Origin of the sequence: Homoserinibacter sp. YIM 151385 (genome assembly GCF_027912415.1) — a bacterium.
In the GTDB taxonomy this organism is placed as follows: Bacteria; Actinomycetota; Actinomycetes; order Actinomycetales; family Microbacteriaceae; genus Schumannella.
In genome coordinates this window covers 337,009-393,350 of the sequence record NZ_CP115175.1, presented here as the reverse complement: position 1 = coordinate 393,350, position 56,342 = coordinate 337,009, and the positions used below count along the sequence as shown (strand labels likewise).

Annotated in this window: 52 protein-coding genes (2 of these 52 only partly in view); 17 read left to right on the top strand and 35 right to left on the bottom strand. The window is 74.1% G+C overall.

What is annotated here, in order from left to right:
* Window positions 1-233, bottom strand: partial view of a DUF5997 family protein gene (locus OF852_RS01890; RefSeq protein WP_271121093.1) — the 5' portion only. It extends 130 nt beyond the left edge of the window; the window shows 233 of its 363 coding nt (coding positions 1-233); its start codon is at window positions 231-233; its stop codon lies beyond the left edge, outside the window.
* 70 nt (window positions 234-303) lie between these two features.
* On the opposite strand from OF852_RS01890, the gene OF852_RS01885 reads away from it, so the two are divergent.
* A complete protein-coding gene (locus OF852_RS01885; protein ID WP_271120123.1) occupies window positions 304-852 on the top strand; it encodes a LysR family transcriptional regulator substrate-binding protein in 549 nt (182 codons plus the stop codon).
* 3 nt (window positions 853-855) lie between these two features.
* Here OF852_RS01885 and OF852_RS01880 read toward each other — a convergent pair whose 3' ends face one another.
* Window positions 856-1,758: a J domain-containing protein gene (locus tag OF852_RS01880; RefSeq protein ID WP_271120122.1), complete on the bottom strand. Its 903-nt coding sequence runs from the start codon at window positions 1,756-1,758 to the stop codon at window positions 856-858.
* A 128-nt stretch (window positions 1,759-1,886) separates the two neighbouring features.
* On the opposite strand from OF852_RS01880, the gene OF852_RS01875 reads away from it, so the two are divergent.
* From OF852_RS01875 to mmuM, 3 genes are all read left to right on the top strand, one after another.
* Window positions 1,887-2,219, top strand: a complete 333-nt coding sequence (locus tag OF852_RS01875; RefSeq protein WP_271120121.1) for a tryptophan synthase subunit alpha — start codon at window positions 1,887-1,889, stop codon at window positions 2,217-2,219.
* Entirely contained in the window at window positions 2,216-3,097 is an 882-nt protein-coding gene (locus tag OF852_RS01870) for an aminodeoxychorismate lyase (RefSeq protein ID WP_271120120.1), read from the top strand. Before OF852_RS01875 ends, OF852_RS01870 begins: the two co-directional genes overlap by 4 nt.
* 69 nt (window positions 3,098-3,166) lie before the next feature.
* Window positions 3,167-4,207 carry a homocysteine S-methyltransferase gene (gene mmuM / locus OF852_RS01865; RefSeq protein ID WP_271120119.1) on the top strand — a complete coding sequence of 347 codons (1,041 nt, stop codon included), beginning with the start codon at window positions 3,167-3,169 and terminating at the stop codon, window positions 4,205-4,207.
* A 126-nt stretch (window positions 4,208-4,333) separates the two neighbouring features.
* Here the strand turns inward: mmuM and OF852_RS01860 are convergent, their stop codons facing one another.
* The gene (locus OF852_RS01860) at window positions 4,334-5,863 is read right to left on the bottom strand and encodes a stealth family protein (RefSeq protein ID WP_271120118.1); all 1,530 of its coding nucleotides are present in this window, start codon (window positions 5,861-5,863) and stop codon (window positions 4,334-4,336) included.
* On the bottom strand, window positions 5,860-7,971 hold the full coding sequence (locus OF852_RS01855; protein WP_271120117.1) for a DEAD/DEAH box helicase: 2,112 nt from the start codon (window positions 7,969-7,971) through the stop codon (window positions 5,860-5,862). The genes OF852_RS01860 and OF852_RS01855 overlap by 4 nt, the downstream gene beginning before the upstream one ends.
* A gap of 249 nt (window positions 7,972-8,220) precedes the next feature.
* Here OF852_RS01855 and OF852_RS01850 point away from each other — a divergent pair, with 249 nt between their 5' ends.
* Window positions 8,221-9,501, top strand: a complete 1,281-nt coding sequence (locus OF852_RS01850) for a hypothetical protein (RefSeq protein WP_271120116.1) — start codon at window positions 8,221-8,223, stop codon at window positions 9,499-9,501.
* On the opposite strand, the gene OF852_RS01845 is transcribed toward OF852_RS01850, so the two are convergent.
* From OF852_RS01845 to OF852_RS01825, 5 genes are read right to left on the bottom strand one after another with little or no spacing between them, the layout of a single operon-like run.
* Complete coding sequence (locus OF852_RS01845) at window positions 9,449-10,000, bottom strand: hypothetical protein (protein WP_271120115.1); 552 nt, start codon at window positions 9,998-10,000, stop codon at window positions 9,449-9,451. The genes OF852_RS01850 and OF852_RS01845 overlap by 53 nt on opposite strands.
* Window positions 9,997-10,572: a hypothetical protein gene (locus tag OF852_RS01840; protein ID WP_271120114.1), complete on the bottom strand. Its 576-nt coding sequence runs from the start codon at window positions 10,570-10,572 to the stop codon at window positions 9,997-9,999. The genes OF852_RS01845 and OF852_RS01840 overlap by 4 nt, the downstream gene beginning before the upstream one ends.
* Window positions 10,569-11,171 (bottom strand): hypothetical protein, encoded by a 603-nt coding sequence (locus tag OF852_RS01835; protein ID WP_271120113.1) that lies wholly within the window; start codon window positions 11,169-11,171, stop codon window positions 10,569-10,571. The genes OF852_RS01840 and OF852_RS01835 overlap by 4 nt, the downstream gene beginning before the upstream one ends.
* Window positions 11,161-11,538 (bottom strand): DUF6804 family protein, encoded by a 378-nt coding sequence (locus OF852_RS01830; RefSeq protein WP_271120112.1) that lies wholly within the window; start codon window positions 11,536-11,538, stop codon window positions 11,161-11,163. The genes OF852_RS01835 and OF852_RS01830 overlap by 11 nt, the downstream gene beginning before the upstream one ends.
* Before the next feature lie 36 nt (window positions 11,539-11,574).
* Complete coding sequence (locus OF852_RS01825; protein WP_271120111.1) at window positions 11,575-13,377, bottom strand: DUF2207 family protein; 1,803 nt, start codon at window positions 13,375-13,377, stop codon at window positions 11,575-11,577.
* A 35-nt stretch (window positions 13,378-13,412) separates the two neighbouring features.
* Here OF852_RS01825 and OF852_RS01820 point away from each other — a divergent pair, with 35 nt between their 5' ends.
* Window positions 13,413-14,771, top strand: a complete 1,359-nt coding sequence (locus OF852_RS01820) for a M20/M25/M40 family metallo-hydrolase (protein WP_271120110.1) — start codon at window positions 13,413-13,415, stop codon at window positions 14,769-14,771.
* A gap of 11 nt (window positions 14,772-14,782) precedes the next feature.
* Here the strand turns inward: OF852_RS01820 and OF852_RS01815 are convergent, their stop codons facing one another.
* Together OF852_RS01815 and OF852_RS01810 are read right to left on the bottom strand one after the other, a co-directional pair.
* Window positions 14,783-16,243: an SDR family oxidoreductase gene (locus OF852_RS01815; protein WP_271120109.1), complete on the bottom strand. Its 1,461-nt coding sequence runs from the start codon at window positions 16,241-16,243 to the stop codon at window positions 14,783-14,785.
* Between the two features lie 9 nt (window positions 16,244-16,252).
* On the bottom strand, window positions 16,253-16,672 hold the full coding sequence (locus OF852_RS01810) for a hypothetical protein (protein WP_271120108.1): 420 nt from the start codon (window positions 16,670-16,672) through the stop codon (window positions 16,253-16,255).
* A 64-nt stretch (window positions 16,673-16,736) separates the two neighbouring features.
* Here OF852_RS01810 and OF852_RS01805 point away from each other — a divergent pair, with 64 nt between their 5' ends.
* Complete coding sequence (locus tag OF852_RS01805; RefSeq protein ID WP_271120107.1) at window positions 16,737-17,096, top strand: hypothetical protein; 360 nt, start codon at window positions 16,737-16,739, stop codon at window positions 17,094-17,096.
* Window positions 17,093-18,028, top strand: coding sequence for an ROK family protein (locus tag OF852_RS01800; RefSeq protein WP_271120106.1), 936 nt, complete (start codon window positions 17,093-17,095; stop codon window positions 18,026-18,028). The genes OF852_RS01805 and OF852_RS01800 overlap by 4 nt, the downstream gene beginning before the upstream one ends.
* A 25-nt stretch (window positions 18,029-18,053) precedes the next feature.
* Here the strand turns inward: OF852_RS01800 and OF852_RS01795 are convergent, their stop codons facing one another.
* The 5 genes from OF852_RS01795 to truB are packed head-to-tail and all read right to left on the bottom strand — an operon-like array spanning window position 18,054 to window position 22,015.
* A complete protein-coding gene (locus OF852_RS01795; protein WP_271120105.1) occupies window positions 18,054-19,295 on the bottom strand; it encodes an MFS transporter in 1,242 nt (413 codons plus the stop codon).
* The gene (locus OF852_RS01790; protein WP_271120104.1) at window positions 19,292-20,251 is read right to left on the bottom strand and encodes a bifunctional riboflavin kinase/FAD synthetase; all 960 of its coding nucleotides are present in this window, start codon (window positions 20,249-20,251) and stop codon (window positions 19,292-19,294) included. Before OF852_RS01790 ends, OF852_RS01795 begins: the two co-directional genes overlap by 4 nt.
* A complete protein-coding gene (locus OF852_RS01785) occupies window positions 20,248-20,724 on the bottom strand; it encodes a hypothetical protein (RefSeq protein WP_271120103.1) in 477 nt (158 codons plus the stop codon). The genes OF852_RS01790 and OF852_RS01785 overlap by 4 nt, the downstream gene beginning before the upstream one ends.
* Window positions 20,725-20,756: 32 nt before the next feature.
* Window positions 20,757-21,125, bottom strand: coding sequence for a hypothetical protein (locus OF852_RS01780; protein WP_271120102.1), 369 nt, complete (start codon window positions 21,123-21,125; stop codon window positions 20,757-20,759).
* A complete protein-coding gene (gene truB, locus OF852_RS01775) occupies window positions 21,122-22,015 on the bottom strand; it encodes a tRNA pseudouridine(55) synthase TruB (protein ID WP_271120101.1) in 894 nt (297 codons plus the stop codon). Before truB ends, OF852_RS01780 begins: the two co-directional genes overlap by 4 nt.
* Window positions 22,016-22,068: 53 nt before the next feature.
* On the opposite strand from truB, the gene OF852_RS01770 reads away from it, so the two are divergent.
* The gene (locus OF852_RS01770; RefSeq protein ID WP_271120100.1) at window positions 22,069-23,073 is read left to right on the top strand and encodes a ketopantoate reductase family protein; all 1,005 of its coding nucleotides are present in this window, start codon (window positions 22,069-22,071) and stop codon (window positions 23,071-23,073) included.
* A gap of 4 nt (window positions 23,074-23,077) precedes the next feature.
* Here OF852_RS01770 and OF852_RS01765 read toward each other — a convergent pair whose 3' ends face one another.
* On the bottom strand, window positions 23,078-23,650 hold the full coding sequence (locus tag OF852_RS01765) for a hypothetical protein (protein WP_271120099.1): 573 nt from the start codon (window positions 23,648-23,650) through the stop codon (window positions 23,078-23,080).
* A 32-nt stretch (window positions 23,651-23,682) separates the two neighbouring features.
* Between OF852_RS01765 and OF852_RS01760 the strand changes: the two genes are divergently transcribed.
* The 3 genes from OF852_RS01760 to OF852_RS01750 all read left to right on the top strand — a co-directional run bounded on the left by OF852_RS01760 (window position 23,683) and on the right by OF852_RS01750 (window position 27,142).
* Window positions 23,683-24,549, top strand: a complete 867-nt coding sequence (locus tag OF852_RS01760; RefSeq protein ID WP_271120098.1) for an A/G-specific adenine glycosylase — start codon at window positions 23,683-23,685, stop codon at window positions 24,547-24,549.
* Window positions 24,550-24,565: 16 nt separating this feature from the next.
* Window positions 24,566-25,792, top strand: a complete 1,227-nt coding sequence (locus OF852_RS01755) for a kynureninase (protein ID WP_271120097.1) — start codon at window positions 24,566-24,568, stop codon at window positions 25,790-25,792.
* Between the two features lie 489 nt (window positions 25,793-26,281).
* Entirely contained in the window at window positions 26,282-27,142 is an 861-nt protein-coding gene (locus OF852_RS01750) for an Fpg/Nei family DNA glycosylase (RefSeq protein WP_271120096.1), read from the top strand.
* A 3-nt stretch (window positions 27,143-27,145) separates the two neighbouring features.
* Here the strand turns inward: OF852_RS01750 and rbfA are convergent, their stop codons facing one another.
* The 5 genes from rbfA to OF852_RS01725 all read right to left on the bottom strand — a co-directional run bounded on the left by rbfA (window position 27,146) and on the right by OF852_RS01725 (window position 33,745).
* On the bottom strand, window positions 27,146-27,631 hold the full coding sequence (gene rbfA / locus OF852_RS01745) for a 30S ribosome-binding factor RbfA (protein WP_271120095.1): 486 nt from the start codon (window positions 27,629-27,631) through the stop codon (window positions 27,146-27,148).
* A gap of 140 nt (window positions 27,632-27,771) precedes the next feature.
* Window positions 27,772-30,498 (bottom strand): translation initiation factor IF-2, encoded by a 2,727-nt coding sequence (gene infB, locus OF852_RS01740; RefSeq protein ID WP_271120094.1) that lies wholly within the window; start codon window positions 30,496-30,498, stop codon window positions 27,772-27,774.
* 70 nt (window positions 30,499-30,568) lie between these two features.
* Window positions 30,569-30,823 (bottom strand): YlxR family protein, encoded by a 255-nt coding sequence (locus OF852_RS01735; protein WP_271120093.1) that lies wholly within the window; start codon window positions 30,821-30,823, stop codon window positions 30,569-30,571.
* Between the two features lie 45 nt (window positions 30,824-30,868).
* Complete coding sequence (nusA, locus tag OF852_RS01730; RefSeq protein WP_271120092.1) at window positions 30,869-31,849, bottom strand: transcription termination factor NusA; 981 nt, start codon at window positions 31,847-31,849, stop codon at window positions 30,869-30,871.
* A gap of 135 nt (window positions 31,850-31,984) precedes the next feature.
* Complete coding sequence (locus OF852_RS01725; RefSeq protein ID WP_271120091.1) at window positions 31,985-33,745, bottom strand: proline--tRNA ligase; 1,761 nt, start codon at window positions 33,743-33,745, stop codon at window positions 31,985-31,987.
* 76 nt (window positions 33,746-33,821) lie between these two features.
* Here OF852_RS01725 and poxB point away from each other — a divergent pair, with 76 nt between their 5' ends.
* Window positions 33,822-35,537: a ubiquinone-dependent pyruvate dehydrogenase gene (gene poxB, locus OF852_RS01720; RefSeq protein WP_271120090.1), complete on the top strand. Its 1,716-nt coding sequence runs from the start codon at window positions 33,822-33,824 to the stop codon at window positions 35,535-35,537.
* 28 nt (window positions 35,538-35,565) lie between these two features.
* On the opposite strand, the gene ispG is transcribed toward poxB, so the two are convergent.
* From ispG to OF852_RS01700, 4 genes are all read right to left on the bottom strand, one after another.
* Window positions 35,566-36,717, bottom strand: a complete 1,152-nt coding sequence (ispG, locus tag OF852_RS01715) for a flavodoxin-dependent (E)-4-hydroxy-3-methylbut-2-enyl-diphosphate synthase (RefSeq protein ID WP_271120089.1) — start codon at window positions 36,715-36,717, stop codon at window positions 35,566-35,568.
* Between the two features lie 56 nt (window positions 36,718-36,773).
* The gene (locus tag OF852_RS01710) at window positions 36,774-38,102 is read right to left on the bottom strand and encodes a M50 family metallopeptidase (RefSeq protein WP_271120088.1); all 1,329 of its coding nucleotides are present in this window, start codon (window positions 38,100-38,102) and stop codon (window positions 36,774-36,776) included.
* Between the two features lie 100 nt (window positions 38,103-38,202).
* Window positions 38,203-39,285, bottom strand: a complete 1,083-nt coding sequence (gene dxr, locus OF852_RS01705; RefSeq protein ID WP_271120087.1) for a 1-deoxy-D-xylulose-5-phosphate reductoisomerase — start codon at window positions 39,283-39,285, stop codon at window positions 38,203-38,205.
* 39 nt (window positions 39,286-39,324) lie between these two features.
* A complete protein-coding gene (locus tag OF852_RS01700) occupies window positions 39,325-40,284 on the bottom strand; it encodes an FKBP-type peptidyl-prolyl cis-trans isomerase (RefSeq protein WP_271121092.1) in 960 nt (319 codons plus the stop codon).
* Between the two features lie 89 nt (window positions 40,285-40,373).
* On the opposite strand from OF852_RS01700, the gene OF852_RS01695 reads away from it, so the two are divergent.
* On the top strand, window positions 40,374-41,699 hold the full coding sequence (locus tag OF852_RS01695; protein WP_271120086.1) for an aminotransferase class III-fold pyridoxal phosphate-dependent enzyme: 1,326 nt from the start codon (window positions 40,374-40,376) through the stop codon (window positions 41,697-41,699).
* A gap of 8 nt (window positions 41,700-41,707) precedes the next feature.
* Window positions 41,708-42,109 carry a hypothetical protein gene (locus OF852_RS01690; RefSeq protein WP_271120085.1) on the top strand — a complete coding sequence of 134 codons (402 nt, stop codon included), beginning with the start codon at window positions 41,708-41,710 and terminating at the stop codon, window positions 42,107-42,109.
* A 34-nt stretch (window positions 42,110-42,143) separates the two neighbouring features.
* Here the strand turns inward: OF852_RS01690 and OF852_RS01685 are convergent, their stop codons facing one another.
* Window positions 42,144-42,623, bottom strand: a complete 480-nt coding sequence (locus OF852_RS01685; protein ID WP_271120084.1) for an OsmC family protein — start codon at window positions 42,621-42,623, stop codon at window positions 42,144-42,146.
* 49 nt (window positions 42,624-42,672) lie between these two features.
* Here OF852_RS01685 and gabT point away from each other — a divergent pair, with 49 nt between their 5' ends.
* Together gabT and OF852_RS01675 are read left to right on the top strand one after the other, a co-directional pair.
* Complete coding sequence (gene gabT / locus OF852_RS01680; protein WP_271120083.1) at window positions 42,673-44,025, top strand: 4-aminobutyrate--2-oxoglutarate transaminase; 1,353 nt, start codon at window positions 42,673-42,675, stop codon at window positions 44,023-44,025.
* On the top strand, window positions 44,025-44,969 hold the full coding sequence (locus OF852_RS01675) for an asparaginase (protein ID WP_271120082.1): 945 nt from the start codon (window positions 44,025-44,027) through the stop codon (window positions 44,967-44,969). The genes gabT and OF852_RS01675 overlap by 1 nt, the downstream gene beginning before the upstream one ends.
* Before the next feature lie 495 nt (window positions 44,970-45,464).
* On the opposite strand, the gene OF852_RS01670 is transcribed toward OF852_RS01675, so the two are convergent.
* The 8 genes from OF852_RS01670 to OF852_RS01635 all read right to left on the bottom strand — a co-directional run.
* The gene (locus tag OF852_RS01670) at window positions 45,465-46,844 is read right to left on the bottom strand and encodes a transaminase (protein WP_271120081.1); all 1,380 of its coding nucleotides are present in this window, start codon (window positions 46,842-46,844) and stop codon (window positions 45,465-45,467) included.
* A gap of 5 nt (window positions 46,845-46,849) precedes the next feature.
* Window positions 46,850-47,644 (bottom strand): ABC transporter permease, encoded by a 795-nt coding sequence (locus OF852_RS01665; RefSeq protein WP_271120080.1) that lies wholly within the window; start codon window positions 47,642-47,644, stop codon window positions 46,850-46,852.
* Window positions 47,641-48,555 (bottom strand): ABC transporter permease, encoded by a 915-nt coding sequence (locus OF852_RS01660; protein WP_271120079.1) that lies wholly within the window; start codon window positions 48,553-48,555, stop codon window positions 47,641-47,643. The genes OF852_RS01665 and OF852_RS01660 overlap by 4 nt, the downstream gene beginning before the upstream one ends.
* 1 nt (window position 48,556) lies before the next feature.
* Window positions 48,557-49,753 carry an ABC transporter ATP-binding protein gene (locus OF852_RS01655; RefSeq protein ID WP_271120078.1) on the bottom strand — a complete coding sequence of 399 codons (1,197 nt, stop codon included), beginning with the start codon at window positions 49,751-49,753 and terminating at the stop codon, window positions 48,557-48,559.
* Window positions 49,754-49,755: 2 nt separating this feature from the next.
* Complete coding sequence (locus tag OF852_RS01650) at window positions 49,756-50,970, bottom strand: ABC transporter substrate-binding protein (protein ID WP_271120077.1); 1,215 nt, start codon at window positions 50,968-50,970, stop codon at window positions 49,756-49,758.
* Between the two features lie 164 nt (window positions 50,971-51,134).
* Window positions 51,135-53,966: an FtsK/SpoIIIE domain-containing protein gene (locus OF852_RS01645; protein ID WP_271120076.1), complete on the bottom strand. Its 2,832-nt coding sequence runs from the start codon at window positions 53,964-53,966 to the stop codon at window positions 51,135-51,137.
* A 91-nt stretch (window positions 53,967-54,057) separates the two neighbouring features.
* Entirely contained in the window at window positions 54,058-54,987 is a 930-nt protein-coding gene (locus OF852_RS01640; RefSeq protein WP_271120075.1) for a double zinc ribbon domain-containing protein, read from the bottom strand.
* Between the two features lie 60 nt (window positions 54,988-55,047).
* Window positions 55,048-56,342 carry the 3' portion of a transglutaminaseTgpA domain-containing protein gene (locus OF852_RS01635; protein ID WP_271120074.1) on the bottom strand. 1,009 nt of this gene lie beyond the right edge of the window, so the window shows 1,295 of its 2,304 coding nt (coding positions 1,010-2,304); the start codon falls outside the window, past its right edge; it ends in the stop codon at window positions 55,048-55,050.

The following is a 56,342-nucleotide window of genomic DNA, read 5'->3' as shown; positions in this document are numbered from 1 at the left end:
CTCGTGAGCGCCTCCACGACCCCGGCGCGGGCGAGACCCGAGGTCGAGACGCCGAGCTTCGCGGCGACGACCTGCCGCGGGTGCGGTCCCTCGCGTCGGAGCGTCTCGAGCCACTCGGGCGGCGAGTCCTGGAGCGCGGCGAGCTCGGAGCGGCTCACCGTCGACGCCTGGAAGTCCTCGGGCGCCGCCTGCAGGAGGATGCCGAGCTTCTTCGCCGCGGTCGCCGGCTTCATGGTCTGCTCTGTCACCTGCCCAGGCTAGCCCTCCCTCCTGGGGTGCGCCGCCTCCCGCTAGCCTGGGGCGGTGGCCGCACCCCTCATCGTCGGCGCCGTGCCCGGCGTCTCGCCCGCGAAGTGGCTTCGCGTCTGGGACCAGCAGCGGCGCGGGGCGCGCATCGAGGCCGTCGACGTCGCCGAGGGCGAGGTCCTCGCGCGACTCGACCCGGCATCCCCCGAGCCCGTCGAGGTCTGCTTCGCGCGTCTCCCCGTGGACGACGACGGGCTCCACGTCGTGAGCCTCTGGTCGGAGGTGCCGGTCGTCGTGGCGCCTCGGGATCACGCGATCAAGGTCGTCGAGTCCGTCACCGAGCGCGAGCTCGAGGACGAGACGATCCTCGACGGCCAGGACGGGGCCGCGCTCGACCTCGTCGAGGCGAACGTCGGCCTCGCGCGGATGCCGCAGTCGGTGTTCCGCGCCGCGAGCCGGCGCGCGCTCGTCGCACGGCCGGTGACGGACGCGCCCGAGACGCGGATCGCGCTCGTCTGGCGCCGCGGACTCCCCGAGGACCGCGAGCGGCTCGTGCAGACGCTCGTCGGCATCGTCCGCGGTCGCGGCGCGAACTCCTCGCGCTGAGCCTCAGACGAAGCGGACGGCGCCCTGGATCCGCGTCCGCAGCTCGAAGAGATCGGTGCCGCCGACCCCCACGTCCGGCAGCCCCTGCCGGAGCAGGTGCGCCATGCGCGAGCGCTCGACGAGGACGGTCGCGCTCCCCCGCAGGGAGCCGACGCGCTCGAGCGGCGTGGGCGCGTGATCGTCGGGCACGACGAGGAGGAGGGCGCTGAACTTCGCGCGCGCCTCCCGGCCGAGCGAGCGCGCCATCGCCGAGAGCTCGTGGAAGGGGCGCTCGCCCTGCAGGCCGCGGCCGATCACCTCGCCGCGTCTCAGGGCGACCTCCTCGCCCCAGTCCTCGCTCTGCACCGCCCAGAGTCCGGTCGGCCCGAGCACGACGTGGTCGAGCTTGCCGGGCGCGGTCGCGACGTCGTGCCAGATGGTGAAGCCGATGCCGAGCCCCGCCATCCGCCTGGCCGACTCCTCCTCGGCGACGGCCGCCGCGAGCAGGTGCCTGATCTCGCGCGGTGCCGAGCGCACGAGCGCGGGATCGTAGGGGTCGTCGAGGGGCGTGCCGCGGCCCATCCACTCGCGCATCTGCTCGAGGTAGCGCTCGCGGTACCAGCCGCCGGGATGGCCGCTCGCACGCGCCTGGGGGCGGGAGTCGCGCCGGGCGCGCGGCGGGGCGGGCGCCCAGCTCGCCTGCTCGGCCGCGGCGGGACGGCCGGCGTCGAAGGCGCGCCGGGCCTCCGGCGTGCCGAGCAGCTCCCAGGCGCGCTGCACCTGATCGAACTCCCCCGCCGAGCCGCCCGTGTCGGGGTGCGTCTCGCGCTGCCGGATCCGGTACGCGCGGCGCAGGTCCTCGTCCGAGGCGGTGCGCGGGACCCGGAGGATCTCGTACGGGCTCGCCGACAGGGGGCTGTCGGGCATGAGCTTCACTCCGCGAGTCGGGATGGACGGGATGCGAGCCCGAGGCTACCAAGTCCGGCCGGGGAACCGCCGCCGCCAGTCCGGGGCACACCGCGCGCCGCCCCGCCGTCGAGGCTTAGGCTCGATGCATGGCTTCACGGGATGCGGCAGGCGGCGACCACCGCCGACGCGCGAGCCTCGAGGTGCTCCGCGCCGAGGCGGGCGACGAGCGCGCCACGGTCGTCCTCGAGCGCTGCCTCGACGGTCAGGACCCCTGGGACTTCATGGAGGAGCTGCCGAGCGTCGACGAGCTCGTCGTGCTGACGCTCCGCGCCGAGACGATCGGCGAGATGGGCGGCACGCGCCCCGGTCCCGAGGTCGACTACCGCATCCTCCGCCAGATCGCGCTCGCCTACCCGGAGCTCACCGTGACGGTCTGGCAGCTCATCGGGCGACTCGGCGGCGAACGGCGCAGCGCATGAGCGCGAGCGTGCTCGCGATCCTCGACTTCGCGGCCTCGCCCGAGGGCCCGCGGACGCTCGGTCACCGCCTCGCCGATCCGGACGCGCCGCAGCTCACGGTCGCCGATCTCGCCGCCACCCGGGGGGACGGCGTCTTCGAGACCATCAGCATCGGCCGCGGCCGCCTCCAGGCGCTCGAGCCGCACCTCGCGCGCTTCGCCCGGTCCGCCGCGATGCTCGATCTCCCCGCGCCCGATCCGGGCGCCTGGCGCGACGCCTGCACCGCGATCGCGGCCCGGCTCGCGGAGCTCCCGGAGGCCTTCGTCAAGATCGTGCTGACGCGCGGCATCGAGGGCGGCGACATCCCGACCGGCTGGGCGCTCGGGCAGGCGAGCCCCGACTTCTCCGCGGTGCACCGCGACGGGCTGGCCGTGGCGCTCCTCGACCGGGGCCTCCCGCACGACGTCGCCGCGACCTCCCCCTGGCTGCTCGCGGGCGCGAAGACGCTGAGCTACGCCGTCAACCGCGCCGCGGTGCGCGAGGCCGCCCGCCGTGGCGCCGACGACGCCCTCTTCGTCTCGACCGACGGGGTGCTGCTCGAGGGTCCGGTCAGCAACCTCGTGATCCGGCGCGGCCGGCGCCTCTCGACGCCGCGTGTCGACCTCGGCATCCTCGCGGGCACGACGCAGGCCGACATCTTCCGCTGGGCGGAGCGCGAGGGCTACGAGACGGAGCAGGCGATCCTGCGCCAGGCGGACCTCGCCGAGGCCGACGCCGCCTGGCTCGTCTCGAGCGTGCGCCACGCCGCGCCCCTCCGCGCCGTGGACGGCGCCGCGATCCCGGTCGATGCCGAGCTGACGGCGCGCATCAACGCCGCCCTGCGGGCGCGCGTCGACTGACTCGGCCCCGGTGCGTCACACGACGACACCTGGCTCCGCGCGCCCGCGGCCGCGCCCTACGCTGGCGCGATGCAGGTCACCCGTGCGCAGCTCCTCGAGCGCGTGCGCGTGCTCGACGGCGGCCTCGGAACGCTCCTCGAATCGCGAGGCCACGACCTCGGCTCCGAGCTGTGGTCGGCACGGCTCCTGCTCGAGCGGCCCGAGGCCGTCCGCGAGGCGCACGCCGACTTCCTCGCCGCGGGCGCGGAGATCGCGATCTCGGCCTCCTATCAGGTGAGCGCCGAGGGGCTCTCGGCTCGCGGCCTCAACCGCGGCGCCGCGGATGCCGTCCTCGCGGCGAGCGTCCGCCTCGCCCGGGAGGCGCGCGATGCGCACGGCGGGGGGCTCGTCGCGGCATCGCTCGGCCCCTACGGCGCGATGCTCGCCGACGGCAGCGAATACCGCGGCGACTATCCGATCCGCGGCGCGGCGCTCCGCGACTGGCACCGGGCCCGCGTCGAGGTGCTCGCCGCGGCCGGCGCCGACCTCCTCGCGGCCGAGACCATCCCCTCGCTCGACGAGGTCCGGGCGATCGCGGAGGCGGTCCGCGGCACGGGCGCGGCGACCTGGATCAGCGTGACGGCGGATCGCGGCGCGCTGCGGACCGGCGAGCCCCTCGCCGAGGCCTACGCGATCGCGGCCTCGGTGCCGGAGGTCGTCGCGATCGGGGTCAACTGCTGCGATCCGGCCGAGGTCCTGCCCGCGATCGAGGCGGCGCGGGCGACCGGGCTCGCCTTCGTGGCGTACCCGAACAGCGGCGAGCAGTGGGATGCGAAGAACCGGCAGTGGATCGGCGCGCCCGGCTTCCCGGACCGGCTCGTGACGGACTGGCTGGATGCGGGCGCTCGCCTGGTGGGAGGGTGCTGTCGCGTGGGAACCGCCGAGGTCGGCGGGATCGCGGCGATCGTCGCGGCTCGCGAGCACCCGGTCCGCGAACGGCAAGAGGGCCGGCGCGATGGCCGGCCCCTGCCTGCGATTCCCCCCGCAAGTGGTGCACTGGCGGCGGTGGCTCGCGAGGTCGGATACCCCCGTATGCCGACGGATCTCAGCGAGAACCACCGCCGCCGCTAGTCCCCCAACTAGTGCGCTCCCGACGATAACGATGCACCCGCACCCCACGCGCCCCCCACTCCGGGTCACCCCCCGAGGGGGGTCCGCATGGCCCCCGCTCGGGGGTCGGGCGCGGCCTGGACGCGATCAGGCGGGCCGCTCCCAGGGCGCCGGGACGGGGAAGTAGGCCTCGAGGAAGCCGATCACGGCCGCCGTGCGCTCCTCGACGCCGATCTCGGGGCGCGAGCCGTCGTTGAGGCAGAACATGTCGACCCGTCGCTCCCGCTGGAGCCGGCGCATCTGCTCGAGCGAGCGCTCGAGCGTGGTCTCGACATACAGCACCCGCGCGCTCGTCTGCTCGACCGCCCGACCCGTGAGCAGTGCGTAGTAGTGGTACAGCGAGTTCGTGACGGAGATGTCGGTGCTCGAGCGGAAGCGGCTCGCGGCGGTGCGCGCGAAGTCCTCGGGGAGCTCGCGCTCCATCTCGGCCATGACGCTGCGCCGCAGCGGCGCCGCGCAGTGCTCGAGATGCCGCGTGATGGTCGCCCCGAAGCGCTCCGCGAGGATCGCCCGGTTGACGCGCGCCGCGTTCTCGAAGCCGCTGCGCTCCGGCGCGTTCTCGCCGAGTCCGATGCGGGTCGTCGCCTCCACGAACTTCGAGATGCCGCCCGGCGAGAAGAACAGCTCGGGTGCGACCGGCCGGCCGAAGAACATGTCGTCGTTGGAGTACAGGAAGTGCTCGCTCAGGCCCTCGATGTGGTGGAGCTGGCTCTCGACGGCGTGCGAGTTGTGCGTCGGCAGCACGCTCGGGTCGCGGAACATCTCCTCGCTGCGGACGAGCCGGACGCGGGGATGCTCGGCGAGCCAGGCGGGGCGCGGCGAGTCCGTCGCGATGAAGATCTGCCGGATCCACGGCGCGAAGGCCTCGACGCTGCGGAGCGCGTACTTGAGCTCGTCGATCTGCCGGAAGCGCGCCTCCGAGTCGTCCCCCTCCCCGACGACGTGGGACCGCATCCGCCTCGCCCGCTGGCGCTGGAACTCGGGATCGGTGCCGTCGACCCAGGAGAAGACGAGGTCGATCGGGAAGGTGACATCCGAGGCGTGGTCGGCGAACATGCCGGCGAGGGTCGGCCAGGTCCGACCGTGGCGGACCACCTCGTCGAGCACCGCCTCGCGGCGCGGCAGGGTGCGCCGGGTGATGGCGTTCTCGCGCGGCGCGAGGATCTCCTCCTCCTCGAAGCGCCAGAGCTCGACGAACACCGGGATCGTCGTCCGGAGCACGGCCGAGCCGGGCGCGGTGCGGAACCGGTCGAGCCGGAGGATCTCGCCCTTCGGCAGGCGCCCCTCCGCGGCCAGCCGCGCGTGCGCACGGCTCTGCCCGGCGCGCCGCACGGTCATCGGCTCGCGCGCGAAGCCCGCCGCGAGGGCGTCGGCGAGCTCCTCGCGACGCTCGCGGTCGACCGCGAGCACGGTGCGCCCCCGCTCGCCGCGGATGAGCAGGTAGCCGATGTCGCGCGCGTCGAGCGCCGCGCGGATGGCGCCCAGATCCTCCGCGAGCGCCTCGCCCGGTGTCGTGCGCCCGTCGAGCAGCGCGAGCCGTCCGCCGAGCTCGGCGACATCCTCGCGCGCCGCGATCCGGGCCCGCGGATCCTCGCCCGCGAGCTCCGCGCGGCTCACGCGAGCGCCTCCCGCAGGATCGACATGAGGGCCTCGAGCTGGACGGAGCCCGCCGCGGCCTCGTCGACCTCCTCGCCGTCGAGCGCGCGGGCCGCGAGGCCCGCCTTCGAGCCGATGAGGTCGGCGATGCGCGCGTCGACCGTCTGCGCCGCGACGATGCGCCAGGCGGTCACGGGGAGCTCCTGGCCGATGCGGTGCACCCGGTCGATCGCCTGCGTCTGCTCCGCATCCGTCCAGCTCAGCTCCGCGAGGACGACGTTGGATGCCGCCTGGAGGTTGACGCCGACGCCCGCCGCCGTGAGCGAGCAGACGGCGACCGCGACGTCCGGGTCGGTCTGGAAGGCGTCGATCGCGGCCTGGCGGGCCTTCGAGCTCTGCTCGCCGCGGATCGAGATCGTCCGGAGCCCGGCCGCGGCGAGATGCGCCTCGGCCTGATCCATGACGTCGATGTGCTTCGCGAAGAACACCACCTTGCCCACGTTGCGGGCGAGGTTGACGGTGTAGTCGGCGGCGGGCACGGCCTTCGCCTGCCCGATCCGGCGCACCATCGCGAAGACGTTGTCGCCCGCAGAGGACTGCTTCGACTCCTCCAGCTCGGCGTGCGCGACGACGCGGATGACGTCCTCGGGGGCCGCCTCGGGCCGCGAGGCGAGCACGCGGCGGTAGCGGTCGACGAGCCGCGCGATGAGCGCGCGCTCGGCCTCGCGGATGGACCGGCCGGCCTCCCCCTCGAGCTCGACGGGGATGTCGGCGATGCGGCGCGCGGGGATGTCGGCCGCGACATCCACCTTCTTCCGGCGCACGATGCCCATGCCGACCACCGCGCCCCGCGCCGCGGCGAAGAAGCCGGGGTCGACGGGCGTGAGCTCGGTCTCCTCGAGGCGGGCCATGAGCTGCGCCGTCGGCTGCTTCTCGTCGATCCAGCCGAGGAACTGCCAGATCATCCGGAAGTCCTCGATCTGGTTGATCAGCGGGGTGCCCGTCAGCGCGATCATGAGCGCGCCCGGGCGCCTCGAGCGGATGCTCCTCGAGAGCGACTGGACGTTGCGGCTGCGCTGCGAGTCCTTGTTCTTGATGAAGTGCGCCTCGTCGACGATCATCCCCTTGAATCCGCGCTGGGCGAGCCAGGCGGTGTGCCGGTCGAGGATCTCGTAGTTGACGATGACGACATCGGCGAAGGCGTCGAGGTCGTCGCCGTCGCCGTGCACGACGGTCGCCGTGCGGTCGGGCGTCCACTTCTCGACCTCGCGGGCCCAGTTCGTCTTCACGACGTTCGGCACGACGACGAGCAGCGGGTACGAGGCGGTCGTCCTGGCCGCGAGCAGCGCCTGCGCGGTCTTGCCGAGCCCCGGCTCGTCGGCGAGCAGGTAGGTGCGGTGGCCCTGGCGGGCGCTCTCCACGAAGCGCGCCTGGTGGCGCATGAGCTGGAGGGCGCCGGGCGCCTCGAGCGAGCGCGCCTCCGGCAGCTCCATGCTCGCGGCGCCGCCGCCGGCGCCCGACTCGAAGGCGCGGAAGAGCGGCTCGATGAGCTCCCAGCTGGCGAGCTCGCCCGAGGTCTCCGCGACCGGCTGCGTCGCGCTGAAGTCGGGCGCGAGGAACGGGTTCGAGCGCTGGAACTGGCGGACGGAGGCGGGGACGACCTGGCGCTCGGGCGCGGCCGGCGAGGGCGGCGCCTCGGTCACGACGACGAGGTCCTCGGGGGCGAGCTCGGTGCCGGCGTCGAGGAGCATCGAGCGCCGCATCTCCTGCGCCTGCGCCGACAGCGGCCCGGCATCCGTGAGGAGCTGGATGAGCGAGCTGTCGCGCGCGGCCGTCTTCGCCATGATCGTGGCGATCCCGTCGAGCCGGGTGAGCTCCTTGGTCCGCTGGGCGTCGCCGAGCTCGGCATCGCCCTTGATGCGGGCCCGCTCCTCGCGGGCGAGGACGGCGACGACACGGAAGCGCAGCCGCCCGCTCGCGTTCACCTTGCCGCGCTCGGCGGCGGACTCGATCGCCCGCACGGTGCGCGCGAGGACGGGGATGATGCCGCCCTCGTCGGCGTGCGCGCGGCGGCGCTGCGCGGGGCGGCGCGCGCCCCGGCTGGACTGCTTCTGCCCGGACTGGGCCATCGTTCTCCTCGGGTCCCGCCTGTGGGACCTGCCGTGGTCGTCCGGCTCCGGGATGGGGCCGGCTGCTCCGATCGCGACGTGCCATCGAGCGGCGACTCGATCGGACGCCCGCCGCATGCACTCGACTCAGCTCGGCTCCAGAGGGGGCTGCGCCAGACGGGGATGCGGTTCCAGACCCGGCCAGATGACCGGTGGGTGGGCTGCGCGTCCAGTCTACCCCAGAAGATGACGGTCGCTAGGATCGTGTGGATGTCGGATCGCGGGCTCCCGGCGCACGTCGTGCGCGAGACGATCACGGCGCTCGCACTCCGCTGGCCGACGCTCCTCGCCTGGTTCCTGGCGGGCTGGATCGCCCGCATCCTGCTCCTGCGGCTCGCGGGCCAGCTCGCGAACGTCGAGCCCGTCTTCGGGCTCCTCGTCCTCCCCCTCGCCGTCCTCGCCCGCCTGGCGAGCTACGTCGCGATGTTCCTGGTCGCGCGCGACGCGCTCCCCGCGCTCGACCGGCTCGACGATGCGGCACACGGGGCCGCCGCGGGCGCTCGGCCGGGGATCGCGGTCCGGCTCCGCGAGGACGGCCGACGGCTCGGCGAGGGCGTCCTGGATGCGATCCTGCCCTTCTTCCTCATCTACGCGGCCTGGGCGATCATCGACGAGGACATCGTCGCCTACGCCCGCTCCGCGCTCGATCAGATCGACTACGACGTCGTCTCCCCCGGCCGCGGCCCCCTCTCGGTCGGGATCAGCGTGCTCAGCGTGAGCATGGTCGTCGTCGCCTTCGCGCTCCGGCTCGTGCTCCGGCGCGTCCAGGCGCGGGTGCCGCGCTGGACGGGCGGCATCGCCGTCTACCTCGAGGCCGTGTGGGTGCTCGTCACGGTGCTCGTGCTCCGCACCCTCTTCGCGGGGGTCCCGGAGTGGCTCGCGACCAGGCGCATGCTCGCGCCGATCGTCGAGGGCTGGGAGTCCCTGCGCGACTCGAGCGGTCCGCTCGGCCAGGCGATGGACGCGCTGGGGCCGGCGCTCGGCGTGCTCGGCGACGCGATCCTCCTCCCGCTCGCCTGGCTCGCGCTCGCGGGCGTCGTCTTCGCGGGTGCGCTCGAGCGCGCCGACAGCTCGGCCGATCCCCGCACGATCGCCCGGCTCCGGGAGCGCGTCGCCTCGCTCCCCCGCGCCTGGCGGACCGCCCTCGTCATCGCCACGGAGGAGATCCTCGAGCGCTGGGAGCCGGTCCGCCGCGTCGCGACGCTCGCCTGGCGCGCGGGCGTCCTGCCGATCGGCGTGTTCCTGCTCGCCTTCGCCGCCGTGCAGGCCGGCGGCGCGTGGCTCGACCTCGGCATCTCGCGCCTCCTCGGCCCCCACGACCTCGCCTGGTGGAACGGCACGGCGGGCACGGTCGGCCTCCTCGTCGAGCTCGTCGTGACGCCGCTGCAGATCGCGGTCGTCGCGGGCGCGCTCTCGGCGATCGCCCGGACGGCGGAGCTCAGGACGCGAGCTCGAGCCGCAGGGCCCGCGGCAGCTCCTGCAGGTCGCTGATCTCCAGCTCGACGCGCTCCGCCGCGTCCGCGGGGAGGACGAACACGGCGTCCAGCTCGAAGGGCGCGGCGCTCCCGCTCGGGCAGAAGCTCTCGACGCCCTCCGGCGGGCGATAGCTCGTCGAGTCGAAGGACGCGGTCGCCCAGCGCGTCTCGACGCCGCCGCCCGGCTCGACGAGCTTGAGCGTGCAGGGCAGGACGCCGCGCTCGGCGGCGTCGCCCGGCTCGACCTCGAGGCGCGCGACGAGGAGCACGGCGTCCTCCGCGACCTCGAGCTCGGCGCCCGCCGCGCTCGACCCCGCGATCCGGCTCACCTCGAGGACGCGGAATCCGGCACCGCCGAGCGCACCACGGTCGCCTGCCGCGACGCGCGCGACGTCGACCGGCTGGGACTCGCGGTACGGCACCCAGTCGATCGCGAGCGTCAGCGCCACCGCGGCCGCGCCGAGCACGCCGACGAGCGCGAAGGGCAGCCGCTGCTCGCGCAGCCACCCCATCACCAGCCGCTCCGCTCGGGCTCGGCGAGCTCGACCCGGCGCTCGCGGTCGACGGCGGAGAGATCGACCGGGATCTCGATGCTCGAGTCGAGCCGGGGATCCGAGCGGCCCGAGACCGCGATCCGCGCGCCGGCGCCGTGCGCCTCGAGCGCCTCGAGCGGCACCTCGAAGACGAGGGCGCCCGACTCCGGCAGTCCGGGCTGGAGCGGGCTGCTCGCGATCGACAGGCCCGGCGGCCGCGGCGAGGCCTGGAAGCGGAGGTCGCCGAGCAGGAGCGCGCCCGTCACGCCGCCCGGGTTCGCGCGGGCCTCGGCCGTCACCTCGGCGACGACCCAGGCGCCCGAGGTCTCGCCCGTCCACAGCGGGCCGGCGACGGCATCCGCGACCCGGACGCCGTCGAGGCGGACCGCGAAGGTGCGCCCCTCGCCGATCTCGCCCGGCGCGGCGCCGCTCGCGAAGGTCGAGGTGAGGGCGACGTCATCGGGCGTCGTCGCCGTCGCGAACACGGCACCGGCCGCGAGCAGGAGGGCGATGCCGAGCGGGGCGGTGCGGCGGCCGAGCGATCCGCCGCTCATCCCGTCGCCTCGATCTCGAGCGGCACGCGCGCGCCCACGCGCGGGTTCAGCCAGATCTCGCCCGCGCCCACCTGCGAGCGGGCGCGGTCGCGGTCGATGATCGCCACCTCGACCTCGTCGCCGGCCGCCGCATCCCCCTCGGCGATCTCCCACACGTAGGCGAGACGGGCCGGGATGCCGGGCTGGAGCTCGGGGAAGGCGCCCGGGTCGTCGAGGAGCACGAGCGAGCCGGGGCGCGCGGGCTCCTCGAGCGGCACCCCGGAGAGCCGGAGGAGGTCGCTGCGACCCGGCTGCGTCTGCTCGAGCCGGTTCTCGAGGCGCACGACGACCGCGAGGTAGGCCCGTCCCGAGTCGGCCTCGAGCGTCGTGCCCGGCCGCAGCCGCGAGAGCTCGACCCGCTCGACGGAGCTCGCGAACTGCGCCGACTCGTGGACCTCGCCCGGCTCGAGCACGGGCGCCTGGCGCTCGCCCCGCGCGACCGTGTCCCACCCGCCGAGCGGCCAGGCCGCGAGGGCGGCGAGCACGACGAGCGCGAGGATGCGCACCGCCCACGGGATGCGAGCCAGGCCGCGCCGGGGCGCGACCGGCTCAGCGGCCACGCGCCGCCCCCGGCCGCTGGGGCCGGGCGTCGGGGTTCGGGGAGCGCACGAGCACCCCGACCGCGATGAACACGATGATCGCGAGGTACTGGGCGCCGAGCCACAGCTCGCCCTCGAGGGGCAGCGGGTAGACCGGGTTCCAGATCACCGCGACGGCGAGGAGCAGCGGCAGCGCCCACCAGGCGCGGGCCTGGAAGGCGAACCAGCCGACGATGAGGGCGAGGATCGCGACCGCGAAGCGGATCACGAGGAACGCGCCGCTCTCGATGAGCGCGACGCCCACGAGCAGCACGATCGCCGCGAGGATGCTCGGGGCGAGGGCGAGTCGGCGGAGGGCGGGCTCGCCGTAGCGGTTCGTGCTGCTCATCGGCCCCAGCCTACGGCTGTCGTGCCGCGCCGTCGCTCAGACGCCGCCGCCACCGCCGCCGCCGCCTCCCCCGCCCGCCGATCCGCCGCCGGAGGAGCCGCCGCTCGACGAGCTCGCGGAGATCGTCGCGGCGACGCTCGAGGTGACGCTCGAGGACAGCGAGCCCACGCCGGAGGCGAAGGCCGCCGCGTGGAACGGGCCCGTGCCGTGGTACCAGGACGGCGGCGCCTCGCCGTAGTGCTCGCCGAGCACCTCGGCCCAGCGCCGCTCCTGCCCGAAGAGCACCGCGTAGGGCAGCAGGGCCTCGTGCAGGTGCAGCACCCGGGCGCGGTCCTCGGCTGCGATCGGACGGCGCTCGGCGCCCTCCGGGCTCTGGAGCACGCGGATGCGGTCCTGCTCCGCCATGCGGATGTAGAGCTCGAGCCCGCGCAGGTGGTCGCGCAGCTCGGCCCCCTCCGCGCTCAGCGGCGTCTTCGCGACCAGGACGCCGGCGCCGACGAGCAGCAGCGGACCCGCGATCATGAGGGCGACCACGTGCGGCGCGCCGCGGAGCTCGTCGAGGAGGATCGCGCCGAGGACGAAGCTGAGGATGCCGCCGAGCACGGCCGACCCGAGCGACGCGACGACGCCGCCCGCGGGGTAGGACCGGCGCCAGCCGGCCTCGCGCGGGACGCCCGACTGCGTCGTCATGAGCCTGCCGACGCGCTTCGCGAAGGCGCCCGAGCGATCGCCGAGGTCGAGCGACTCGCCCGGTCGGGGGTCGCCGCCGAGCACCGCCCGCGTGTCCTCCTCCCAGCCCGCGGGCACGGCCCCGCCCAGGATCTCCGCGCGGTAGGACGGCTTCCGCCCGCCGGTCACCTCGACGAGGCGGAGGACGCCGGCGACCGCGAGACCGAGCAGCAGCGCGGTCGGCGCCTTCGAGCCCTTGCCGAGGAACAGCGCGGCACGGAAGGGCGAGAGCCCGCGCGGCGGCGCGTACTCGGCGACGACGACGGGGCGGCCCGGGGCGTCCCGGAGCGGCCCCAGGCGCGCCCGGAGCGCCAGCCCCGCACCGAGGAGCGCGAGCGCGCCCGCGACGAGCTGGAGGACGCCGAGCGGGGACGCGAAGGGACTCGCGTCGCGCTGCGCGAAGGAGCCCTCCGGCATCCCGATCGCGATCGTCGCCGTCTCTCCCGGCCCGAGCTCCGCCTCGTCGACGCGGACGAGCGTGCGCCCGTCGTCGAGCTCCTCCGTCTCCGCCGCGCACTCGGCGCTCGCCGCCGCGTTCCCGCGGTAGCAGCGGACGGCCTCCACGGGCACCCCTTCGGGCAGCGTCACCGTCGCGCGCACCCGGTCGAAGGGCTGCGCCCAGCCGTCGCCGTTGAGATCCCAGTACAGCTCCTGCCGCCCCTCGTCCGGCACCTCGAGCAGCACGTCCTCCTGCACCGTCGTCACGACGTACTCCTGCGTGCCGTGGACGTAGTCCTCGCCGCGGATCGTCACGCTGCGGATGTCGTCGTCGTCATCCTCCTCGAAGTCGCGCGGGCGACCCTCGCCGTCCTCGACGGCGACGACGCGGAGCGAGGTCGGCCGCCCCTGGTAGCGCTCGGGGATGAGGACCCGGATGCCGCGGTTCTGATCGATCTCGGGGAACTCGGCCGTGTAGCGGGCGGTCGTCGTGAGCTGCGCGCGCCCGTCGGGCAGCCGCTCGAGCTCCAGCTCGGCGTCGTAGCCCGAGAAGCGGAAGTCGTCGACGTCCGCGCGCACGGCCGCGGCCGGCGCCGCCGGCAGCGCGATCGCGAGCAGCGCCGCCGCCGCGCCGAGGAGGGTCAGGACGGATCGAGGTGCGCTCGGCTTCACCCGGTCGACGCTACCGCGGGCCCTAGGCTCGTGCCATGGACGAGGCGGGGATGTCGGATCGCGGCGGCGAGGCGGGGGCCATCGAGCGGTTCCGGGCGCTGCTCCGCATCCCCACCGTGTCGCGCCGCGCCCCCGAGCCGACCGACTGGTCGGCGTTCGAGGCGTTCCGTGCGGAGCTCGCGCGGTGCTATCCCCTCGTGCACGCCCGGCTCGAGCTCGAGCTCGTCGCGGGGCACAGCCTGCTCTACCGCTGGCCCGGGCTCGAGGTGGGCGACCCGACGCTCCTCATGGCGCACCAGGACGTGGTCCCCGCCGGCGAGGACGGGTGGAGCCATCCGCCCTTCGCCGCCGAGCTCGTGGGCGAGGGCGCCGAGCAGCGGATCTGGGCGCGCGGCGCGATCGACGACAAGGGCATGCTCGTCGCGATCCTCGAGGCCGTCGAGGGCGCGCTCGCGGACGGGCTGCGGCCCCGGCACGACGTGCTCCTCGCCTTCGGCCACGACGAGGAGATCGGCGGCACGGGCGCGGCGGCCGTCGCCGAGCTGCTCGAGGCGCGCGGCATCCGCCCGGCGCTCGTGCTCGACGAGGGCGGGGCGATCGTCGAGGGCGTCTTCCCCGGCATCCGCGAGCCCCTCGCCGTCATCGGCGTCTGCGAGAAGGGCATCGCCTCGGTCGAGCTCGCGGTGCGGCAGCAGGGCGGCCACGCCTCGACGCCGCCCGAGCTCACCGCGACCGCGCGGCTCGCGCGCGCCGTGCTCCGCATCTCGAACCGGCCCGCGACGGCGGCCCTCTCCGAGCCGACGCTCCGGATGCTCGAGACCCTCGGCCCCCTCGCGAGCGGGGTGCAGGGTCTCGCCTTCCGCCACGCCCGCCGCCTGCGCCGCCCGCTCATCCGGATCTTCGAGCGCCTCGGCCCCGAGACCTCGGCGATGGTCCGCACGACGCGCGCCGTCACGCGCCTCAGCGGCAGCGAGGCCGACAACGTGCTCGCGGAGCGGGCGACCGCGATCGTGAACCTCCGGGTCGCCGTCGGCGAGACCCTCGAGCAGGCGCTCGCGGAGCTCCGCCGGGCGATCGACGACCCGGAGGTGGAGACGACCCTCGTCGAGGGCGGCGAGCCGGCACCCGTCTCCCCCGACGCCGGACCCGCCTGGGATCGCATCGCCGCCTCGATCGCGGCGGTCGCGCCCGGGGTCGTGCCGACCCCCTACGTGCAGCTCGGCGCGAGCGACAGCCGCTGGATGTCGCGCGTGAGCCGCCACGTGTACCGCTTCAGCCCCTTCGAGCTCGAGCGGGCCGAGCGCGACGCCCTCCATGCGATCGACGAGCGGATCCGCGTCGCCACCTGGCTGCGCGGCGTCCGCTTCTTCCGCGCGCTCCTCGAGCGGAGCTGAGCCGGGCGACCCTACTCCGCGGGAGCCTCCGCCGCCGCCGTGATGCGGTTCGCCATCCCCGAGAAGATCACCCCGTGGAAGGGGAGGATCGCGTACCAGTAGAGGCGACCCGAGAGCCCGGCGGGGAAGTAGACGGCGCGCTGGCGGTAGACCGAGCCGCCGTCCTCCCCCGGGTCGCAGCGCAGCTCGAGCCAGGCGCGCCCCGGCAGCTTCATCTCCGCGCGGAGCCGCAGCAGCCTCCCGCGCTCGATCTCCTCGACCCGCCAGAAGTCGAGCGCATCGCCGCGCTCCAGCCGCGAGCGGTGCCGGCGCCCCCGGCGGAGCCCCACCCCGCCCACGAGCTTGTCGGCCCAGCCGCGCAGCGCCCAGGCCAGCGGCAGCGAGTACCAGCCGTTCTCGCCGCCGATCCCCTCCACGACCTCCCAGAGCCGCTCCGGGGATGCCGTGGAGGCCTGCTCCCGCAGGTCCGTGTAGACCGTGTGCCCCGACCAGTCTGGGTCGCTCGGGATCGGGTCGCTCGGCGCGCCCTCGACATCCGAGTCCTGCCAGCTCGTCTCGACCTGCCCGAGACGGACCTTGTCGAGCGCGAGCCGCACCGCGCGCCGGTAGCCCGTGAGGCCGCCCGGCGGGTCCGGGATCCAGCGCTCGATGTCGTGCTCGCGCACGACCGCGTCGTGCTGCAGCGAGGAGATGATCGGCACCGCGAGCGCGCGCGGGATGGGCGTCACGAGGTTCACCCACTGCGAGGCGAGGAAGGGCGTGAGCACCGGCAGCGTCGCGATGGGCCGCTGCGGGAGGCCCGCCTCGAGGGCGTAGCCGTTCATCATCTGGCCGTAGCGCCACACGTCGGGTCCGCCGATGTCGAAGGTGCGGCTCACCTCGGGCGGCAGCTCCGCCGCCTCGATGAGGTAGTAGAGCACGTCGCGGACCGCGATCGGCTGCACGAAGTTGCGCACCCAGCGCGGCGCCGGCATGTACGGCAGCACGTCGGTGAGGTGCCGGATCATCTCGAAGCTCGCCGAGCCCGAGCCGATCACGATCCCCGCCTGCAGCGCCGCCGTCGGCACGCCCGAGGCGAGCAGGATGTCGCCGACCGCCTTGCGCGAGCTCAGGTGCTCCGAGAGCGGCCCGTCGGGGTGGAGCCCGCCGAGGTAGACGATGCGCGAGAGTCCCGCGCGCGCCGCCTCGCGGGCGGCGATGCCCGCGACCCGCTTCTCCGCGCTCGCGAAGTCCCGCGTCTGCGCCATCGAGTGCACGAGCCAGTAGAGGACCTCGCGGCCCGCCATCGCGCTGCGCACGGCGTCCGGGTCGGCGAGGTCGCCCTCCACGATCTCCACCTGATCCGCCCAGGGGACGTCGCGGAGCCGCTCGGCGTCCCGCACGATCACGCGGACCTCGTGGCCCGCCTCGACGAGGCGAGGCGCGAGACGGCCGCCCAGGTATCCGGTCGCGCCGGTCAGGAGGATCCTCATGCCGCGAGGCTAGATCCTGCGGGCCTGCCGGAGGTGCTCCTCGAAGGCGACTCTCTGGTCGCGCTCCCACTCCGCCCAGTTCACGGGGAAGCCGTGCAGCAGATCCTCGAGCTGGTCGAGGCGGGTCTGCCAGGTCGCGACGACGAGCGCGTCCTCCACGCCCGCCGTCGGCGCGATCTCGAGGAGGAGACGGGTGGATCGCTCGCGCGGGCCGCCGCGGACCTCGCGGAGGCGGATGCGGAGCCGGCCGAGCACGCGGGAATCGACCTCGAGGCGGCGGCGGTCGCCCGGCGGCTCCGAGCCCTCGGGCACGAGCCGCTCGACGGGGTGGAGCCAGCCCTCCACGAGCACCGGGTCGACGAGCGCCTCCCAGACGATGTCGGCGGGGAGCTCGACCGTGCGCCCCACCTCGATCCAGTGCTCGCTCACATCCTCAGCCTAGGCAGGCCCGGGGACACCGGCGCGCCGCCGGGTCGGCACTACGCTGGACGGCATGCCTGCAGCGTCGACTCCGCGATCCGGCGCGCGTCTCGCGATCGAGCTCGTCGTCGGGATCTCCCTCAGCCTCCTGCTCGTGGGCGTCTCGCTCGCGCTCCTGCTGAACCTCTCGCTGCTCTCGCAGAGCGCCGACTGCAGCGAGGTCGGCTGCGACCCGGGCCAGCTGGCCGTGATCCTCGTCGTCGGGGCGGCCGTCATCGTGTTCGGCGCCGCGATCTCGATCGGCCTCTTCATCGTCCGGCTCATCCAACGGCGCTGGGCCTTCTACTGGCCGGCGATCGGCCTCGGGATCGTCGTCCTCGCGATCTTCCTCGTCTTCTGGGTCGTCGGCCTCTGGGCGGAGGCCTCGCTGTGACGCAGCCGCTCGCACTCGGCGTCGACCTCGGCGGCACGAAGATCGAGGCGGCGCTCGTGGACCACCACGGCCGTCTGCTGACCGGCACCCGCTTCCGGCAGCCGACCGGCCCGGCCGCGAGCTCGGAGCAGCTCGCCGCCGCCGCCGAGCGGGTGGTGCGCGATGCGCTCGCGGCACTGCCCGAGGACGCCGAGCTGCTCGGGGTCGGCATCGGCTCGGCCGGGCCCATCGAGGTCGCCGAGGGCCGGGTCTCGCCGCTCAACCTGCCGGCCTGGCGCGGCTACCCGCTCCGCGAGCAGATCGCCGCGCTCGTCCCGGATGCGCCCGTGACCCTCCAGATGGACGGCATCGCGATCGCCCTCGCCGAGCAGTGGATCGGCGCGGCCCAGGGATGCGACGACGTCATGGGCATGGTCGTGTCGACGGGCGTCGGCGGCGGGCTGATCCTCGGCGGCAAGACGATCGCGGGCCCGACGGGGAACGCCGGGCACATCGGCCATCTCGAGGCCGCGGGCTTCGACGACCCCTGCGCCTGCGGCGGCCGCGGCTGCCTCGAGGCGATCGCCTCCGGCCCGAACACGGTCGCCTGGGCGCGACGGCAGGGCTGGGGCGGCGCGACGGGCGAGGACCTCGCGGTCTCGCACGCCGCCGGCGACGAGGTGGCGATCGCCGCGGTCGCCCGCGCCGGGCGCGCGGTCGGCCAGGTGATCGCCTCGGCGACCGCGCTCGTCGACCTCGAGGTCGTCGCGATCGGCGGCGGCTTCTCGCAGGTCGCCCCCGTCTTCTTCGACCACATCCGCGCGCCCATCGCGGAGCGCGCCCAGTTCGACTTCGTTCGGAAGGTCCGCGTCGTCCCCTCCGCCCTCTCGGGCGAGGGTCCGCTCGTCGGGGCCGCGGCGCTCATCCACCGCGCCGACCGCGTCCGCGGCTGAGGCGGGAGCTCGCCGCCGCGGCCGCTCAGCGTCCCGCGAGCTCCTCCTCGACCGATCGCGGTCGGTGCAGCACGACGGCCGCCGGGATCGCGAACAGGAACCATCCCGTCATGAGCGCGAGCGAGGCGGCCCAGCCGCCGGTCGCGTCGTGGAGCACCCCGATGAGGAGCGGACCGGCCGCCGCGATGATGTAGCCCGCGCGGTTCACGAAGCCGCTCACCGCGACCGCGCCCTCAGCCGTGTCGGTGCGGGCCCCCATGAGGTACATGGCGAGCGGGAACAGCAGCGGCGCGAGCCCGAGCAGCGCGACCCAGAGCCACGGGGCCGCGGTCGGGGCGATGAGCAGGCCGCCCCCGCCCGCGACGCCGAGCGCCACCGAGAGGAGGACGAGCGGTGCGACACTGCGCATGCGCGAGGCGAGCACGGGGGCGATGAAGGCGATCGGAATCCCCATCGCCGCGAACAGCGCGACGAGCGCGCCCGCCTCCGCCTCGCCGATGCCCGCGACGTCCACGAGGATCGTCGGCAGCCAGCCGAACACCGTGTACGCCGTGAGGCTCGAGACCGTGAAGATCGCGGTGATCGCCCACGCGACGCGCGACCGCTCCACGCGGAGGCGCGCGGGGGGCAGCTCGATCGATCCCGTCGCCGCCTCGTCGTGGAGGTGCGCGAGGCGGCGCCGGTTGCCCGCGACCGCGAGGATCCACGGCGGGACGGCGAGGAGCACCGCGACCGCCCAGATGCCGAGCGAGACGCGCCAGCCGGCCGCATCCGCGAGCGGGACCGCGACGAGCGGCGGGATCGTGGCGCCGATGGCCATCACGGTCGCATAGACGGCCGTCATGCCGCCGACGCGGTCCGGGAAGTAGCGCTTCACGAGCGGCGGCATGAGCACGGTCGCCGTGCCGATGCCGGCGAGCACCGCGAAGGAGCCGAGCACGAGCACGGCGCTCTCCGGCGCGACCGCGCGCCCGAGGTGCCCGAGCACCATCGCCCCCAGCGAGATGACGAGCGTCATCTCGATGCCGAGTCGGCGCGCGAGGGCGGGCGCGATGACGCCGCCGAGCGCGAAGGCGAGCGGCGGGGTCGCCCCGAGGAGCCCGATGAGCAGCGCCGGCACGTCGATGTCCTCGGCGACCCGGTCGAGGACGGGCGAGAGTCCCGCGACCGCGGTGCGGAGGTTGGCGGAGGCGAGCAGGACGCCCGCGAGCGCGACCCCGACCGGGACCCAGCGCTGCGCGGGCGAGTCGCCCGGCACGCCGGTCACGTGGTGCGCCGCGGCGGGAGCCCGAGGGCCTCGCGGATCTCGTCGTCGTCGCGCCGGAGCTGCTCGATGAGCGCCTCCGCCGACACGAAGCGGACCATGGGCCGCTGGAAGGCCTGGAACTCGACCTCGAGGGTCCGGTCGTAGAGATCGAGCTGCTGATCGAAGAGGTGCACCTCCGCCTGCCGGGCGGGCACGCCCTCGAAGGTCGGGTTGTCGCCGATCGACGCCTCGGCCCCGTAGCGCTCGCCGTCGACGCGCACCCACACGGCGTACACGCCGTCAGCCGGGAGATAGCCCTCGATCGACGGATGGAGGTTCGCCGTCGGGTAGCCGAGCTCGCGGCCGCGCTGCGCGCCGCGGACGACCGTCGAGCGGATGCGGGGCATGCGCCCGAGCAGGACCGCGGCCTCCTCGACGCGCCCCGCGTCGAGGAGCTGCCGGACGGCCGTCGAGGAGGCCCGGACCGCCTCCTCGCCCTCGCCGACCACGACATCCTCGACCACCTCGACCTCCAGCCCGTGCTCGGCGCCGATCTCGCGGAGCGCCGCGACGTCGCCGGCGCCGCGGGCCCCGAAGCGGAAGTCGTCGCCCACGAGCACGAGCCGGGCGTCGAGCGCGCCGACGAGCACGCGCTCGACGAACTCGCGCGGGCTGAGGGCGCGCAGCGCCTCGTCGAAGGCGAGCACGAGCGTCGCATCGACCCCCGAGGCCTCGAGGAGCTCGGTCTTCTGCGCGAGGCTCGCGAGCGGGGCCGGGCAGCGGGCGGGATCGAGCACGCTGAGCGGGTGCCGGTCGAAGGTGACGGCGACGGACGCCAGCGAGCGCTCGGCGGCGCGCTCGAGCAGGATCCGGAGGATGCGCTGGTGCCCGAGGTGGACGCCGTCGAACTTGCCGATCGTGACCGCCGAGGGGCCGAAGCCCGCGGGCACCCGTTCGACGCCCTCGAAGACGCTCACGCGGCGACCTCCTCGCTCGCGTCGGCACGGCGCCCGGCCGTCGAGCGCGAGCGCAGCCAGAGGAGGCCGAGCACCGGGAGCGCGAGCGGCACGAGCAGGTAGCCCGCGCCGAACCAGCTCCACACGGTCGCCTGGCGGCCGAAGGGGCTCGGGTCGGTGATGCCGAGCAGCTCGGGCGCCGCCGCGGAGATCGCGCCGACCACGAGCACGCCCTCGAGCTCGAAGCCGATCGCGATCCAGGCGACGCGCCCCCAGACCGGCCCCGGCGCCACGAGCGCGACGGTCGCGACGAGGTAGACGAGGGCCGCGAGCGCCGAGAGCGAGAAGGCGACCGGCGCCTCCTCGAAGCGGTCGAGGATCTGCGTCACGGACCGGCCGGTCGCCGCGAGCGCGAGGATCGCGTACACCGCGACGAGGACGCGGCCGAGCCCGGTGGCGCGCGTCGAGCGGCGGGGTGCGGCGGAGCTGGACATCGTGTCAAGCGTAGCCCCGCGCGGCCCCCGTCTCAGGCCAGCTGCACGAGCCAGATCTGGTTCATCCGGTAGACCATCACCGCGATCGCCAGCCCCGCGACGCCGAGGACGACCGTGCTCCAGCGGGTGCGCTCCGTGAGCGCCCAGAAGACCGCGAGCGGCGGGATGACGAGCGCCGTGAGCAGGTAGCCCCAGAACTCGATCGGGTTGCCGCTCGGCGGGTTGCCGACCGCGGGCGCCGCGATCGCGACGACCACCTGGACGACGAGCAGGAGCTCGACGAGCGCGATCGCGCCGAGCGTCAGGTCATTCGGGGCGCGCTTCGCGAATCCCAGCCCCAGGCAGAGCAGGCCCGCCGCCGCCGCGACCGCGACCTGCACGAGCGTGAACCACTCGATCACGCGAGCACCTCGCCCGTCGGCATGTTGACGAGCACGCGGAGGCGGCCGTCCCGCACGCGCACCAGCCCCGCGAGGCGGCCGTCGGGTGCGAGCGCCGCGAGCACCTCCGCGTCGGGCGCGTCGAGCTCGACCCGCTTGCCGTGCGCGAGATCGCGCAGCTGCGCGTCGTCGAGCACGGCGCTCGGGAACAGCTCGGAGGCCACGGCCGCCGGCGCGAGGAGGCCGTCGAGCACGCCGTCGCCGAGCGGCGCGGCATCCTCGATGCGGAACGGGCCGACCGCCGTGCGCCGCAGCGCCGTGAGATGCCCCCCGACGCCGAGCCCCTCGCCGAGGTCTCGTGCAAGGGCGCGGATGTAGGTGCCGCTCGTGCACGACACCCGGACGTCGAGATCGAGGCGCCCCGGCTCCCGGCGCTCGGCGAGCCGCGCGAACTCGCGGATCACGACAGGGCGCGGCGTCAGCTCGACCTCCTCGCCCGATCGCGCGCGGTCGTAGGCGCGGCGGCCGCCGACCTTGATCGCGCTGTAGGTGCTCGGCACCTGCTCGATGGGGCCGCTCAGCCGCGCGATCCCGGCATCCACCGCGTCGAGACCCACGCCCTCGGCATCCGCGACCGGCTCCACCTCGCCGTCGGCGTCGTCCGTGCTCGAGCGCTCGCCCAGCCGGATCGTCGCGGTGTAGGTCTTGTCGAGGCCCACGAGGTAGGTGAGGAGCCGGGTCGAGCTCTCGATGCCGAGCAGGAGGAGCCCCGTCGCCATCGGGTCGAGCGTGCCCGCGTGGCCGACCTTGCGGGTGCCCGCCGCGCGGCGGAGCCGGCCGACGACGTCGTGGCTCGTCATCCCGCCCGGCTTGTCGACGAGCACGATGCCGCTCGGGGCCGGGGCGTCCATGCCCTCACGCTATCGCGCGGCGACCGCATCGGATGCCGCCTAGGATCCTTGCGGTGAGGATCGGGATCATCGGGGCGGGCGCCGTCGGCGGCACGCTCGCCGCGCTCCTCGACCGCGCCGGGCACGAGATCCAGGCGGCCGCCCGCGGCGCCCACCTCGCCGCGATCCGCGAGGGCGGGCTCCGCCTCGAGGGCGCGTGGGGCGAGCACACGGCCCGCATCGCGGGCGGCGAGGTCCTCGCCTCGCCCCCGGAGCTCGCGATCATCGCCGTCAAGGCGCAGGACGGCCCCGCCGCGATCCGTCAGAACGCCGACGCGCTCTCGGGCGCGCCCCTGCTCGTCGTCCAGAACGGGCTCGACGGGATCGCCGCATCCCGGGAGGCCGCCCCCGGCTCGGCGGTCGTCGCCGGTCTCGCCGGCTTCGCGGCCTCCTTCCTCTCCCCGGGGAGCGTCCGCGTGACGACCCCGGGACCGGTCCTCATCGGGACGGAGCGTGCCGAGGACGCCGACGCCGTCGAGCTCGCCGCGCGGGCCCTCGGCGAGGTGCTGCCGGTCGTCCGCACGCCCGACATCCGCGGCGCGCAGTGGACGAAGCTCCTCATCAACCACGTCAACGCCCTGCCCGCGATCACCGGGCTGTCGGTGCAGGAGACGGTCGCGCACCCCGGCCTGCGCCGCATCCTCACCGCGAGCATGCGCGAATCGGTGCGCATCGCGCGTCGGCGGGGCGTGCGCTTCCAGCCGCTCCAGGGGCTCGACGACCGCCTCCTCCGGCTCCTCGGCCGCGCACCGCTCGCCCTCGGCGGCCTGCTCCCCCGCGCGATGGCCCGCCGCATGGGCGAGGTGCCGAATCCGGCCTCGACGCTGCAGAGCATCCGCCGCGGCCAGCCGAGCGAGATCGACCACCTCAACGGCGCGATCGTCCGGGAGGCCGAGCTCGCCGGCACCGCCGCGCCCGTCGCCGCCGCGCTCGTCGCCCTCGTGCACCAGGTCGAGGCGACCGGGCGCTTCGTCCCCGCCGAGCTCGTCGCGGCCTCGGTGCCGCTCGGGCGCGACTAGCCCGTCAGCACGCGTCCGCGAAGATCCGCCGGGGATGCGCCGCATCGGAGACGTCGAGCAGGATGCGCGCCTCGCGACGCAGCGCCGCCTCCTCGGCGCCGGCACCCTCCTCCTGGCGGAGGACGCCGATCGTCGTGCTCCACAGCCCCGCGAGCTCGGGCTGCAGGAGGAACGCGCCGTCGACGAGCATGATCGCGTCGCGCGGGCCGCTGCGCCAGCGCGGCTCGACCGGCCGGTCGCGCTCGGGATCGACCGCAGCCGTCACGAACGCCGCACCCTCGCCCAGGCGGAAGGGCTCCACGAGGACGCGCCGCAGCACCGACGCGTCGATGTCGCCAGGAGCGGGTGCGTCCGGATCGCGCGCCGACCGCGGCCGCAGGAACCCCGCGATCGGCGCGCGGAAGACCGCGTGAGCCTGCTCGCGGAGCGCCGACTCCAGATCGGCGGCCACCGGCCCGGTCGCATCGGCGTCCGCGCCCGCGACGGCGACGAGCGCACGACCGCGGCTCGCGTGCTGCAGCAGCTCCTGCGCGATCGCCCGCATCGTGTCGCGCCGCTCCGGCGCCCATCCCGTCATGCGCACAGGCTACGCGCGCCTACCCTGGAGCGGTGGACGCCGCCCGCGAGATCGCCGCCTGGTTCCGGGCCTCCGCGCGCGACCTCCCCTGGCGGCGCGCCGGATTCAGCGCCTGGGGCACGCTCGTCTCCGAGTTCATGCTCCAGCAGACGCAGGTCGAGCGCGTCATCCCCCGGCTCGCCAGCTGGCTCGAGCGGTGGCCCACCCCCGCCCACCTCGCGGCGGAGCCGGCGAGCGAGGCGATCCGGGCCTGGGACCGGCTCGGCTACCCGAGGCGGGCGCTCGCGCTCCACGGCGCGGCCACCGCGATCGCGGAGCGCTACGAGAACGAGGTGCCGTCCGATGTCGACGAGCTGCTCGCCCTGCCGGGCGTCGGGCCGTACACCGCACGGGCCGTCGCCGTCTTCGCGCACGGGGGCCGGCATCCCGTCGTCGACACGAATATCCGGCGCGTGCTCGCCCGCGCGCTCGACGGGCAGGCGGAGCCCGGTCCGCCGCGGACCCGGGCGGATCTCGAGCGCATGGATGCGTTCCTGCCCGAGGATCGCGAGCTCAGCGTCCTCGTGAACGCGGGCACCATGGAGCTCGGGCAGACGGTGTGCACGGCGCGCGCACCGCGATGCGGGGCGTGCCCCATCGCCGCCGCGTGCGCCTGGCGGACGGCCGGGTACCCCGACTACGAGGGGCCGCGCGCGCCGCGGCAGGCGCGCTTCGAGGGATCCGACCGCCAGGTGCGCGGGCTCGTGCTGCGGGCGCTGCGCGGCAGCGAGATCCCCGTGCCCCGCGAGGCCGTCGCCGCCGACTGGCCGGATGCCGCGCAGCGCGAGCGCGCGATCGCCGGGCTCCTGCGCGACCGGCTCGTCGTCGAGACCGCGAGCGGGCTCGGCCTCCCCGACTGACTGATACCGTCGCCGGGTGACCGAGGCCCGAACGCCCACCGCGGCCGAGCTCGACGCCGCCGACCCGCTCGCGTCGCTCCGCGAGCGCTTCATCGACCCGGGGTCCGCCCGGCTCACGGCCTATCTCGACGGCAACTCGCTCGGGCGACCGCTCCGGGCGACCCTCGAGCGGATGCCGCGCTTCATCGCCGAGGAGTGGGGCGGGCGCCTCATCCGCGGCTGGGACGAGGGCTGGCTCGAGCTGCCGCTCGTGCTCGGCGACCGGATCGGCGAGGTCGCCCTCGGCGCGGCCGCCGGCCAGACGGTCGTCGCCGACTCGACGAGCGTCCTGCTCTACAAGCTCGTGCGCGCCGCGCTCGCCCTGCGGCCGGATCGCGACGAGCTCGTGCTCTCGCGCGACGACTTCCCGACCGATCGGGCCGTGCTCGAGGGCATCGCGGCCGAGACGGGCGCGCGGCTCGTGTGGATCTCGCCGCCCGCCGACGGCGGCCCGAGCACCGAGCTCATCGCCCCCGCGCTCGGTCCGCGCACCGCCGCGGTCGTGCTCAGCCACGTCGCCTACCGCTCCGGGCATCTCGCCGACGCAGCCGCCATCACCTCCCTCGCGCACGAGGCGGGCGCGCTCATGCTCTGGGATCTCTGCCACTCCGCGGGCGTCGTGCCGATCGAGCTCGACGCCTGGGGCGTCGACCTCGCGGTCGGCTGCACCTACAAGCACCTCGGCGGCGGGCCCGGCTCCCCCGCCTTCGCCTACGTCGCCGCACGCCACCTCGACGCGCTCCGCCAGCCGATCACCGGCTGGATGGGCGACGCCGCGCCGTTCGACATGACCGAGCCGTACCGGCCCGCGCCCGGCATCCGCCGCCTCCTGTCCGGCACGCCGCCCGTGCTCGCCATGCAGCCGCTGCGGGATGCCGTCGAGCTCGTCGCCGAGGCCGGCCTGCCCGCGATCCGGCAGAAGTCGGAGGCGCTCACCGCCTTCGCCCTGTCCCTCGTGGAGGCGCGGCTCGCGCCGCTCGGCGCCGAGCTCGGCTCGCCGCGCGATGCCGCGCAGCGGGGCGCGCACCTCACGATCGAGCATCCGGCCGCCCGCCGCGCGGTCGCGACCCTCTGGGGCGAGGGCGTCATCCCCGACTTCCGACCGCCGGGCGGCATCCGGATCGGCCTCTCCCCCCTGAGCACCTCCTTCGCGGAGGTCGAGGCGGGCGTGGCCGCGATCGAGCGGGCGCTCACGCGGGGCTAGTCGCGCGATCCCCCGCCGGCCTCGCCGCGCGACCTCCCGCCTGCCCGCCGTCGGAAACTCAGGACTCCGTCCGCCGCCCCCACCGGCAGTGCCGCCGCCCCGCCCGGCCCGCCGCGGGAGTCCTGAGTTTCCGACCCGGACGCTTCCGGCGGGCCGCCCGAGCCGCGGCCGCGTCACGCCGCCGCGCTCGCGTCGGAAATTCAGGACTCGAGGCCGGCGACTGCCGGACCCTCCGCGAGACGACCCACCACGGGTGCAACACTCCTGAGTTTCCGACACGGGCGCCCTGCAGCAGCACGAACCGCCGCGCGAACCGCGCTGCGCGAGGATGACGCGGCAGACGGCACCGCGGTCAGCGCGTCGGAAACTCAGGAGCCTCGCGACGCGCGCCCCGCGGGTCTCGGGGCGCGGGCGCGTCCGCGGTGACGGAGTCCTGAGTTTCCGACGGGAGGGCGCGCGGGGCGCGGGCGGGCGGGGCAGGATGGGGGCATGCCGGAGCTGCCCGAGGTGGAGGCGCTCGCCGCCGATCTGCGCGGGCGGCTCGTCGGCCACGCGATCGCGCGGCTCGAGATCCACGCCTTCCCCGCCCTCAAGACCTTCGACCCGCCGCTCGACGCCCTCGAGGGCCTCGAGATCGCGGGGGTCGGACGCCACGGCAAGTTCCTCGACATCGAGGCGGGCGGGCTGCACCTCATCATCCACCTGGCGCGCGCGGGCTGGCTCCGATGGCGGAACACGGCACCGGCGCCCCGCACGCGACCGGGCGCGGGGCCGATCGCCGCGCGGCTCGTGCTCGACGACGGCTCGGGCTTCGACGCCACCGAGGCGGGCACCCGCAAGTCGCTCTCGATCTCGCTCGTCCGAGACCCGCTCGAGGTGCCGGGCGTGGCGCGCCTGGGCCCCGATCCGCTCGAGCCCGGGTTCACGCTGGAGCGGTTCCGCGGCATCCTCGCCGAGCAGGGCCGACGCCAGCTCAAGGGGCTGCTGCGCGACCAGTCCGTCATCGCCGGCGTCGGGAACGCCTACTCGGACGAGATCCTCCACGTCGCGCGCATGTCGCCCTTCGCTCCGGCCGCGCTCGACGAGGAGCAGTCCGCCGTGCTCTACGAGGCGCTGCGCTCGACGCTCCAGGACGCGATGGCCCGCAACGAGGGGCTCGCCGCGAGCGAGCTCAAGGGCGAGAAGAAGTCGCGAATGCGGGTGCACGGCCGCAAGGGCGAGGCGTGCCCGGTGTGCGGCGACACCGTGCAGCAGGTGATCTTCGCCGATTCGACGTTCCAGTACTGCCCGAGCTGCCAGACCGGCGGTCGGAAGCTCTCCGACCGGGTGATGGACCGCCTGCTGCGCTGAGGCTCAGGCGCGCGGGGGCGGCCCGTCGTCGAACTCGTCGTCCTCATCGAGCTCGTCGTCCTCGTCGGGGACGCGCGGCTTCACGTACGGGTCCTCGTCGCCCGCGTACTGCGCGCCGGCGGCGAGGGCATGTGCCGCCTCGTCGCGATCGTGGGCCTGCGCGAGGAGGGCGGTGATCGCGGCCGCGTTCTCGGGCAGCGCGTCGAGGATGAACTCGAGGCTCGGGGTGAGGCGCGCGGTGATGTTGCGGCCGACCTCGCTGCGGAGCATGCCCGTCGCGGCCTTGAGGGCCGCGGCGCTGTCGGCACGCTCCTCGTCCGTGCCGTACACGGTGTAGAACACGCTCGCGTGCTGGAGGTCGCCGGTCACGCGGACATCCGTGATGGTCACGAAGCCGAGGCGCGGGTCGCGCAGCCCGCGCTCGAGCCGCTTCGCGACGATCTCCTTGATGCGATCCGCCATCTTCGCTGCGCGAGGGTTCTCCCCCATGGCATCTCCAGTCGTTCGAGAGGATGCGGGGCGGTCTCTCCGGCCGTCCCGCTGGTGGGTCTGGCAAGCGGCCGCCGACGAAGTCGACGACCGCGGGATGCGGGACAGCCGGAGAGACCGCCCCGCATCCGGCAGCGGACCTACGCCCGCGGCTTCTCGCGCATCTCGGTCGTCTCGATCTCGTCGCCGATCTGGATGTCGTTGAACTTGCCGAGCCCGATACCGGCCTCGAAGTCCGTGCGCACCTCGGTGACGTCGTCCTTGAAGCGGCGCAGCGACTCGATCGCCAGACCGTCGCCCACCACGACGCCGTCGCGGATGACCCGCGCCTTGGCGTTGCGGGTGATCGTGCCCGAGCGGACGATGACACCGGCGATGTTGCCGTACTTCGACGAGCGGAAGACCTCGCGGATCTCCGCCATGCCCGACTGGACCTCCTCGTACTCCGGCTTGAGCATCCCCTTGAGCGAGTTCTCGATGTCCTCGAGCGCCGAGTAGATGACGGAGTAGAAGCGGACGTCGATGCCCTCGCGCGCGGCGCGCTCGCGGGCCTTGACGTCCGGTCGGACGTTGAAGCCGATCACGATCGCGTTGTCGATGGTCGCCAGGTCGATGTCCGACTCGGTGACCGCGCCGACGCCGCGGTGCAGGATGCGGAGCTGGACGCTCTCGTCGACCTCGATCTTGAGGAGCGACTCCTCCAGGGCCTCGACGGCACCGGAGACGTCTCCCTTGATGATGAGGTTGAGCGAGTCGACCTTGCCCTCGGCTAGCACGCGCGTGAAGTCCTCGAGGCTGATGCGCTTGCGCGCCTTCGCGAGCAGCGCGTTGCGCTGCGCGGCCTCGCGCTTCTCGGCGATCTGGCGGGCGGTGCGGTCGTCCTCCGTGACGAGGAAGGTGTCGCCCGCGCGCGGGACCGTGGAGAGGCCCTGCACCTGGACGGGCCGCGAGGGCTGCGCCTCCTCGACCTGCTCGCCGTTCTCGTCGTGCATCGCCCGGACGCGTCCGTAGGCGGTGCCCGCGACGATCGCGTCGCCGACGCGCAGCGTGCCGGACTGGATGAGCACGGTCGCGACGGCGCCGCGGCCCTTGTCGAGCTTCGCCTCGATGGCGACGCCGCGCGCGTCCTTGTCGGGGTTGGCGCGGAGGTCGAGCCCGGCGTCCGCGGTGAGGAGGACGGCGTCCAGGAGCTCCTGGATGCCCTTCTTCTGCGTCGCGGAGACGTCGACGAACATGACGTCGCCGCCGTACTCCTCGGCGACGAGCCCGTACTCGGTGAGCTGCTGGCGGACCTTGGCGGGGTTGGCCCCCTCCTTGTCGACCTTGTTGACCGCGACCACGATCGGCACGTTCGCCGCCTGGGCGTGGTTCAGCGCCTCGACCGTCTGCGGCATGATGCCGTCGTCGGCCGCGACGACGAGGATCGCGATGTCGGTCACCTGCGCACCGCGGGCGCGCATGGCGGTGAAGGCCTCGTGTCCCGGGGTGTCGATGAAGGTGATCGCGCGCTCGATCTCCTCGTGCTCGGTCCAGACCTGGTAGGCGCCGATGTGCTGCGTGATGCCGCCGGCCTCGCCCGCGACGACGTTCGCCTGGCGGATCGCGTCGAGGAGCTTGGTCTTTCCGTGGTCGACGTGGCCCATGACGGTCACGACAGGGGGACGGATCTCGAGCTGCGAGTCGTCCTCGTCGGCGAGCTCCTGCTCGAGGTCGATGTCGAAGCCCTCGAGGAGCTCCTTGTCCTCGTCCTCCGGGCTGACGATCTGGATGCTGTAGCCGAGCTCCTCGCCGAGGATCTTGAAGGTCGCCTCGTCGAGCGACTCGGTCGCGGTGGCCATCTCGCCGAGGTGGAAGAGGGCCGTGACGAGCGCGCCGGGCTGGACGTTGTACTTCGTCAGCGTCTCGAGCTTGTCGGCGAGGTCGCTGATCGAGGCGCCGCGGCGCAGGCGGATGACCGTCTTGCCGTCGCCGCGGGGAACGGCGACGCCGCCCAGCGACGGGGCCTCCCGCATCTCGTATTCGGCCCGCTTCGTCCGCTTCGACTTCCGCGCACGGCTCTTGCCGCCGCCCTTGCCGAAGGCGCCGGCCGTGCCGCCGCCGCGACCGCGCCCGCCGCCGCCCGGACGGCCGGCGAAGCCGCCCGCGGGGCGCTGGAATCCGCCGGCGCCGGGGCCGCCGCCGCCGGGACGGCCGGGGCCGCCGCCGCCGGGACGGCCGGGACGCTGCTGGAAGGGCGCACCGGGACCGCCGGGACGCGGGGCACCGGGGCGGGGGGCGCCGGGACGCGGCGCGCTCGGGCGCGGCGCGCCGGGACGCGGGATGCCGCCGCCGGCTCCGCCGCCCGGTCGCGGCATGCCCTGGGTGCTGGAGAAGGGGTTGTTGCCGGGGCGAGGCGCGCCCGGGCGCGGGCCGCCGGGGCGCTGCATGCCCTGCGAGGAGGCGTAGGGGTTGTTGCCGGGGCGGGGTGCGCCGGGGCGCGGACCGCCGGGCTTCGCGGCGTCGTCGGCGGCCGGGGCCGCGGGCGTCGCGGAGGCCGCGGGCGACGGGGAGGCCGCGGGCGACGGGGAGGCCGCGGGCGCCTCGGCGGCCGGCGCGGCCGCGGGTGCGCTCGGGGCCGGCGCGGGCGCCGGCTTCGACGCCGCGGGCTTGGGCTTCGCGGGGCTCGCGGGTCGCGGTGCCGCCGCGGGGGTCTCGGGCGCCTTGACGCCGGAGGCCTCGAGCGCCGCCTTCAGCCGCCGCGCCACGGGGGGCGCGATGCTGGAGGACGGCGACTTCACGAACTCGCCCATGTCCTTGAGCTTGTCCATGGCGATCTTGCTGTCGATGCCGAGTTCGCTCGCGATCTCGTGCACGCGTGGGTTGGCCACATTTCTCCTGTCCGGTCCACCCGGACAGGGTGGACGTCATCGAATGACGGGTCTCATCTCGAGCCGCTCATTACTTGTCCATAAGCCGTTCAGCCTGTTCTTTGAGGTCTGATGTATCGGTGACGGTCGTGCGCAGCGCTCGCCCGAGGGCCTTGCGCCGCACCGCGTTCTCGATGCATCCGAGGCTCGGATGCACCCACGCGCCCCTGCCTGGAAGCCGTGCCGCGGCATCCGCCACGACCCGGTCGCCGCGCGCGACGACTCGCAGAAGCGAATCGCGGGGAGCACGCTGACGACAACCCAGGCAGGTTCTCAACGGACCCATCCTACCCCCTCGGGCTGGGGGACGGTCGACGCCCGGCGCGTCGCGTCACTCGTCCATCACGGAGTCGGGCTGGATGTCGATGCGCGCGCCGGTCAGCTTCGCCGCGAGGCGGGCGTTCTGGCCCTCCTTGCCGATCGCGAGCGAGAGCTGGTAGTCGGGCACGAGGGCGCGGACCGCCTTGAGTCCCTCGTCGACGACGAAGGCGCTCGTCACCTTGGCGGGGCTCAGCGCGCTCGCGACGAAGGTCGCGAGGGTCTCCGAGTAGTCGACGATGTCGATCTTCTCGCCGTTGAGCTCGGCGGTGACGGCGCGCACGCGCTGCCCCAGCTCGCCGATGCAGGCGCCCTTCGCGTTGATGCCGGGCTCGGTCGCGCGCACGGCGATCTTCGTGCGGTGGCCGGCCTCGCGGGCGAGGGAGGTGATCTCGACGAGGCCGGAGGCGATCTCCGGCACCTCGAGCGCGAAGAGCTTCCGCACGAGCCCCGGATGCGTGCGGCTGACCGTGATCGAGGGGCCCTTGAGCCCCTTCGAGACGCTCGTGACGTAGACGCGGATGCGCGAGCCGTGCGCATAGTCCTCTCCCGGCACCTGCTCCTCGGGCGGCAGGATGGCCTCGATGCTGCCGAGGTCGATGTGGATCATGCGCGGGTTCGGGCCCTGCTGCACGACGCCCGCCACGATGTCGCCCTCGCGGCCGCGGAACTCGCCGAGCACCTTGTCGTCGCCGATGTCGCGAAGACGCTGGTTGATGACCTGCTTCGCCGCGAAGGCCGCGATCCGGCCGAAGTCGTCGGGGCTGTCGATCGCCTCGCCGACGACCTCGCCCGCCTCGTCGAGCTCGGGGACGTAGACGGTCACGTGGCCGCTCTTGCGGTCGAGCTCGACGCGGGCGCCGGAGTCCGGCTCCTGATCGGTGTGCTTGAGGTACGCGGTGAGGATGGCCTGCTCGATGATGCGGACGAGCTCGTCGAAGGGGATCTCCCGCTCGCGTTCCATGAGGCGCAGCACGCCGAGGTCGATGTCCATTCGAGACCCTCCGATATTCAGCTTCGAGTGCACCCCGGTGGTGCGGGTGCGACCGTCGAGTCTACCGGAGACGCGCACGGCCGCCGTCGCGGCGCGGACCGCGACGAGCGGTCCGGGTGCGCCGGATCCCGCCGCTCAGGCGAGCAGCGCCGCCACCTCGGAGGCGGCGACGTCGCGCCGCTCGCCCGAGCGGCGATCCCAGAACTCGACGACGCCCTCGCCCGCGTTCCGGCCCGCGATCACGATGACGGGCACGCCGAGCAGCTCGGCGTCGCCGAACTTCACGCCGGGCGAGACCTTCGGGCGGTCGTCGAGGAGCACCTCGAGCCCCTGGCCCTCGAACTCGGCCGTCAGCTGCTCCGCGAGGTCGAACGCGGTCTGGTCCTTGCCGGTCGCGACGACGTGCACGTCGAAGGGCGCGATCTCCTTCGGCCACAGCAGCCCGCGCTCGTCCGAGGACCCCTCCGCGATCGCGGCGAGGATGCGGGTCACGCCGATCCCGTAGGAGCCCATCGTGACGGTCACGAGCTTGCCGTTCTCGTCGAGGACCTTGAGGTCGAGCGCCTCCGCGTACTTGCGGCCCAGCTGGAACACGTGGCCGATCTCCATCCCGCGCGCGAGCTCGACCGGCCCCGAGCCGTCCGGTGCGGGGTCGCCGTCGCGGACCTCGGCGACCTCCACCGTGCCGTCGGCGGCGAAGTCGCGGCCCGCGAGGAGGCCGAAGACGTGCCGTCCGTCCGCGTTCGCGCCCGTGATCCAGGCCGTGCCGTCGACGACCCGGGGGTCGAGGAGGAAGCGGATGCCGGTCGCGGACTCCTCGCCGAGGATCGCCCCCGTCGGCGACCAGGGGCCGATGTAGCCCTTCACGAGCAGCGGATGGCGCTCGAAGTCCTCCTCGGTCGCCGCCTCGACCTCGGCGGGCGCGAAGGCGACCTCCGCGCGCTTGAGGTCGACCTCGCGGTCGCCGGGGAGCCCGACCACGACGACCTCCGTCGAGCCGTCGAGGTGCGTGAGCCGGAGGACGACGTTCTTGAGCGTGTCGGCCGCCGTCCACGCGCCCGCCTCGCGCGGCTCCACCCGGTTCGCGACCTCGACGAGCGTCGCGATCGTCGGGGTGTCGGGAGTGTCGTGGATGCGCGCCTCGGGACGGCCCTCGAGGGACTGCGCCTCGGGGGCGGTCGTCGTGTACGCCTCGACGTTCGCGGCGTAGCCGCCGGCGCTCCGAACGAAGGTGTCCTCGCCGATCGCGGTCGGGTGCAGGAACTCCTCCGAACGCGAGCCGCCCATCGCGCCCGCATCGGCGGCGACGATGACGTACTCCATGCCGAGCCGCTGGAAGATGCGCTCGTAGGCGTCGCGCTGGGCCTGGTAGCTCGCATCCAGTCCCGCGTCGCTCGCGTCGAAGGAGTAGGCGTCCTTCATCGAGAACTCCCGGCCGCGGAGGAGGCCGGCGCGGGGACGGGCCTCGTCCCGGTACTTGTCCTGGATCTGGAAGATCGTGAGCGGCAGGTCCTTGTAGCTTGAGTAGAGGTCCTTCACGAGCAGCGTGAAGACCTCCTCGTGCGTGGGCGCGAGCAGGTAGTCGGCGCCCTTGCGGTCCTGCAGGCGGAACAGCGCGTCGCCGTACTCCTCCCAGCGGCCCGTGCGCTCGTAGGGCTCGCGGGGCAGGAGCGCGGGGAAGAGCACCTCCTGCGCGCCGGCGCGCGCCATCTCCTCCCGGATCACCCGCTCGATGTTGCGGCGGACGCGGAGACCCAGCGGCAGCCACGAGAAGACGCCCGGCGCCTGGCGACGGATGTATCCGGCGCGGACGAGCAGGCGGTGGCTCGCGACCTCCGCGTCGGCGGGGTCGTCGCGCAGCGTGCGGACGAAGAGCTGGCTGAGGCGAGTGGGCACGACCTCGATGCTACCGGCGGCTGGGGATCCGCTCCGCGTCGGGGGCGTCCGGCCGCGGGCGCGCTTCCATGGAGGCATGCCCAAGATCGCCGAGAACCTCGTCCGCACCCTCGCCGCGAATGGTGTCTCGCGTGTCTGGGGCGTGCCCGGCGACTCGCTCAACGGCGTCACCGACGCGATCCGCACGAGCGAGGCGCTGGAGTGGATGCTGGTGCGGCACGAGGAGTCGGCCGCCTTCGCGGCGGGCGCCGAGGCGGAGATCACCGGCGAGCTCGCCGTGTGCGCGGGCAGCTGCGGTCCCGGGAATCTCCACCTCGTGAACGGCCTCTACGACGCGAACCGGAGCAGGGTCCCCGTCCTCGCGATCGCGGCGCACATCCCGAGCGCTGAGATCGGCAGCACCTACTTCCAGGAGACGCACCCGACCGAGCTCTTCCGCGAGTGCAGCGTGTACTGCGAGCTCGTCTCGACACCTGCCCAGATGCCGCGCGTCCTCGAGATCGCGATGCGGGAGGCGGTGGAGCGCCGGGGCGTCGCGGTCATCGTGATCCCGGGCGACCTCGCACTCGCGGAGGCGGTCGGCGACCGCGCCGTCGAGGTCCGGCGCTCCCGCTCCGAGACCGTGCCGATCGCGGAGGAGCTCGATCGTGCGGCCGCGATCCTCGGCGAGGCGAAGCGCGTGACGATCCTCGCCGGCGCGGGCGTCGCGGGGGCGCGAGCCGAGGTCCTCGAGCTCGCGGACGCCCTCGCCGCCCCGATCGTGCACGCCCTCCGGGGCAAGGAGCACATCGAGCACGACAACCCCTACGACGTCGGCATGACGGGGCTGCTCGGCTTCGCGAGCGGCTATCGCGCCATGGAGCGCTGCGACACGCTGCTCGTCCTCGGATCCGACCTCCCGTACCAGGAGTTCTATCCCGACGCGAGGATCATCCAGGTCGATGCCCGCGGCGAGCAGCTGGGGCGTCGGGCGCCCCTGGAGCTGGGTCTCCGCGGCGACGTCGGCCCGACGATCCGCGCCCTCCTCCCCCGGCTCGCGCCGGCGCGCAGCCGCAAGCACCTCGACAGCTCGGTGGACCACTACCGGCGCACCCGCGAGCGCTTCGATCGCCTGGAGCGCCAGGGCGAGGGTCCGCTGCACCCGCAGCATGTCACCGCCGTGCTCGACGAGCTCGCCGCGGACGACGCCATCCTCATCCCGGACGTCGGCACGCCCGTCGTGTGGGCCGCACGCCACCTGCACATCGGCGCCGGGCGCCGACTCCTCGGCTCCTTCGCCCACGGGACCATGGCGGCGGCGCTCCCCCTCGCGATCGGCGCGCAGGCGGTCGACCCCGCCCGCCAGGTCATCGCGATGGCGGGCGACGGCGGCCTCTCGATGCTGCTCGGGGAGCTCGCGACGGCGGCCCAGCTGCACCTGCCCGTCAAGGTCGTCGTCTACGAGAACTCCTCGCTCGCCTTCGTCGAGGTGGAGATGAAGGCGGCCGGCGTCGTGAACTTCGCGACCGAGCTCGAGAACCCGGACTTCGCGGCGGTCGCGCGGGCCTGCGGCTTCCACGCCGAGCGGGTCGAGACGGAGGACGAGCTGCCCGGAGCGCTGCGCCGGGCACTCGAGGCCGACGGGCCCGCCCTCGTCAGCGTGCGGGTCGAGCGCCAGGAGCTCTCCCTCCCGCCGAGCATCGAGGCGCAGCAGGCGAAGGGCTTCAGCCTCTACGCGATGCGCACCGTGCTCTCCGGCGACGCCCGCGAGGTGATCGACCTCGCGAAGGCGAACCTGCGCCAGCTGCTCTGAGCCGGCTTCGCTGACGCGGGTGGACCGCTCAGGCGGTGATGACCTCGGGCGTGCCCGTCTCGCCGGCCGGCATCTCCGCGGCCAGGCGGTTCGCCTCCTCGATGAGCGTCGCCACGATCTCCGACTCGGGGACGGTCTTGATGACCTCGCCCTTGACGAAGATCTGGCCTTTGCCGTTGCCGGAGGCGACCCCGAGATCCGCCTCGCGCGCCTCGCCCGGGCCGTTCACGACGCAGCCCATGACCGCGACGCGGAGCGGCACGCTCATGCCCTTGAGCCCCTCGGTCACGTTGTCGGCGAGCGAGTAGACGTCGACCTGCGCACGCCCGCAGGACGGGCAGGAGACGATCTCGAGCTTGCGCTCGCGGAGGTTGAGCGACTGCAGGATCTGGAGCCCCACCTTGACCTCCTCGGCGGGCGGGGCCGAGAGCGAGACGCGGATCGTGTCGCCGATGCCCTCCGAGAGGAGGATGCCGAAGGCGGTCGCCGACTTGATGGTGCCCTGGAACGCGGGGCCCGCCTCGGTGACGCCGAGGTGCAGCGGCCAGTCGCCGCGCTCGGCGAGCATGCGGTACGCCTTCACCATGACGATCGGGTCGTTGTGCTTGACCGAGATCTTGAAGTCGTGGAAGTCGTGCTCCTCGAAGAGCGAGGCCTCCCAGACGGCGCTCTCGACGAGCGCCTCGGGGGTCGCCTTCCCGTACTTCTCGAGCAGGCGGCGGTCGAGCGAGCCGGCGTTGACGCCGATGCGGAGGGACACGCCCGCATCCTTCGCCGCCTTCGCGATGTCGCCGACCTGGTCGTCGAACTTGCGGATGTTGCCGGGGTTGACGCGCACCGCGGCGCAGCCCGCGTCGATCGCCTGGTAGACGTACTTCGGCTGGAAGTGGATGTCGGCGATGACCGGGATCTGGCTCTTCTTCGCGATGATGTGGAGCACATCCGCGTCGTCCTGGCTGGGGCAGGCGACGCGCACGATGTCGCAGCCGGAGGCCGTGAGCTCGGCGATCTGCTGGAGCGTCGCGTTGATGTTCGTGGTGGGCGTCGTCGTCATCGACTGCACGCTCACCGGCGCGTCGCCGCCGACGAGGACGCTCCCCACCCTGATCTGACGCGACGCCCGCCTCGGCGCGAGGACCTCGGGGGCGGAGCGGGGCATACCGATGTTGACTGCGGGCACGGCGACAGCCTACTTCCGCCGGGTGGACGGCCGCTGAGCGGCGGGGGCGCCCCGGGTCAGAACAGCGACACCGGGTTCACGAGGTCGGCGTAGATGAGCAGCGCGCTCGAGATGCCGAGGACCGCGACGACCGTGAGCGTCACGGGGATGAGCTTCGCGGTGTCGACCGGGCCCGGGTCGGGTCGCTTGAAGAGCTTCGCGAGCCGGCGGCGCAGCGACTCCCAGAGCGCGCCCGCGACGTGCCCCCCGTCGAGCGGCAGGAGCGGGATCAGGTTGAAGACGAAGAGCGCGACGTTGAGGGCGGCGACCATCTGGATGAGGCTCGCCATCCGGTCGGCGATCGAGAGCTCGTCGAGGCTCGTGATCTCGCCCGCGAGGCGTCCGACGCCGACGACGCTGATGGGCCCGTTCGGGTCGCGCTCCTCGTCGCCGAACGCGGCCTGCGCGACCTGCACGAGCCGCTGCGGGAGGGTCAGGATGATGCCGCCGACGCGGACGACGTTGTCGCCCACCGCCGGCAGGACCTCCGTGACGGGCTGCCGCACGACCTCGGTCGCCGCGCCGATCCCGACGAAGCCGACCTCCTCGACGAGCGGCTCGCCGTCGGCGCCCTCCACCTCGCCGCCCCGCTCGTCGAGGACGTAGCGCTCGGTCGCGAGAGGCGTCAGCTCGAGCGGCACGTCCTCGCCGTCGCGCTCGACGACGAGCTCGAGGGCCGTCCCGGGCGCGTCGCGGATGACCGCCGTCGCATCCGCCCAGCTCTCGACCGCTCGGCCCTCGAGCTCGACGAGCCGGTCGCCCGGGAGGATGCCCGCGGCCGCGGCCGGCGAGGCGGCGTCGCCCTCGGCGCACTCGGTCTGCGTGCTCGTCGCGGGGATCACGCAGGCGTCCACGCGCCCGACCGTCGTCGAGGCGACCGGCACGCCGAAGCCGCACAGCACGACCCCGTAGAGCACGATCGCGATGAGGACATTCATGGTCGGGCCGCCGAGCATGATGACGACGCGCTTCCAGGTCGCCAGGCGGTAGAAGGTGCGGTGCTCCTCCCCCGGCTCGATCTGCGAGGCGGAGCTGTCGCGCGCATCCTGCACCATCGTGTTGAGGAAGCCGGTGCCGGCGGTGCGGGCGCGCTCGCCCTCGCGGGCCGGCGGGAACATGCCCGTCATCGAGATGTAGCCGCCGAGCGGGAGGGCCTTGATGCCGTACTCGGTCTCGCCGCGGCGCCGCGACCAGAGGGTGGGCCCGAAGCCGATCATGAACTGGCCGACCTTGACGCCGAAGCGCTTCGCGGGGACGAGGTGCCCGACCTCGTGCAGGCCGATCGAGATCGCGAGGCCCACGGCCACCACGAGGATGCCGAGGATGTAGAGGAGCACCGAGTCCACGTCGCGAGCGTACGCGAGGCACGCTGGGAGCGGGCCCCCGTCTTCGCGGGTGCCCGCCGGCTCGCGGCCCGGCGCGGCCCCGGCGGCGGCTAAGCGGCGGCTAAGAGGCCGCGATGAGCCGGTCGGCGGCCTCGCGCGCCGCCCGCTCCGCCTCGAGCACGCCCTCGAGCGTGAGCTTGGCGGCGGGCTCGTGCTCGTCGAGCACCCGCTCGACCACGTCGACGATGCCCGTGAAGCCGATGCGGCCGTCGTGGAAGGCGTGCACCGCCTGCTCGTTGGCGGCGTTGAAGACCGCCGGCGCCGTCGAGCCGGTCCGCCCGGCGCGCTTCGCGAGCCGCACCGCCGGGAAGGCCGCCTCGTCGAGCGGCTCGAAGGTCCACGAGGAGGCCGCGGTCCAGTCGAGCGGCGCGCCCACCCCCGGCACCCGCTCGGGCCAGGCGAGGCCGAGCGAGATCGGCAGCCGCATGTCCGGCGGGGAGGCCTGCGCGATCGTCGAGCCGTCGACGAACTCGACCATGGAGTGCACGATCGACTGCGGATGCACCGTCACGTCGATGCGGTCGTAGGGCACGCCGAACAGGAGATGCGCCTCGATGACCTCGAGCCCCTTGTTGACGAGGGTGGCGGAGTTCGTGGTGACGACCCGGCCCATGTCCCAGGTGGGGTGGGCGAGCGCCTGGGCGGGGGTGACGTCCTCGAGCTCCGCTCGCCGGCGGCCCCGGAACGGTCCGCCGGATGCTGTGAGGACGAGACGACGGACCTCGCCGGCGGACCCCGAGCGCAGCGCCTGCGCGATCGCGGAGTGCTCCGAGTCGACGGGCACGATCTGCCCCGGCGAGGCGGCCTCCGTCACGAGCGAGCCGCCCACGATGAGGCTCTCCTTGTTGGCGAGGGCGAGGAGCGCGTCGGTCCGGAGCGCCGCGAGGGTCGCCCCGAGGCCGACCGAGCCGGTGATCCCGTTGAGCACGACATCCGCCTCGACGTCCCGCACCAGCTGCACGGCCTCCTCGATGCCGAGGGCGGTGTGCTCGACCGCGTGGCGCGAGGCCTGCTCGGCGAGGAGCTCGCGGCTCGAGCCCGCCGCGAGGCCGACGACCTCGAAGAGCCCCGGCTGATCGCCGATGACGTCGAGCGCCTGGGTGCCGATGGAGCCGGTGGAGCCGAGGATGAGGACGCGCCGCATGCTCTCAGGCTAGCGGCGCGTCCCGCGGCAGGGCGGCGCTCAGGACTTGGCGGTGTCCTGGATGTCCATGACGAAGACCAGCGTCTGCCCGCCGAGCGCGTGGGCCTCCGGGTCCGTGCCGTAGGCGAGCTCCGGGGGCATCACGACGACGACCTTCGAGCCGACCTTCTGGCCGACGAGCGCCGCCTCGAAGCCCTGCACCACCGAGCCGGTCGCGATCTCCAGCGGCTCCTTCGTGAAGCTCTCGTCGAAGACCTCGCCGGTGTCCCAGCTGGTGCCCTGGTAGTCGACGGTGACGGTGTCGCCGGACTCGACCGTCGCGCCGTCGCCCTCCTCGAGCACCTTCAGCTGGAGCTCCTTCGGCGGGTCGGTCTTCGGGAGCGTGAGGGTCGGGATGCCGTCGCCGTCGAACTCGACCTCCGGCACGTCCTCGGTCCACTCGGCCGGGACGAGCGGCTTCTTGATGCTCACGATGTCGACGACGAAGACGATGGGGTCCTCGGCGCCGATCGCGAACTGCTCGAGGCCCTGCTCGCCGAAGGCGTCCGCCGGGGGCACGACGCCGACGATGCGGGAGCCGACCGTCGAGCACTCGACCGCCTTCACGAGGCCGGGGAGGTACTGCTCCTCGTCGACGACGATCGCCTCCGTCGCATCCTCCTCGTAGCTCGTCTCGGTGGCGGGCTCGCCCGTCGTCCCGTTGATGAGGGTGAACTGCACGTTCGCCGTCGCGCCGGGCTCCACGAGGTCGCCGTCGCCCTCCGTGACGACGGTGCGCTGCGTCTCCTCGACGCCCTCGATGGGCGTCGGCGCCTCGATCTCGGGCTTCGCGCCCAGCTCGCCGGACACCTTCACCGACTCGGAGGCGGCGCCGCTCGCGGTGGGCCGGCACGCGTCCGAGGCGCCCTCCTGCGAGGTGGTGCCGCTGTCGGGCGTGCAGCCGGCGAGCGCGAGCGCGACGGCCGCCGAGGCGGCGAGGACGGGGAGGGCACGGCGCATGATCACGCTTTCCATTCGGTGCGGGGGACGCGATCAGTCTGGTCCATCCGCCTCCGCGGAGTCTGGACGAACGCGCCTAGGCTGGGCGCATGGACTTCTCGATCCCCCAGGAGCGGAAGCTCGTCACCGATCTGCCCGGCCCCCGCTCGCTCGCGCTGCAGGAGCGTCGCGAGCGCGCCGTCTCGCGCGGTGCCGGCACCCTCGCGAGCATCTACATGGAGCGCGGCTCGGGCGCGATCCTCGAGGACGTCGACGGCAACCGCCTCATCGACCTCGGCTGCGGCATCGGCGTGACGACGATCGGCCACGCGAACGCGGAGGTCGCGGAGGCCGCGGCCGAGCAGGCGCGCAAGCTCACCCACACGCTCTTCACCGTCACCCCGTACGAGCCGTACGTGCGCCTCGCGGAGCGGCTCGCCGAGATCACCCCCGGCGACTTCGAGAAGCGCAGCATCCTCGTCAACTCGGGCGCCGAGGCGGTCGAGAACGCCGTCAAGATCGTCCGCCGCCACACCGGCCGGCGCGTCATCCTCTCGCTCGACCACGCCTTCCACGGGCGCACCAACCTCACGATGGCGATGACCTACCGCCCCTGGCCGGAGCGCGCGGGCATGGGCCCCTTCCCGGGCGACCTCTACTCGGTGCCGGTCAGCTACCCCTTCAAGGACGGGCTCTCGGGCCCCGAGGCGGCGGCGCGCACGATCGACTACATCCGCACCCACATCGGGGCGGAGGAGGTCGCGGGCCTCTTCGTCGAGCCGATCCAGGGCGACGGCGGCATCGTCATCCCGGCCGAGGGGTACTTCGCGGCGCTCAAGGCGTTCTGCGAGGAGCACGGCATCGTCTTCGTCGCCGACGAGATCCAGGCCGGCATCGCCCGCACGGGCGCCTGGTACTCGATCGAGCACCACGGCGTCGTGCCCGATCTCGTCACGACCGCGAAGGGCATCGCCGGCGGATTCCCCATCGCCGCCGTCACGGGACGCGCCGACATCATGGATGCCGTCCAGCCCGGCGGGGTCGGCGGCACCTTCGGCGGCAACCCGGTCTCCGCCGCGGCCGCGCTGAAGACCCTCGAGATCATCGAGCGCGACGACTTCATCGCCGAGGCGCAGCGCGTCGAGCGCGCGCTGCGGGCCCGCATCGGCGACTGGGCCGAGCGCTACCCCGTCGTCGGGGAGGTCCGCGGGAAGGGCGCCATGTTCGGCGTCGAGCTCGTCCGGCCCGGAACCCGCGAGCCGAACCCGGAGGCGCTCACCGCGATCCTGCGCCACGCCACGGCGCACGGCGTCATCCCCCTCGACGCGGGCAGCTGGGACTCGGTCCTGCGGCTGCTGCCGAGCGTCGTCATCAGCGAGGCGCTCATCGACGACGCGGCCGGCGTCCTCGAGCAGGCGCTCGACGCGCTCGGCTAGCGGCGCTCGTGCGCACGACGGCGATCGTCCTCCTCGCGGCCCTCGCGGCGGCGGGAGCGGTCGGCGGCGTCGCGTTCCTCGTCGACCCGAGCGGGCACTCCCTCGGCCTCGAGCTCGAGCAGCTGCCGGTCTGGTGGCCGGGCGACTACCTCGGGCCGGGTCTCGGCCTCCTCGTCGTCTTCGGCTTCGGATCGCTCGCCGCGGCGGTCCTCCTCGGCATCCGGCACCGGCTCGGCTGGCCGGCCGCCGTCGCGATCGGCATCGCCCTCGTGCTGTGGATGGGGCTGCAGGTCGCGAGCATCGGCCTCGTCGCCGCGCCCATGCAGCTCGGGTTCAGCGCGCTGGGGCTCGTGCTCCTCGTCGTCGCGACGCTCGGCGCCCGCCGCCGCCTCGAACGGAGCGCGGGGTAGGGGCGGCCCGCGACCGGCGCTCGCTCAGCTCGGCTCAGCTCAGGGGGTCGTCGGCGAGGAGGATCGTCGGCTCATGCCCGACCGGGAAGGCCACGCTCGCGCGGATGAAGCAGGTCTCGGCGGCGTCGGCATGCAGGCGCCGCGCGAGCTCCGGATCGCCGGCCGAGACGGTGACGACGGGCCGCAGGGTGGCGCTCGCGAAGGCGCCGCCCTCCCCCGCCTGGCGGAGGACCCCGACCGCGTCATCCCGGTAGGACTCGACGACGACCCCGTGCTTCGCCGCCTGGTAGAGGTAGCTCATGAGGTGGCACTGGCTGAGCGCCGCGAGGAGCAGCTGCTCGGGGTTCCACCGGTCCGCGTCGCCGTGGAACGACGGATCGGCCGAGCCGAGGAGCTCGAGCCCGCCCGCCGCGCGGATCACGTGGTCGCGGCCGTAGCCGCGCACCGACTGCGTACCTGCCCCGCGATTGCCCGTCCATTCGACGGAAACCGCATAATCGTGCTCGTTCCTCAACGCGATCCCTCCCTGCGGGCTCCGGGCGCGGGTCTACACTCGGAGGATCATGACCGACACCCTCGACACCCCCACGCTATCGGCCGTGCCCCAGGCCCGCCGAGTCGTCACCGCCATCCCCGGCCCGAAGTCCGTCGAGATCGAGCGCCGACGCCAGGCGGTCGTCTCCGGCGGCGTCGCGTCGGTGCTCCCGGTCTACATCGCCCGCTCGCACGGCGCGATCGTCGAGGACGTCGACGGCAACCGCTTCATCGACCTCGGCGCCGGCATCGGCGTCACCACCATCGGCCACACCGACGACGAGGTCGTCCAGGCGGCGACCCGTCAGCTCGGCGATGTCACCCACACGCTCTTCACCGTCACCCCGTACGAGGCCTACGTCCGCGTCGCCGAGCTCCTCGCCGAGAAGACCCCCGGCGACTTCGCGAAGAAGACCGTCCTCGTGAACTCGGGCGCGGAGGCCGTCGAGAACGGCGTCAAGATCGCCCGCAAGTTCACGGGCCGCTCCGGCGTCGCCGTGCTCGATCACGCCTACCACGGCCGCACCAACCTCACGATGGCCATGAACTACAAGGCGGCGCCCTACGGCACCGGCTTCGGGCCCTTCGCCGGCTCCGTGCACCGCGCCCCTAACTCCTACCCGCTGCGCGACGGCCTGACCGGCGCCCAGGCGGCGGCCCGCACCATCGCGCACCTCGAGAAAACCGCCGGCGCGGCCGACCTCGCCTGCCTCGTCGTCGAGCCGGTCCAGGGCGAGGGCGGCTTCGTCGTCCCCGCCGAGGGCTACCTCGCAGCCCTCCAGGAGTGGTGCGCCGCGAACGGCATCGTCTTCATCGCCGACGAGATCCAGTCCGGCATGGCCCGCACGGGCGCCTGGTTCGCCTCCGAGCACTTCGGCCTCGTGCCCGACCTCGTCCTCAGCGCGAAGGGCATCGCCGGCGGTCTCCCGCTCGCGGGGGTCACCGGCCGCGCGGAGATCATGGATGCCGCACAGCCCGGCGGGCTCGGCGGCACCTTCGGCGGCAACCCCGTCGCGGCGGCCGCCGCGGTCGCCGTCTTCGAGCGCATCGAGCGCGACGGCCTCCTCGCCGAGGCCGCGCGCATCGAGGCGGTGCTCCGGCCCGCGCTCGAGGCGCTGCGCGCCGCGCATCCCGTCATCGCGGAGGTCCGCGGCATGGGCGCCATGCTCGCGATCGAGCTCGTCGACCCCGAGTCGGGCGAGCCGCGCGCGGATGTCGTCGGCGCGGTCGCGAAGGCGGCCGCCCAAGAGGGCGTCATCGTCCTCACCGCCGGCAGCTCGGGCAACGTGCTGCGCTTCCTCCCCAGTCTGGCGATCAGCGACGAGCTCCTCGGCGAGGCCGTCGAGGTGATCGAGCGGGCGCTCACCGCCGCCGGGGTCTGATGTCGCATCCGCTCCACCTCGACGGGGTCGTCGAGCTCGCGGTCCTCGAGCGCTCCGGCCTCGTCGAGTCGCGGCATCTCGGTGCCGCCGTGCTCCTCGACGGCGACGGCTCGGTGCTGCGCGCCCACGGCGACACCGGGGCGCTCGTCTACACGCGATCCACCCTCAAGCCTCAGCAGGCGCTCGCGGCGCTCGCCACCGGCCTGCAGCTCGAGGGCGAGCAGCTCGTCCTCGCCGCCGCGAGCCACGGCGGCACCGAGCGGCACGTCGCCGTCGTCGAGGGCATGCTCGCCGCATCCGGGCTCACGGAGGCCGACCTCGGCTGCGCGCTCGACTACCCGCTCGACGGCGCCGCGCGCCGTGCCGCGACCGAGCCGCGCCGGATCACGCAGAACTGCTCCGGCAAGCACGCCGCCTTCCTCGGCGCCTGCGTGCACGTCGGCTGGCCGACGGCCGGGTACCTCTCCCCCGAGCATCCGCTCCAGCGCGTGATCGTCTCGACTGTGGAGGCCCTCTCGGGCGAGCGCGTCGAGCACAGCGGGATCGACGGCTGCGGGGCTCCCGTCCACGCGCTGACCCTCCGCGGCCTCGCCCGCGGCACCTCGCGCGCGCTCACGAGCGACGCGCCCCTCGCGGCCGCGATCCGCCGGGACCCGTGGGCGCTCGACGGCGAGGGCCGTGCGAACACTGTCGCGATCGAGCGGACCGGCCTCATCGCGAAGGGCGGTCACGAGGGCGTCCTGGTGATGTCGGCGTCCGACGGCACGACGCTCGCGCTCAAGATGCTCGACGGCTCCGCCAGGGCGACGACGCTCGTCGGCCTCGAGATCCTCGCGCAGGAGGGCATCGTCTCGCGCGACGCCGCCGATGAGGTGCTCGAGCTCACCCTCGAGAGGGTCCTGGGCGGCGGCGAGCCGGTCGGCGCTCTCCGCCCTGCCATCTGAGGCGCCCCGCCCGCCCGGCCGGCCCGCCCGCCTCGCCCGCCGTTCTCCGCGCCCGCACGTCGGAAACTCAGGACTCCCGCGGATGCGCGCGCGAATCCGGGGCGATCTCCCTCCGCCTCGCGGACTCGACTCCTGAGTTTCCGACGCGCCAGCCGGGATGCCGCGCCCAGGACGCCGGCCCCACGTCCGAAGCAGCGCGCCACGTCGGAAACTCAGGAGTCGAGGCGATCCGCGCTTCGGATGCGAAGCCGATGCGGGGGCTGCGGGATGCGGAGTCCTGAGTTTCCGACGTGGGGAGCGAGCGGGCGGGCGGCGGGCTGGTGCCGGCCCGTGCGATCGGGACGGGGGGCCGAGGGAGCACGTCGGAAACTCAGGAGTGCTGCGCGGACCCCGAGGAGCGGAGACCCGGATCGTCGGACCGCCGGCGGCGGAGTCCTGAGTTTCCGACCGGCGGGCGGCGATGGCTCGGGGCTCGGCCGGGTTCGCGCGAGACGGTCAGGCGAAGAGGCTCGCGACGGCCTCGCGGAAAGCCGCCGTGTGGCGGGCGACGTCGGCGCTCGTCGTCGCGGGGCACATGAGCGCCATGTTGTGGAACGGGGTGATGAGGATGCCGCGGTTGAGCGCGTGGAGGTGCAGGTACTGCTGCAGCTCGAAGTCGTCCGCGTCGGCGGCCTCGCGTCCGTCGCGCGGCGGGGTCGCGCGGAAGCTGTACTCCGCGCGGGCGCCGAGCTGCGTGACCTGCCACGGCACCTCGAACTCGTCGATCGCGGCCTGCACGCCCGCCGTCCACTCGGTCGCCCGCTCGATCATGCCTGGGTAGACCTCGGCGGTGAGCACCTCGGAGAGCGTCGCGCGGATCCCCGCGGTCGATGCCGCATTCCCGGCGAGCGTGCCGCCGACACCGCCGACGTCGATGTCCTCGAGCCCCTCGCCGTCGACCGCGAGGCTCGCGCGGATGCGGGAGGCGAGCTCGGCGGTCGTCCCGTAGGCGCCGGCCGGGATGCCGCCCGCGATCGTCTTGCCGACGACCACGGCATCCGGCCTGAGGCCGTCCCGCGCGGTCATGCCGCCGGGGCCGGCGCAGAGGGTGTGGGTCTCGTCGATGACGAGCAGCGCACCCGCCGCGTCGCAGGCGGCGCGCACCGCCTCATGCCAGCCCTCGTCCGGCAGGACGATGCCGATGTTCGTCATCGCCGGCTCGATGAGGACCGCCGCGATCTCGCCGGTCGCGAGTGCCGCCTCCATCGCGGGCACGTCGTTGAAGGGCACGACGACGGTCGTCGCGTCCAGCGGCACGGGCGCGCCGATGTTCCCGCGACGGGCCACCGTCCGCCCCTCCTCGTCGAGGGTCGCGAAGGTCTCGTCGACCGAGCCGTGGTAGCTGAAATCGATCGCGACGATCTTGCCTCGCCCGGTGACGTGCCGCGCGAGGCGGATGAGGTGCCGATTCGCGTCGGTCGCCGTGAGCGTGAGCTGCCAGCTGGGGAGGCCGAAGCGCTCGGCGAGCAGCGAGGCCGCGATCCCGGCGTCCTCGGTCGGCATCATGAAGGTCGCGCCGCGTCGGAGCTGGGCGGTGACCGCCTCGACCGACGCGGCCGGCGCGTGCCCCACCATCGCGCCCGTGTCGCCCAGGCAGAGGTCGACGTGGTCGATGCCGTCCACATCGGTGAAGTGGGCCCCCGAGGCCTCCGCCACGTGCACGGGCCAGGGTCCGGGCCACTTCGTCATCCAGAGCATCGGGACGCCGTCCGGCAGGTTCGCCGAGGCGCGCCGCCAGAGCTCCTCAGAGCGCGGCCGCTCGGCGCGGAAGCGCGCGAGCTCCTCGCGCATGAGCCGCCCGAGGCGCGCGCGGTCGGCGTAGCGTCCGGTGCTCAACGGGCTCAGCCCTCGTGGAGGAGACGACGACGGCGGATGGCGGCGGTGATCTGCGAGATGAGCACGATCGCGATCGCGAGCGCGAAGATCAGCGTCGCGAACACGTTCGCCTGCGCGGGGATGCCGCGCGCGGCCGCGATGTAGATGAACTTCGGGAGGGTCTCGGCGGCGCCGGAGACGAAGTTCGTGATGATGAAGTCGTCGAAGCTCAGGGCGAAGCTGAGCAGCGACGCGGCGACGATGCCGGGCGCGAGCAGCGGCAGCGTCACGCGGAGGAAGACCTGCGCGGGCGAGCCGTAGAGGTCGCGCCCCGCCTCCTCGAGCGTCGGATCGATGCTCGCGACCCGCGCGCGCACGGTCACGACGACGAAGCTGATGCAGAACATGATGTGCGCGATGACGACGGTGGTGAGGTTCTTCTCGATGCCGAGGTTCACGAGCTGCGAGCTGAGGCCGGACCCGAGGATGAGCTCGGGCGTCGCCATCGGGAGGAAGAGCAGGATGGTGAGCGTGTTGCGGAACCGGAAGCGGTAGCGCACGAGGCCGATCGCGATCGCGGTGCCCATCGCGGCGGCGAAGACCGTCGCCGTGACGCCGACGAGGATGCTGTTCCCGAAGGCGGTGCAGACCCGTTCCACATCGCAGATGCCGAGCCAGTTGTCGAGGGTGAAGCCGCGCCAGATGATGTTGCTGCGCACGGCGTCGTTGAAGGAGAACACGATCGTGTAGACGATCGGGACGAGCAGGATCGCGAAGAGGACGATCGAGTAGGCGCTGATGCCGAGGTTCCGGATCTTCACAGCAGGTCCTCCGTCTTGCTGAACCGCACGTACAGGGCGACGGGGATGAGGATCGCGATCATGAGGATGATCGACATCGCGGCCGCGATCGGGTAGTTCTGCGTTGCGAGGAAGTTCTGCTCGATGACGTTGCCGATCATCGCCGTGCTGGGGCCCCCGAGGAAGCTCGGGCTCGCGTTGATGTAGTCGCCGGTCGCCGGGATGAAGGTGAGCAGGGTGCCGGAGACGACGCCGGGCATCGAGAGCGGGAGGGTGATGCGGAGGAAGGTGCTCGTGCGGCTCGCGTAGAGGTCGCTGCCCGCCTCGAGGTAGCGGAGGTCGAGGCGCTCGAGCGAGGCGTAGATCGGCAGGACCGTGAAGGGCAGGAAGTTGTAGGTCAGGCCGAAGACGACCGTGAACGCGGTGCCGGTGAGGTGGGTGTCGGGGCCGGCCAGGCCGATCGCCCCGAGCACCCCGAGCACCGGGCCCTCGTCGGAGAAGATCTGCTTCCAGGCCAGGGTGCGGAGGAGGAAGCTGATGAAGAAGGGCGCGATGACGAGCACGAGCGCGAGCGACTGCAGCAGCGGCGCCGTCCGCAGCGTCACCCCGATGAAGTACGCGAGCGGGTAGCCGAGGACGAGCGCGAGGATCGTGGCCATGAGCGCGAAGCCGAAGGAGCGCGCGAGGATCTCGCCGTACTGCGTGAACGCGTTCGCGTAGTTCGCGAGGTTCGTCGAGTAGACGTACTGCCCGATGTCGAAGGTCGGCGAGGGGGCCATGAGGCTCGTGAGGACGAGCGACACGAGCGGCGCCACGTAGGTGAGCGCGAGGTAGATGGTGCCGGGGAGCAGGAGCAGCAGGACGATCGGGCTGCGCCGGCGCGGTGCCGGCTCGGCCGAGACGTCGGTGCTCGCGAACGCGCCGAAGGCCATCTCAGGCCTCGCCGAGCTCGGCCTCGATGCGCTCGCGGCGCTGGACGGCGATCGACTTCGTGTCGTCGTCCGCGTCGAAGCGCGGCCCCGTGGCGGGGTCGTCCTCGAGCCCGAAGCCGTGCTCGATCGACCAGCTGAGCCAGACCTCGGCGCCGAGCTGCGCGGCGGGTCCGAACTGCAGGTTCTGCGCGAACACCGCGACGACGCCGATCCCGGGGACCTCGACCTGGTACTGGGTGCTGACGCCGCTGAAGGACACATCGGCGACCCGGCCGGGACCGAGGAGGTTCACCCCGGCCGCGGCGACCGGCTTCGCCGTGTGCAGCGTGAGCTTCTCGGGTCGCACGCCGATCGTGACCTCGCCCGCGTGGCGCTGGGCCCGCTCGCGCGGCACGGCGAGCTTCGCGTCGCCCACCGCGACCACGAGCTCCTCCCCCTTCGAGCTCGTGACGCGCCCGGTGAAGAGGTTCGACTGGCCGAGGAAGTTCGCGACGAAGGCGGTCCGCGGCAGCTCGTAGAGCTCCTCGGGCGCGCCCATCTGCTCGATCTCGCCCTTGTTCATGACGGCGACCGTGTCGGCCATGGTCATGGCCTCCTCCTGATCGTGCGTCACGTGGAGGAAGGTGAGGCCGACCTCCTGCTGGATCTGCTTGAGCTCGAACTGCATCTGGCGGCGCAGCTTGAGGTCGAGGGCGCCGAGCGGCTCGTCGAGGAGCAGCAGGGCGGGGCGGTTGACGACGGCGCGCGCGAGCGCGACCCGCTGCTGCTGCCCGCCCGAGAGCTGGGCGGGACGGCGCTGCGCGAGATGGTCGAGCTCGACGAGCTGGAGCGCCTCGTGCGCCTTCGCCGTCGAATCCGCGACGCCGCGCCGCTTGAGGCCGAAGGCGACGTTCTGGAGCACCGTCATGTGCGGGAAGAGCGCGTAGCTCTGGAACACGGTGTTGACGGGACGCTGATGCGGCTTCGTGCTCGTGACGTCCTTGCCGCCGATGAGGACCCGGCCCTCGGTCGGCTGCTCGAGGCCCGCCACGAGGCGCAGCGTCGTCGTCTTGCCGCACCCGGACGGGCCGAGCAGGGCGAAGAAGGACCCGGCCGGGATCGTCAGATCCAGCCGGTCGATCGCGGTGAAGCCGGGGAAGCGCTTCGTGATGCCCTGGAGCTCGAGGTCGGCGCCGGCTTCGTCGAATGCCTGTGCCACGATCAGGCGCCCAGCAGCACGCTCTGGAACTCGGTGCCGTAGGCCTGCTCCTCTTCGGGGCTGAGCGTCCGGAAGGCCTTGACGGTCGAGAGCGTCTCCTCGTTCGGGAAGATGAGCTGGTTCTCGGCGAGCTCGGGGTCGTTCGCCTTGACCCACTCGCTGTCGACGGCGCCTTCGACGGGTGTGATGTAGTTCACCCAGGCCGCCACCTCGGCGGCGACCTCCGGGTCGTAGTAGTAGTCGATGAGCGCCTCGGCGTTCGCCTTGTGCGTCGAGCCCATGGGGACCACGAAGGTGTCGTTCCAGATCGTGCCGCCCGCCGAGGGGATGACGAACTTGAACTTCTCGTAGCCGGCCTCGAGGTTGGCCGCGGTGATGTCGCCCGACCAGCAGATCGCGGCGAGGGTGTCGCCGTTGTTGAGGTCGTCGAGGTACGAGTTGCCCTTGACCGTCCGGAGCTGACCCGAGGCGACGTGCGATTTGAGCTCGTCGATCGCGGCCTTGAACTCGTCCGCCGAGAACTCCGCCGAGATGTCGACGCCCTGCTCGAGCAGGATGAGGCCGATGGTGTCGCGCATCTCGCTGAGGACGCCGACGCGGCCCTTGAGCTCGGGAGCCCAGAGGTCGGAGACGCTCTCGAGCTTCTCGATCTCCTCGGTGTTCCACGCGATGCCGGCGAATCCGCCCTGCCAGGGCATGGAGCGCGTGCGGCCGGGGTCGAAGTCCGGCTCGGCCAGCGAGGAGATGAGGTTCCGGGTGTTCGGCATCGCGGCGCGGTCGAGCTCCTGCACGTAGCCGAGGCGGACGAGGCGGGCGACCATCCACTCGGTGAGGCACACGGTGTCGGCGCCGATGTCGCGGCCGGCGGCGAGCTGGTCGCGCACCTTCGCGTAGTACGAGTTGTTGTCGTCGACGTCGACGCGGTAGTCGACGGCGATGCCGCTCTGCTCCTCGAAGCGGGCGAGCGTCGGGGAGTCGCCCGCGTCGTCCTCGTCGAGGTAGGCGGGCCAGTTCGCCCAGATGAGCGTCTTCTCGCTCTCGGATGCGTCGGTCGCGGGGGTGAGCTCCGCCGCGGCGGGCGGGGCGCAGGCGGCGAGGCCGAGCGTCGCGGCGCCGATCCCGGCACCGGCGAGCAGGTTGCGGCGGCTCAGCTGCGCGGCGCGGGCCTGCGTGATGAGCTGGCGGACCATGGGGTCTCGGGGCAGAGGACGGGGCATCGGAGCTCCTTCGTGACGCGCGGCCGCAGTGGTGCGGGTTGTTGGTCGATAGTGGCACAGGATCACGGCTTCGGGAATGCGAATGGGACGATTTCGCGCAATCTGAAACACAGATTTCACGGAATCCGTCGCGCCACCCGATTCTCACGGTCGATTCCGTCGAATCACGCGTGCTCGCCGACCGCCGTGCCGTCGCCCCCGGCGAGGCGGACGCGATGGACCTCGCCGGCGCGCACGAGCCAGCCTTCCCGCCGATCCCCGCGTGCGAGCGGCGGCGGCGTCCGCCGGGTGCGCGCGAGCAGCCGGAGCTCGGCGCTTCCGCAGCCGATCAGGAGGAGGCTGCGGCTCCGACGCACCTCACCGAGCAGCCCGGGCGCGGACTGCCAGGCGTCGGCATCCCCGATGGCGGTCTCGTCGGGGTCGAGCGGATCGCGCGCCGCCGCGGGCTCGCCGAGCACCCGCACGCGCACGCCGCGCACGAGCAGTTCTCCCGCGAGCTCGACCGCCCGCGGCGAGACGATCGCGATCCCTCGGCCTGCGGGATCGACCGACGGGACGGGGATCCGCTCCCACGCGGGCGCCTCGAGCCCCCGGTCCGGGTCGGGCGCGACCACCTGCGCCTCGAGCTCGCCCCACCGACCGCGGCCGGGCGGGAGGCCGGGGCGCCAGGCTGCGGCTCGGCCGCCCGCGAGGGCGTGCTCCTCGCGACTCGGGAGCCCGAGCAGCAGCCTCGCGCCGAAGGCGGCGGCCAGACCGCCTGCGCCGCTCGGAACCGTCCGCGCGCTCGCGGCGAGCTCCAGGCCGCGCCTCCGGCCGTCCTGGGCGAGGGTCGCGAGGAGCGACGCCGCCTCGACGCGATGCTCCTCCTCGAATGCCGCGAGGACGCGGTCCGCGTCGTCGACGAGCAGCAGCCGGAGCCGGCCGCCCGCCTCTCGTCCGAGCTCCCGCTGCCAGAGCTGCCAGGCATCCGCCGGCTGCGGGGGGCTCCAGAGCACCTCGCCGCCCGCGTCCTGCCGGGCCGCGCCGAGCGCGCGGAGCGCCGTGCTCCGGCCGGACGAGGGCCCGCCGACCACGAGCAGCGCACCCTGCTGGTCCGCCGCCCACCTGGCGACGGCGCGATCCTGCGACTCCGGCCGGTCGAGGATCGCGAAGGCGAGGCCCCGATCCGGTGCCGCGGCGGCGAGACGGGCGAGCTCCGACGCGGGCAGCGCGACGGGAAGCGGCGGGAGCCACGGCGCCCGCGGCGCGCTCGCGCCGAGATGCCGGCGCGCGGCGCGCTCGAGGTCGTGGGCCGAGGCCGAGGCGATCTGCACGAGCGCCGGAGCGGCGCCGCGGATCGACAGCAGTGCCCGGCCGATCGCCTCGGGAGGCAGGCGCACCGCGGCGTCCGTCGAGAGGAGCGCGGTCGAGTCGGCGCGGTCGGCGACCCGGAGGCAGGCGCGGATCGCGACGTTCGCGAGCACGGCCTCGCGGAGTGCTGCCGCGGGACGCTGCGAGCAGAGGATGAGGTGCATCCCGAGCGAGCGCCCCCGCGCCGCGACGTCCGAGACGAGCGCGTGGAGGCCGGGATGCTCGGCGAGCAGCGCGGCGACCTCGTCGACCACCATGACGAGCCGAGGGAGGACTCCCGCGGGCAGCTGCTCGATCGCCCGGACACCGTGCCGCGCGAGCAGCGCCTCGCGTCGACGGGTCTCCGCCGCGAGACTCTGGACGGCGCGATCGGCGAGCCCGCCGTCCAGGTCGCTGAGGACGCCCGCGACGTGCGGCAGACCCGCGAGGGGCGCGAAGGTGGCGCCGCCCTTGAAGTCGACGAGCAGGAGCTGCAGCGCATCCGGCGCGAGCCGCTCGGCGAGCGAGGCGATCCAGGTGAGGAGGAGCTCGCTCTTGCCGGAGCCGGTCGTCCCCCCGATCACGGCGTGCGGGCCGTCCGCCACGAGATCGACCCAGCGCGGGCCGTCCGGTCCGACGCCGATCGGGATCGCGAACGGCCCGGGCGCCTCGAGCGCGGCGAGGTCTGACGCGGCGACGCGCGACGGCAGCATCGACGCGGCCGGGCGCAGCCCGTGCCGGCGCGCGCGCTCCCCGATCGCGGTCGCCGCCGTCCGCGCCTGGACGAGCGAGAGGTGTGCGCCGGCGATGTCGGCGGCGTCGAGCGCGACCCCGTCGACCCGTACCGCGACGGGGTCGATCCCCGCGAGCTCCACGACCGTGCGCGTGCCGGGCGGTGCGTCCTCCGGTTCCGCGCACCAGCTCACGAGGAGCTCGAGCTGCGGCGCGCGGAACCGGAAGGTCCCGGACTCCTCCTCGCTGGCCGCGTGCTCCAGACCCGCGATCCAGGCTTCTCCCTGCGGTCCGCCGAGCTGCGTCGTGCGCGGATCCGTGACGGCGGCCAGCTGCACGGCGATCGAGCGCGCGAGGGCGCGCGCCGGCACGGCCGGTCCCGCGATGGCGATGCCGCCGAGCGCATCGAGCAGGACGGGCGCCTCCGGCACGCGACGCGCACGGCTCCGGATCGCTCGGATCCGCTCCGCGATCCGCTCGGGCGTCTCCTCGGCCGCTCGGCCGCCCTCCGTCTCGATGCCCGAGGGCACCGTGCCGCGGCCCAGGAGCACGGGCACGGGCCGCTCGCCGTCCGCCCAGACCGCGGGGCCGCGCGACTCCGCCGAGGCGAGCCCCGCCGGAGGTGGCGCGAGGCGCGCGAGCTCGGCTCGCACGGCCAGCTGCAGCTCCTCGAGCTCCGTCTCGGCCGTGTCGAGCGACTGGAGGACCCGCGCCGTCTCGCGACGGAGATCCCGCCGCCGCTGCCAGGACGCGTCGAGGAGCCCGGCGGCGAGCATGAGCGGCCCCAACGCTGCGAAGAGCAGGACGGTCGGCGTCCGCAGGACGAGCCAGAGCAGCCCGGCGCCGACGACCGGCACGAGCGCCGCCGCGAGCGGGAATGCCCGGCGCCGCTCCGGCAGGGCGAAGCGCGGCAGGTCGAGACGGCGGGAGGTCATGCACGACAGTTCAGCCGCCATGCCGGCGGCCGCGTGCCGACCGAGCCGGATCCGTGGAGAGGCGGCGGGATGCCGGACCTGTTGAGGAGGGTCAGCTCACGACGAAGAACTGCTCGCCGATGTCGACGCGCGTGCCCCGCGAGACCAGGTACCGCCGACCCGGCTCACAGCGTCGGGGCGTCGCCTCGGGGGCGCGGAGGACGGATCCGTTCGTCGAGAAGCGGTCGGCCACCCAGAAGCGGCCGTCCTGCTGGCCGAACTCGAGGTGCGTCTTCGAGACGGACTTCCCGGCATCGAGGACCGCGATCGTCTGATCGACGTACTCCCCCGGCTCGGCCGCCGGGTTCCTGCCGATGAGCCCGCTTCCGGAGACCGTGACGCTCTCGCCCGTGCTGAACTGCAGCACGAAGCGCACCGGCTGCGGGCCGCGCGCGACCAGACGGGTCTGCTCGACATCCTCGTGATCGGCCGGCGCCCCCGCCGCGACGGCTGCGTCGATGGCCGGCTCGACCGTGGCCCGCGGCGCGAAGGGCGAGGATGCGGGGGCCGAGGATGCGGGGGCCGCGGAGTGCGGTGCCGCCTCGACCGAGGTCTCCGACTTGAGCTCGGGCTCGGGCTCCGGCTCGCGCTCCGGCTCGGGCACAGGCGCGCGCGCCGCCTCCGGCGCCGGCTCGGGCACCGCCTCCGACTCGGGCGCGACCTCCACCGCGACCGCCGGCTCCGGCTCCGGCTCGCCGTGCGCGGCCTTCTCCTGCGCCGCGCGCCGCTGCTCCTGCAGCTCGAGGGGGTCGACGCGGACGGTGTCGCCACCCGGGGGCGAGCCGATCGCGGCGGTGGGCTCGACCGGCCGCTCGACGAGGGCGCCGCAGGATCCGCAGAACAGGTCGTGGCGCCCGAGCGGCGTCGCACAGCGGGTGCAGGTCCGACCCGAGGGGGCCGCGGTGAACCCGACCGCCTGCCCGCACTCGGCGCAGAACATGGCGCCGCGCGGGAGTCCGGTGCCGCAGTGACGGCAGTTCATGACGCACTCCAGTGAGCTCGGGCTCCTGCCCACGGCGTCCGCCCCCGGGACGCCCGGACGCTAGCGCGTGAACAGGCTCCGGCCACTATATCCGCCGAGCGATCGGAGCGAGATGAGCGCGACGAGCCGCTGCCGGCGACTCCGCCCGCGATCGAGGTCGGCCCGCATCCCGCCGACCGCGGTCCACACCCGATCGGCGTCCTCGGCGTCCGGCTCGCCCGGCCCGAACACCGCGCGGTCGGCGACCGCGGCGAGTGTGCGGGACTGCTCGAGCTGCGAGACCCGCGCCGTCTCGGAGCGGGTCGCGGACGCCGGCGGCTCGTAGCCGCGGTCGAGCAGCGCATCCCGGAACTCCTCCCAGCCGCCGCTGATCCGCTGGACCGGCGTCGGCGCGCGGCGCCGGAGTCGGCGCCGTCGCGCCTTGGCGCCCACGATGAGGAGGAACGGCGACAGCAGGACGAGGAGCGCACCGGCGGCGATCCCCGCGACCCGCAGCACCGCGAGCACGATCTGCAGGAGCCGGTCGTCGGGCTGCTGCTCCTGCTGCGAGGTGTCGGGCGGCGTCTGCTCGTCGCGCGGGTCCGGATCCTCGGGCGGCGGCTGCACGGGCGACTGCGGGCGCGCGACCTGCTCGGGCTCGGGGTCGTCCTCCTCGGGGATGGGGCGGGGCGGGGGCACGGGGTCGATCGCGACCCAGCCGCGCCCGGCGACGTCGACCTCGATCCACGCGGTCGCATCCGAGCCGAGCACGTCGATCGGGCTGCCGCTCGCCGCCGGGGCGAAGCCGACGACGACCCTCGCCGGGAAGCCGAGCTGCCGCGCCATGAGCGCCGCGGTGGCGGCGTACTGCTCGGCGTCGCCGATCATGAGGTCGTCGGTGACGAGCTCGGTGATGCGGTCGGCGGCGTGGCCGGAGCGGCTCTGCGGCTCCTCCTCGTCGATCCCGTGGCTGATGTAGCCCTCCTCGCGGAGACCCTGGATCGCGGCGAGCAGGCGCTCGCCCGGCTCCTGGGCGTCGTCGACGTAGGCGTCCAGCTTCAGCGCGAGGCCGTCGGGGAGCTCGCCGAGCCGCGGGACGCGCGCACCGCCGGGGCGGGCCGCGCCCACCTCCTCGTCCGAGAGCGGCGCCGCGACGACGGAGCGCACGCGGTAGGCGTCGCCGGCGTCGAGTCCGCGGATGACGGCGGCGGTGTCGCCCGTGTCGTTGAAGTAGAAGCTGTCAGCGAGCCGCTGCGCATCCCCGCCGCGGAAGCCGATCTCCTCGAAGGCGCCGGCGAGGGGCACCCAGACGCCGCGATAGCCGAGGATCTCGACCTCGAGCACGACCTCGACGCCGTCGACGCCCGACTGGTCGA

Coding starts and splice junctions, on each gene's coding strand:
- OF852_RS01735 (WP_271120093.1), bottom strand. CDS start 30,823: ATGGGTCCGTTGAGAACCTGCCTGGGTTGTCGTCAGCGTGCTCCCCGC.
- OF852_RS01660 (WP_271120079.1), bottom strand. CDS start 48,555: ATGGCCTTCGGCGCGTTCGCGAGCACCGACGTCTCGGCCGAGCCGGCA.
- OF852_RS01765 (WP_271120099.1), bottom strand. CDS start 23,650: ATGACGGGATGGGCGCCGGAGCGGCGCGACACGATGCGGGCGATCGCG.
- OF852_RS01645 (WP_271120076.1), bottom strand. CDS start 53,966: ATGACCTCCCGCCGTCTCGACCTGCCGCGCTTCGCCCTGCCGGAGCGG.
- dxr (WP_271120087.1), bottom strand. CDS start 39,285: ATGCGGCGCGTCCTCATCCTCGGCTCCACCGGCTCCATCGGCACCCAG.
- nusA (WP_271120092.1), bottom strand. CDS start 31,849: ATGGACATCGACCTCGGCGTGCTGCGCCTCATGGAACGCGAGCGGGAG.
- mmuM (WP_271120119.1), top strand. CDS start 3,167: ATGCAGGTCACCCGTGCGCAGCTCCTCGAGCGCGTGCGCGTGCTCGAC.
- OF852_RS01650 (WP_271120077.1), bottom strand. CDS start 50,970: ATGCCCCGTCCTCTGCCCCGAGACCCCATGGTCCGCCAGCTCATCACG.
- OF852_RS01700 (WP_271121092.1), bottom strand. CDS start 40,284: ATGCGCCGTGCCCTCCCCGTCCTCGCCGCCTCGGCGGCCGTCGCGCTC.
- OF852_RS01640 (WP_271120075.1), bottom strand. CDS start 54,987: ATGAACTGCCGTCACTGCGGCACCGGACTCCCGCGCGGCGCCATGTTC.
- OF852_RS01820 (WP_271120110.1), top strand. CDS start 13,413: ATGGACGAGGCGGGGATGTCGGATCGCGGCGGCGAGGCGGGGGCCATC.
- poxB (WP_271120090.1), top strand. CDS start 33,822: ATGCCCAAGATCGCCGAGAACCTCGTCCGCACCCTCGCCGCGAATGGT.
- OF852_RS01875 (WP_271120121.1), top strand. CDS start 1,887: ATGGCTTCACGGGATGCGGCAGGCGGCGACCACCGCCGACGCGCGAGC.
- gabT (WP_271120083.1), top strand. CDS start 42,673: ATGACCGACACCCTCGACACCCCCACGCTATCGGCCGTGCCCCAGGCC.
- OF852_RS01785 (WP_271120103.1), bottom strand. CDS start 20,724: ATGTCCAGCTCCGCCGCACCCCGCCGCTCGACGCGCGCCACCGGGCTC.
- OF852_RS01830 (WP_271120112.1), bottom strand. CDS start 11,538: ATGAGCAGCACGAACCGCTACGGCGAGCCCGCCCTCCGCCGACTCGCC.
- truB (WP_271120101.1), bottom strand. CDS start 22,015: ATGGACGCCCCGGCCCCGAGCGGCATCGTGCTCGTCGACAAGCCGGGC.
- OF852_RS01850 (WP_271120116.1), top strand. CDS start 8,221: ATGTCGGATCGCGGGCTCCCGGCGCACGTCGTGCGCGAGACGATCACG.
- OF852_RS01840 (WP_271120114.1), bottom strand. CDS start 10,572: ATGAGCGGCGGATCGCTCGGCCGCCGCACCGCCCCGCTCGGCATCGCC.
- OF852_RS01815 (WP_271120109.1), bottom strand. CDS start 16,243: ATGAGGATCCTCCTGACCGGCGCGACCGGATACCTGGGCGGCCGTCTC.
- OF852_RS01870 (WP_271120120.1), top strand. CDS start 2,216: ATGAGCGCGAGCGTGCTCGCGATCCTCGACTTCGCGGCCTCGCCCGAG.
- OF852_RS01695 (WP_271120086.1), top strand. CDS start 40,374: ATGGACTTCTCGATCCCCCAGGAGCGGAAGCTCGTCACCGATCTGCCC.
- OF852_RS01855 (WP_271120117.1), bottom strand. CDS start 7,971: ATGGCCCAGTCCGGGCAGAAGCAGTCCAGCCGGGGCGCGCGCCGCCCC.
- OF852_RS01750 (WP_271120096.1), top strand. CDS start 26,282: ATGCCGGAGCTGCCCGAGGTGGAGGCGCTCGCCGCCGATCTGCGCGGG.
- rbfA (WP_271120095.1), bottom strand. CDS start 27,631: ATGGGGGAGAACCCTCGCGCAGCGAAGATGGCGGATCGCATCAAGGAG.
- OF852_RS01880 (WP_271120122.1), bottom strand. CDS start 1,758: ATGCCCGACAGCCCCCTGTCGGCGAGCCCGTACGAGATCCTCCGGGTC.
- OF852_RS01805 (WP_271120107.1), top strand. CDS start 16,737: ATGCCTGCAGCGTCGACTCCGCGATCCGGCGCGCGTCTCGCGATCGAG.
- OF852_RS01675 (WP_271120082.1), top strand. CDS start 44,025: ATGTCGCATCCGCTCCACCTCGACGGGGTCGTCGAGCTCGCGGTCCTC.